Annotated in this window: 55 protein-coding genes and 10 pseudogenes (1 of these 65 running past the window's edge); 43 read left to right on the top strand and 22 right to left on the bottom strand. The window is 54.5% G+C overall.

The annotated features are described in order from the left end of the window. Positions 1-130: 130 nt before the first annotated feature. The 3 genes and pseudogenes from HTUR_RS22330 to HTUR_RS22320 form a co-directional block, all read right to left on the bottom strand. Positions 131-433: a hypothetical protein gene (locus HTUR_RS22330; protein ID WP_012945621.1), complete on the bottom strand. Its 303-nt coding sequence runs from the start codon at positions 431-433 to the stop codon at positions 131-133. Positions 434-858: 425 nt separating this feature from the next. Beyond that, on the bottom strand, positions 859-1791 hold the full coding sequence (locus tag HTUR_RS22325) for a WD40/YVTN/BNR-like repeat-containing protein (RefSeq protein ID WP_012945620.1): 933 nt from the start codon (positions 1789-1791) through the stop codon (positions 859-861). Positions 1792-2296: 505 nt separating this feature from the next. After that, a pseudogene (locus HTUR_RS22320) lies at positions 2297-2557 on the bottom strand (IS5/IS1182 family transposase); the annotation flags it as partial. Positions 2558-2573: 16 nt separating this feature from the next. Here HTUR_RS22320 and HTUR_RS28185 point away from each other — a divergent pair. Next, complete coding sequence (locus HTUR_RS28185; RefSeq protein ID WP_318842642.1) at positions 2574-2894, top strand: HNH endonuclease; 321 nt, start codon at positions 2574-2576, stop codon at positions 2892-2894. A 971-nt stretch (positions 2895-3865) separates the two neighbouring features. Here HTUR_RS28185 and HTUR_RS22310 read toward each other — a convergent pair. Beyond that, positions 3866-4903: a hypothetical protein gene (locus HTUR_RS22310; RefSeq protein ID WP_012945616.1), complete on the bottom strand. Its 1038-nt coding sequence runs from the start codon at positions 4901-4903 to the stop codon at positions 3866-3868. Here HTUR_RS22310 and HTUR_RS26000 point away from each other — a divergent pair. From HTUR_RS26000 to HTUR_RS28840, 6 genes and pseudogenes are all read left to right on the top strand, one after another. Continuing rightward, positions 4902-5274 (top strand): annotated as a pseudogene (locus HTUR_RS26000) (ISH3 family transposase); the annotation flags it as partial. The gene HTUR_RS22310 and the pseudogene HTUR_RS26000 overlap by 2 nt on opposite strands. 181 nt (positions 5275-5455) lie before the next feature. Then, entirely contained in the window at positions 5456-6580 is a 1125-nt protein-coding gene (locus tag HTUR_RS22305) for a DUF354 domain-containing protein (RefSeq protein WP_012945615.1), read from the top strand. A 7-nt stretch (positions 6581-6587) separates the two neighbouring features. Further along, positions 6588-7538, top strand: coding sequence for a glycosyltransferase family 4 protein (locus HTUR_RS22300; protein WP_012945614.1), 951 nt, complete (start codon positions 6588-6590; stop codon positions 7536-7538). Between the two features lie 779 nt (positions 7539-8317). Continuing rightward, complete coding sequence (locus HTUR_RS22295) at positions 8318-8632, top strand: HalOD1 output domain-containing protein (protein WP_012945613.1); 315 nt, start codon at positions 8318-8320, stop codon at positions 8630-8632. Between the two features lie 781 nt (positions 8633-9413). Beyond that, positions 9414-9629, top strand: coding sequence for a hypothetical protein (locus HTUR_RS22285; protein ID WP_012945611.1), 216 nt, complete (start codon positions 9414-9416; stop codon positions 9627-9629). A gap of 388 nt (positions 9630-10017) precedes the next feature. Then, positions 10018-10356 (top strand): DUF7344 domain-containing protein, encoded by a 339-nt coding sequence (locus tag HTUR_RS28840; protein ID WP_012945610.1) that lies wholly within the window; start codon positions 10018-10020, stop codon positions 10354-10356. 814 nt (positions 10357-11170) lie between these two features. Here the strand turns inward: HTUR_RS28840 and cydB are convergent. Together cydB and HTUR_RS22275 are read right to left on the bottom strand one after the other, a co-directional pair. Beyond that, positions 11171-12172 carry a cytochrome d ubiquinol oxidase subunit II gene (cydB, locus tag HTUR_RS22280; RefSeq protein WP_012945609.1) on the bottom strand — a complete coding sequence of 334 codons (1002 nt, stop codon included), beginning with the start codon at positions 12170-12172 and terminating at the stop codon, positions 11171-11173. Continuing rightward, entirely contained in the window at positions 12165-13589 is a 1425-nt protein-coding gene (locus tag HTUR_RS22275) for a cytochrome ubiquinol oxidase subunit I (protein WP_012945608.1), read from the bottom strand. The genes cydB and HTUR_RS22275 overlap by 8 nt, the downstream gene beginning before the upstream one ends. Before the next feature lie 774 nt (positions 13590-14363). On the opposite strand from HTUR_RS22275, the gene HTUR_RS28170 reads away from it, so the two are divergent. Further along, positions 14364-14696, top strand: coding sequence for a hypothetical protein (locus HTUR_RS28170; protein WP_012945607.1), 333 nt, complete (start codon positions 14364-14366; stop codon positions 14694-14696). A gap of 1353 nt (positions 14697-16049) precedes the next feature. Here HTUR_RS28170 and HTUR_RS25980 read toward each other — a convergent pair. Together HTUR_RS25980 and HTUR_RS22265 are read right to left on the bottom strand one after the other, a co-directional pair. After that, the gene (locus tag HTUR_RS25980; protein ID WP_081443521.1) at positions 16050-16409 is read right to left on the bottom strand and encodes a DUF7344 domain-containing protein; all 360 of its coding nucleotides are present in this window, start codon (positions 16407-16409) and stop codon (positions 16050-16052) included. Between the two features lie 1142 nt (positions 16410-17551). Next, positions 17552-18877: a permease gene (locus tag HTUR_RS22265; RefSeq protein ID WP_012945604.1), complete on the bottom strand. Its 1326-nt coding sequence runs from the start codon at positions 18875-18877 to the stop codon at positions 17552-17554. A 92-nt stretch (positions 18878-18969) separates the two neighbouring features. Here HTUR_RS22265 and HTUR_RS22260 point away from each other — a divergent pair, with 92 nt between their 5' ends. From HTUR_RS22260 to HTUR_RS25970, 4 genes are all read left to right on the top strand, one after another. Further along, positions 18970-19206 (top strand): GNAT family N-acetyltransferase, encoded by a 237-nt coding sequence (locus tag HTUR_RS22260; RefSeq protein WP_081443520.1) that lies wholly within the window; start codon positions 18970-18972, stop codon positions 19204-19206. A gap of 372 nt (positions 19207-19578) precedes the next feature. Then, entirely contained in the window at positions 19579-19785 is a 207-nt protein-coding gene (locus tag HTUR_RS22255; RefSeq protein WP_012945603.1) for a DUF4177 domain-containing protein, read from the top strand. Further along, on the top strand, positions 19782-20798 hold the full coding sequence (locus HTUR_RS22250) for a hypothetical protein (protein WP_012945602.1): 1017 nt from the start codon (positions 19782-19784) through the stop codon (positions 20796-20798). The genes HTUR_RS22255 and HTUR_RS22250 overlap by 4 nt, the downstream gene beginning before the upstream one ends. Positions 20799-21426: 628 nt before the next feature. Continuing rightward, a complete protein-coding gene (locus HTUR_RS25970) occupies positions 21427-22371 on the top strand; it encodes a winged helix-turn-helix transcriptional regulator (RefSeq protein WP_226377566.1) in 945 nt (314 codons plus the stop codon). 55 nt (positions 22372-22426) lie between these two features. Here HTUR_RS25970 and HTUR_RS22240 read toward each other — a convergent pair whose 3' ends face one another. After that, positions 22427-22795: a winged helix-turn-helix transcriptional regulator gene (locus HTUR_RS22240; RefSeq protein ID WP_012945600.1), complete on the bottom strand. Its 369-nt coding sequence runs from the start codon at positions 22793-22795 to the stop codon at positions 22427-22429. A 153-nt stretch (positions 22796-22948) separates the two neighbouring features. On the opposite strand from HTUR_RS22240, the gene HTUR_RS22235 reads away from it, so the two are divergent. Then, complete coding sequence (locus HTUR_RS22235) at positions 22949-23356, top strand: DoxX family protein (RefSeq protein WP_012945599.1); 408 nt, start codon at positions 22949-22951, stop codon at positions 23354-23356. 84 nt (positions 23357-23440) lie between these two features. Next, positions 23441-23908: a DUF6789 family protein gene (locus tag HTUR_RS22230; RefSeq protein WP_343122709.1), complete on the top strand. Its 468-nt coding sequence runs from the start codon at positions 23441-23443 to the stop codon at positions 23906-23908. Between the two features lie 231 nt (positions 23909-24139). Here the strand turns inward: HTUR_RS22230 and HTUR_RS22225 are convergent, their stop codons facing one another. Continuing rightward, a complete protein-coding gene (locus HTUR_RS22225; protein WP_012945597.1) occupies positions 24140-24724 on the bottom strand; it encodes a GNAT family N-acetyltransferase in 585 nt (194 codons plus the stop codon). Positions 24725-24843: 119 nt separating this feature from the next. On the opposite strand from HTUR_RS22225, the pseudogene HTUR_RS25965 reads away from it, so the two are divergent. Together HTUR_RS25965 and HTUR_RS25960 are read left to right on the top strand one after the other, a co-directional pair. Continuing rightward, positions 24844-25170 (top strand): annotated as a pseudogene (locus HTUR_RS25965) (IS6 family transposase); the annotation flags it as partial. A gap of 583 nt (positions 25171-25753) precedes the next feature. After that, positions 25754-26164, top strand: coding sequence for a helix-turn-helix transcriptional regulator (locus tag HTUR_RS25960; protein WP_081443519.1), 411 nt, complete (start codon positions 25754-25756; stop codon positions 26162-26164). 202 nt (positions 26165-26366) lie between these two features. On the opposite strand, the gene HTUR_RS28835 is transcribed toward HTUR_RS25960, so the two are convergent. After that, positions 26367-26510 (bottom strand): DUF7563 family protein, encoded by a 144-nt coding sequence (locus HTUR_RS28835; protein ID WP_012945596.1) that lies wholly within the window; start codon positions 26508-26510, stop codon positions 26367-26369. A gap of 377 nt (positions 26511-26887) precedes the next feature. On the opposite strand from HTUR_RS28835, the pseudogene HTUR_RS25955 reads away from it, so the two are divergent. The 5 genes and pseudogenes from HTUR_RS25955 to HTUR_RS22205 all read left to right on the top strand — a co-directional run. Further along, positions 26888-27246: pseudogene (locus HTUR_RS25955) on the top strand (IS200/IS605 family accessory protein TnpB-related protein); the annotation flags it as partial. A gap of 271 nt (positions 27247-27517) precedes the next feature. Next, positions 27518-27707 (top strand): annotated as a pseudogene (locus tag HTUR_RS28165) (MaoC/PaaZ C-terminal domain-containing protein); the annotation flags it as partial. Between the two features lie 1121 nt (positions 27708-28828). Then, positions 28829-29080, top strand: coding sequence for a hypothetical protein (locus tag HTUR_RS22210; protein WP_012945594.1), 252 nt, complete (start codon positions 28829-28831; stop codon positions 29078-29080). Further along, positions 29077-29544, top strand: coding sequence for a nucleic acid-binding protein (locus HTUR_RS25945; protein WP_081443518.1), 468 nt, complete (start codon positions 29077-29079; stop codon positions 29542-29544). Before HTUR_RS22210 ends, HTUR_RS25945 begins: the two co-directional genes overlap by 4 nt. A gap of 1214 nt (positions 29545-30758) precedes the next feature. Beyond that, positions 30759-31277 carry a hypothetical protein gene (locus tag HTUR_RS22205; RefSeq protein ID WP_012945592.1) on the top strand — a complete coding sequence of 173 codons (519 nt, stop codon included), beginning with the start codon at positions 30759-30761 and terminating at the stop codon, positions 31275-31277. Positions 31278-31710: 433 nt separating this feature from the next. Here the strand turns inward: HTUR_RS22205 and HTUR_RS22200 are convergent, their stop codons facing one another. From HTUR_RS22200 to HTUR_RS22190, 3 genes and pseudogenes are all read right to left on the bottom strand, one after another. After that, positions 31711-32319, bottom strand: a complete 609-nt coding sequence (locus HTUR_RS22200; protein ID WP_012945591.1) for a DUF4399 domain-containing protein — start codon at positions 32317-32319, stop codon at positions 31711-31713. A gap of 292 nt (positions 32320-32611) precedes the next feature. Next, positions 32612-32917 (bottom strand): hypothetical protein, encoded by a 306-nt coding sequence (locus tag HTUR_RS22195; RefSeq protein WP_012945590.1) that lies wholly within the window; start codon positions 32915-32917, stop codon positions 32612-32614. 505 nt (positions 32918-33422) lie between these two features. Next, positions 33423-34141 (bottom strand): annotated as a pseudogene (locus HTUR_RS22190) (DUF2270 domain-containing protein). A gap of 300 nt (positions 34142-34441) precedes the next feature. On the opposite strand from HTUR_RS22190, the gene HTUR_RS22185 reads away from it, so the two are divergent. After that, positions 34442-35353, top strand: a complete 912-nt coding sequence (locus HTUR_RS22185; RefSeq protein WP_012945589.1) for a hypothetical protein — start codon at positions 34442-34444, stop codon at positions 35351-35353. A gap of 232 nt (positions 35354-35585) precedes the next feature. Beyond that, positions 35586-35834, top strand: a complete 249-nt coding sequence (locus HTUR_RS25935; protein ID WP_012945588.1) for a hypothetical protein — start codon at positions 35586-35588, stop codon at positions 35832-35834. A 348-nt stretch (positions 35835-36182) separates the two neighbouring features. Here HTUR_RS25935 and HTUR_RS25930 read toward each other — a convergent pair whose 3' ends face one another. Continuing rightward, positions 36183-36539: a DUF7344 domain-containing protein gene (locus tag HTUR_RS25930; protein ID WP_012945587.1), complete on the bottom strand. Its 357-nt coding sequence runs from the start codon at positions 36537-36539 to the stop codon at positions 36183-36185. A 239-nt stretch (positions 36540-36778) separates the two neighbouring features. On the opposite strand from HTUR_RS25930, the gene HTUR_RS22175 reads away from it, so the two are divergent. The 7 genes from HTUR_RS22175 to HTUR_RS22150 all read left to right on the top strand — a co-directional run bounded on the left by HTUR_RS22175 (position 36779) and on the right by HTUR_RS22150 (position 41485). Beyond that, positions 36779-37666, top strand: coding sequence for a UbiA family prenyltransferase (locus HTUR_RS22175; RefSeq protein WP_012945586.1), 888 nt, complete (start codon positions 36779-36781; stop codon positions 37664-37666). Positions 37667-38079: 413 nt separating this feature from the next. After that, positions 38080-39147: a hypothetical protein gene (locus HTUR_RS22170; RefSeq protein WP_012945584.1), complete on the top strand. Its 1068-nt coding sequence runs from the start codon at positions 38080-38082 to the stop codon at positions 39145-39147. Between the two features lie 305 nt (positions 39148-39452). After that, on the top strand, positions 39453-39815 hold the full coding sequence (locus HTUR_RS22165) for a hypothetical protein (RefSeq protein ID WP_049942040.1): 363 nt from the start codon (positions 39453-39455) through the stop codon (positions 39813-39815). Further along, positions 39812-39955, top strand: a complete 144-nt coding sequence (locus HTUR_RS27650; RefSeq protein ID WP_187291512.1) for a hypothetical protein — start codon at positions 39812-39814, stop codon at positions 39953-39955. Before HTUR_RS22165 ends, HTUR_RS27650 begins: the two co-directional genes overlap by 4 nt. Further along, positions 39955-40281 carry a hypothetical protein gene (locus HTUR_RS22160; protein WP_012945583.1) on the top strand — a complete coding sequence of 109 codons (327 nt, stop codon included), beginning with the start codon at positions 39955-39957 and terminating at the stop codon, positions 40279-40281. The genes HTUR_RS27650 and HTUR_RS22160 overlap by 1 nt, the downstream gene beginning before the upstream one ends. 493 nt (positions 40282-40774) lie before the next feature. Beyond that, positions 40775-41041, top strand: coding sequence for a MarR family transcriptional regulator (locus HTUR_RS22155; RefSeq protein WP_012945582.1), 267 nt, complete (start codon positions 40775-40777; stop codon positions 41039-41041). 234 nt (positions 41042-41275) lie between these two features. Then, positions 41276-41485, top strand: a complete 210-nt coding sequence (locus tag HTUR_RS22150; RefSeq protein WP_012945581.1) for a hypothetical protein — start codon at positions 41276-41278, stop codon at positions 41483-41485. 53 nt (positions 41486-41538) lie between these two features. On the opposite strand, the gene HTUR_RS22145 is transcribed toward HTUR_RS22150, so the two are convergent. Continuing rightward, complete coding sequence (locus HTUR_RS22145) at positions 41539-42072, bottom strand: Rrf2 family transcriptional regulator (RefSeq protein ID WP_012945580.1); 534 nt, start codon at positions 42070-42072, stop codon at positions 41539-41541. A gap of 97 nt (positions 42073-42169) precedes the next feature. Here HTUR_RS22145 and HTUR_RS28160 point away from each other — a divergent pair. Next, positions 42170-42280 (top strand): annotated as a pseudogene (locus HTUR_RS28160) (IS6 family transposase); the annotation flags it as partial. Between the two features lie 653 nt (positions 42281-42933). On the opposite strand, the gene HTUR_RS22140 reads toward HTUR_RS28160, so the two are convergent. Further along, positions 42934-43374 carry a response regulator gene (locus HTUR_RS22140; protein ID WP_012945579.1) on the bottom strand — a complete coding sequence of 147 codons (441 nt, stop codon included), beginning with the start codon at positions 43372-43374 and terminating at the stop codon, positions 42934-42936. A gap of 189 nt (positions 43375-43563) precedes the next feature. On the opposite strand from HTUR_RS22140, the pseudogene HTUR_RS28155 reads away from it, so the two are divergent. From HTUR_RS28155 to HTUR_RS27645, 4 genes and pseudogenes are all read left to right on the top strand, one after another. Continuing rightward, positions 43564-43846: pseudogene (locus tag HTUR_RS28155) on the top strand (hypothetical protein). 222 nt (positions 43847-44068) lie between these two features. Further along, positions 44069-44734, top strand: coding sequence for a DUF7437 domain-containing protein (locus HTUR_RS22135; protein ID WP_012945578.1), 666 nt, complete (start codon positions 44069-44071; stop codon positions 44732-44734). 357 nt (positions 44735-45091) lie between these two features. Beyond that, a complete protein-coding gene (locus tag HTUR_RS22130) occupies positions 45092-45454 on the top strand; it encodes a type II toxin-antitoxin system death-on-curing family toxin (protein ID WP_049942039.1) in 363 nt (120 codons plus the stop codon). 33 nt (positions 45455-45487) lie between these two features. Beyond that, on the top strand, positions 45488-45658 hold the full coding sequence (locus tag HTUR_RS27645) for a hypothetical protein (RefSeq protein ID WP_012945576.1): 171 nt from the start codon (positions 45488-45490) through the stop codon (positions 45656-45658). 87 nt (positions 45659-45745) lie between these two features. On the opposite strand, the gene HTUR_RS22125 is transcribed toward HTUR_RS27645, so the two are convergent. The 4 genes from HTUR_RS22125 to HTUR_RS22110 all read right to left on the bottom strand — a co-directional run bounded on the left by HTUR_RS22125 (position 45746) and on the right by HTUR_RS22110 (position 48065). Continuing rightward, positions 45746-46006, bottom strand: coding sequence for a winged helix-turn-helix domain-containing protein (locus tag HTUR_RS22125; protein ID WP_049942078.1), 261 nt, complete (start codon positions 46004-46006; stop codon positions 45746-45748). 502 nt (positions 46007-46508) lie between these two features. After that, a complete protein-coding gene (locus HTUR_RS22120; protein WP_049942038.1) occupies positions 46509-46694 on the bottom strand; it encodes a hypothetical protein in 186 nt (61 codons plus the stop codon). Between the two features lie 320 nt (positions 46695-47014). Then, the gene (locus HTUR_RS22115) at positions 47015-47275 is read right to left on the bottom strand and encodes a hypothetical protein (RefSeq protein WP_012945573.1); all 261 of its coding nucleotides are present in this window, start codon (positions 47273-47275) and stop codon (positions 47015-47017) included. 148 nt (positions 47276-47423) lie between these two features. After that, entirely contained in the window at positions 47424-48065 is a 642-nt protein-coding gene (locus HTUR_RS22110) for a hypothetical protein (protein ID WP_012945572.1), read from the bottom strand. A 290-nt stretch (positions 48066-48355) separates the two neighbouring features. Between HTUR_RS22110 and HTUR_RS28150 the strand changes: the two genes are divergently transcribed. Further along, positions 48356-48631 (top strand): hypothetical protein, encoded by a 276-nt coding sequence (locus HTUR_RS28150; RefSeq protein ID WP_226377564.1) that lies wholly within the window; start codon positions 48356-48358, stop codon positions 48629-48631. Between the two features lie 1711 nt (positions 48632-50342). Next, positions 50343-50717 carry a helix-turn-helix transcriptional regulator gene (locus HTUR_RS22100; protein ID WP_226377563.1) on the top strand — a complete coding sequence of 125 codons (375 nt, stop codon included), beginning with the start codon at positions 50343-50345 and terminating at the stop codon, positions 50715-50717. A 207-nt stretch (positions 50718-50924) separates the two neighbouring features. On the opposite strand, the gene HTUR_RS28830 is transcribed toward HTUR_RS22100, so the two are convergent. Next, entirely contained in the window at positions 50925-51068 is a 144-nt protein-coding gene (locus tag HTUR_RS28830) for a DUF7563 family protein (RefSeq protein ID WP_449271837.1), read from the bottom strand. A gap of 2614 nt (positions 51069-53682) precedes the next feature. Between HTUR_RS28830 and HTUR_RS28825 the strand changes: the two are divergent. The 6 genes and pseudogenes from HTUR_RS28825 to HTUR_RS22080 all read left to right on the top strand — a co-directional run. Next, positions 53683-53835, top strand: a pseudogene (locus HTUR_RS28825) (DUF2270 domain-containing protein); the annotation flags it as partial. Next, positions 53798-54028: a hypothetical protein gene (locus HTUR_RS22090; RefSeq protein WP_012945570.1), complete on the top strand. Its 231-nt coding sequence runs from the start codon at positions 53798-53800 to the stop codon at positions 54026-54028. The pseudogene HTUR_RS28825 and the gene HTUR_RS22090, both read left to right, overlap by 38 nt. A gap of 94 nt (positions 54029-54122) precedes the next feature. After that, positions 54123-54269, top strand: a complete 147-nt coding sequence (locus tag HTUR_RS27640; protein ID WP_012945569.1) for a hypothetical protein — start codon at positions 54123-54125, stop codon at positions 54267-54269. Positions 54270-54823: 554 nt separating this feature from the next. Then, positions 54824-55255, top strand: a complete 432-nt coding sequence (locus tag HTUR_RS25920) for a response regulator (protein WP_012945568.1) — start codon at positions 54824-54826, stop codon at positions 55253-55255. Positions 55256-55571: 316 nt separating this feature from the next. Beyond that, positions 55572-56180: an HTH domain-containing protein gene (locus HTUR_RS28580; protein ID WP_012945567.1), complete on the top strand. Its 609-nt coding sequence runs from the start codon at positions 55572-55574 to the stop codon at positions 56178-56180. Positions 56181-56311: 131 nt separating this feature from the next. After that, positions 56312-56851 (top strand): annotated as a pseudogene (locus tag HTUR_RS22080) (IS5 family transposase) (it continues 290 nt past the right edge of the window).

The raw sequence follows: 56851 nt of genomic DNA, 5'->3' as shown, positions 1-56851 counted from the left end.
TCTACCAACTCTGGTCCGGGTTGATAGAGGGAATCAACGATACCGACTCGGATGAATTGGCCCTTGTTTTTCGAGTCACGGGCATCAAGCGTCTGAAGATATGACTCGAAAACACGTTGTCGAAGATCGACTACCGAGTCACACGTGGGCGGGAGTGTGGGTTTCCCTCGGCAAGCACCTGCACATCATCTCGCTCGAGTTCGATCGATTTGACCTCCTCAAGTGTGCAGAGTGATTCGATTGCTGTTTCTGGTGCAGTCACTCTGAGCGTCGCACGCCCGATTTCGGCGTCGACAGTCCCACCAGCCTGCTCAATTAATTTACAGACGGTGGCATTGTCATAATCACCAGAGACACCGATGAGGAGCGTCACCTCTATCGGATTGTTGCTCCCACGCAGATCCTCGACCTGTGGATCGATGTACTCTGGCATTCTATCTGTAGTTTCGACTGCAAGGGATTTGGTTCTTTCTTCTCTGGCTGGATACGTGATGGCTCCATCAGTGCCGGTAATCTTCCGACGATCGATCAAGCAGCTGCGTTGGGAACGCTCGACTCCGAGCAGTTGCTCTCTGATTTGCCGCCAACAGTTGGCCGAATCGTTCAGACGCTGTTGACAGCCGACAGTCGTCTCTCACAACGAGAACTGGCCGACCGAGCAGACGTGTCGACGTGTATCGGTCGGGAATTTCTCGCCTCAAGGTGGCATTAGTGCTGGCGACAATCGGCTAACAGTGGACCCTCGAGTGGGCTGGTCAGGATCCCACGATCACGATCGAACCGGAGATCACCACGCAGACCACGAACGGTCTGCCGATGCAGATTCGACAGCGATAGGTGAGTGCAGCCGTCTTTGATCTACTCTGCAAGCGATCGAATCCCAGCTGGCACTTGTCCCGCGTCGGTCCACGTCCCGTCCGCATCGCGGCTGAGAAGTCGGCCTTCGTTCGTGCCTGCTACCACATTGCCGTCGATTTGAGTCCACGCGAGGATGACCTCGGCCGGCCCACCGGGGTACGAGACAGCCTCAAAGGTCTCGCCGAAGTCAGTTGATTCCACTAGTATTGCGTCGGCACCAGTATCGCCGCTCCACGTTCCCGGCGAACTCCGGGCTGCCGCCGCGTAGAGTCGGCCATTGAACGTGAAGGCCTCCCGAAAATATCGATGAGCGAGGTCCGTATCGAGTCGTGTCCAGGACTGTCCAGCATCGCGCGTTCGGTAGAGTCCGTCGCCACATGAGACAATGTACTCGTCCGCCCCGTAGACGTGAACGTCATGGACGTCGTCATGGACGCCGTCGCGGCGCTCAGTCCACGTCTCGCCCTGGTCGTCGCTGACGTGGATGCCGCCGACCTCGACGCCGGCAATTACTCTGTCAGGCGTCTCCGGATGCACGCCGAGGCTCCGCACGTGGGCTTCGTTACGGTGGCGCGGCGTATGCCACTCGTCCCGCGACGGAAGCTCCTGAAAGCCCTCGAGTTCGCGCCACGTCTCACCGCGATCAGTCGAAACGTAGAGGTGCGCAGGATGGGTGCCCGCATAGAGCCGTTCACTGTCGGGACTGGCGACAACCGAGTACACCTCCTCCTGTGGGACGCCGAGGCCCTCCCACGTTCGCCCATCATCCATCGACCGATACAGTCCCGTCTTCGTGGCCGCGAATACGCCGTCGACTTCCGGAAACGTCTGGACTCTGGGGACATCACCGCTATCGAGCACCTGTTCGACGTCGTCGACGGGGACGGTTGCTGTGCGGTAGACGCCGTCACGAGTGCCAATGAGAACGGCCATGGCTGGCTTACGTTCGCCGTCTGATTAACCTCCAGGGGTACTTTTCATGGGTGGGTACAGCTGCCGCCCTTCCACCATAACGGTCGAATTAACCAACAGACTGTAAGACTCGTCCGGTTTGTTGGTTAATACCGCGCGCTCTTATGTAGAACTCAGGAGTGACCAAATAGATAGGCACTGATCCTCAATCTTCCCCCCTTTGTGCGCCCACTATTAGACCGTCATCTCTTCTACATCGTGACGCTCTCTGAATATCCGATCCTGCCACCACCTGTCGAAGTTGGTTTCAAGATGCCTTGTTGAACGCAAGTCTGCGACGGGGTGGTGTCGATCACTCACGGTTTTACGACGTCAGAGATTGGTTCTTGGAGTCAGAAGATGCAGTAGCTGTCGCTAGCGGTGTTCACCGAAGGGTCATAATTATGTCACCTTATACCATTGTTCCAGTGACGACGGCGATGCCTCTCCCGGATACGTCTAGAGAAGAGAGAGCAGGTGGCGAGCCCTAACTCGCCGCCTGCGTTAGGTTATGCACGATGCACTTGCGAGTCAGCTCCCGGAACTGGCCGTGCCAGCTCCGGGAGCGAAGCTTCTCGCCGTCGTCTTCCTTCAACTGCGAGAAGCCTGTTTCACTCATCTAGCGTTGATTGTAGTCCTCACCGTCCATCCGGGCGTTGTGCGCCTTCTGCAACGGTGTCTGCTCTCTGTGCCTGATCAACGGTCGCGTTGACTCGGAGCGACACTCCTCCGTAGGCGAACTGTATGATCAGGCCGAGGCAAGTGTGAACGGCGAAGGCCGAACGACAAGCGAATCGCGATCTCGTACCACGTATCCGCGGTCAGAGGTCGTGAGAAAATACGCGCTCCAAGTTGCTGACGGTGTGTGTCAAGGCTGTAGTGACGATGCCCCGTTTCTCACTGATGATAGAGAATCTTTCCTCGAGGTGCACCATCTTCGCCGACGCAGTAACGGTGGGGCAGACCACCCGAAGAATGTAATCGCACTATGTCCAAACTGCCATCGACGGGTTCACCATGGACGCAATGGAGACGAATTCAACGAGGATCTGATTGACAAAGCGGAGGAATTGCACTCGAGGTAGTCGACTGCCCTCGAAGAGTGGGTTCTCGGACATAGTTCCCGCGTTAGTATACGGATTAATACTGATCCTTCAATTAGAAGCCATTTCTATCGATTCCTGGGCATGACACACAGTAATTACATATGCGAATTTATCGCTTCCAATTTGATTGATTCCGCTGTTCGACTTTTTTCTCAACTCTATCTGCTAGTGTGACCGACAATCTGAATAATGGCTTATCATGGTTTCGAGATCGGCGTTGGTATCGAAGTGATGGCGATGAAGAACTCGGCCGGTCAATGCGTTTTGTTGGTACTGAATCATACTACTTCGGCGGTTGAATCGGCACCGCAATCTTCGTTGGACGCCCTTGAGGTCGCATGGCCCAAATCAACTGCCGGATACGGAATCCAAAGTTGGCGATTCGGCGATTTCTTGACCCAGTTCGGGCCGCGTTCACGACGCGGCCCGACGGCTCGTCGTGGGCACGTGCCACCAATACGTGGCGGATGGCACTTGCCTACGTTGAGGGGTTAGTGCGGCCCGGCAGCCACAAAACCTTGAGTGACATTGGGAAACGAATGGATGTTCATGAAGACCGCATCCGGCGATTCATCACTCAGAGTCCCTGGAACCATGACGCCCTCTAGGCTCATCTCAATGGCAATATTCCAGATAGCATCGCCTCCACCAACTGGTTCAGCAGAATCCTAAGTTACGAGTCCTCGGGATGAGCGACCGCCTAAATCTCCCCGGCTATTATCCTATAGGACAGTAAGGACCAGTATGAACTGTGACTGGTGGCACCAATGCGTCCGCAACGCCACCACCCAGGTCGTCCTCCAAGACACCGACGGGTCACAGCAGACGCAATATTACTGTCCTATTCATCTCCAGATGCGGCTGGCGGAGATCCAAGATAGCGACTACCTCGAACTCCAAGAGTCGCGGCCGCTCAAGCAGCAACTATGACGGAGTCCGATCAACGTAGTCTATGACTCCGTTCCATACGCAGTGACAGTACGTACATCGGAACTCCCCTCAGCCTCCACGCGGACAGGGAACGAATCGTCCTGCTTCACCGGATACGTCTCGAACACGAGAGTGAACCGTTTTGTCCCACCGGCAGGAATCGTCACCGTCCGACTGTCCACGGTCTCCGGATCTTCACCGACCACGAGATCAACCGTGCGTGTCACCTCCGACGACCCCGTATTCTCGATTGCAGCAGTCACCTCCAGCACCTCACCGCCGGTCACCGGGCTATTCGTTCCCTGAATACTTACAGCAACATTGCCCTCGTTCCCACCACCACCGTCATCAGCCGCGTCAAAGCCTTCAAACACCCATGGATTCACCGCCGTAAACATATTGTTCTCATCGATCACCCACGCCTCAATCTGACACGTATGGCAGCCACCATCAACCGTGACCGACGCGGTGTCACTCCTTCCTTCGATATCGGAGACATCAAGGATCACGTCCGACTGCGTCATCCACCACACGACACGATTCAGTTCGGTGCTGTGGCTCAAGACCTCAAGTTCGAGCGTGGTCGTTTCGTCGGCAGCAAGTTCACTGGTCGCTGGCCGGGAAGCATTGACGGTTGGCGGTGCAGCGCCGTTGTCAGCCACCGTCACCTCCCACCGTGAGGCAGAGTTCCCCTCGTCAGCTACCACGGCCGTATCTACGAGGTGCGTCCCTTCCGAGTCAAACGTGTGCGTGAAGATCTCCCGGCCAATCTCTGCGAAATACGTTGAAGGCCACGGACCTGCCGGGGTTGTGACGTAATCGCCGTCAACGTACCAGTGCGTAGTTCCCTGTTGCTTCAGCAGTTCCGCATCCACCTCGAAGATGACCGTTGTCCTTGGCTGAACCGTTAGTGTCTGGTCACGATCAGGAGACACGTACTGGGAATCACACGGGTCAACACCGGCGACAGTGACCATTGCCTCGGCTACATCGGACGCGGTTTCGAGTCGGACCGGGAACGTGTCATTGGTGCGCACCGGATATGTCCGGAACTGCATGCTTAATTTTGTCGTCAACAGTCTCGATGAGGAATTTTCGCTGGATCTCGGGGAGACTGTAGCGGTCACGACGGAGGACCTCGATTAATCACGTCTGCGAGAAAACGAACGACTCGCCCCACGCCAATACCGTCCGTGGATATCTTGCCGATCAGTTCGATCTTGATACCGTTGAAGCGGTTGGGAACACGCTCCTTCAACGAGATGTCCTTGAGACACTTCCAGATCGACCGGTGTAGGTCGGCGACGACCTACACCTCGATCCCTACTACGGTGACGAGGACGAGACGGAGTCACTGTACTTCTCACAGGCGAAACGAGGAACCACTGCCTTTCACGCCTACGTCACGCTCTACGCACGGGTACGTAACTCCGGCTGATACCGCCCTCCCGATGCCGTATCGGGACACTTGTTACGCGTGCGACTGTTTCGAGGCCATCATTTCACTCGCGAGCGACCGTTTCGCCGATAAAATCCCGGGACGAGAACGTCACCCCGCTAAAGAGAGTGTAATAATGCGCCCGATATGAGTCGTCTCGATCAGAAGACAGATGGATATAGTCATCACCATCCAGCACGCGGCGAACGTCCACCTCTTCAGGCACGTCGTCCGCGACCTCGAGACCGCGGGTCACGACGTCCACGTGTTCGGCCGCGAGAAGGGGGTTACGGGGGAGCTCCTCGACGCCTACAACATCCATCACGAACTGCTCTGTGGGGAACCCGACGGCTGGCTCGGACTGGGGCTGACGCAGTTGCGCTACGAGTACCGGCTCCTCCGCCGGGCGCGAGCGATCGATCCGGACTACATCGTCTCGAGCCACGGGATCGCCGCGACGCACGTCGCCGAACTGGTCGACGCGGAGAGCCACGTCTACATCGACACCGAGACGGCGATCAACGGCGGCAACCGACTCACCCTCCCGTTCGCGGACGTGCTCTACACGCCGGACAACTTCCGCGAGGGCTACGGTGACGGTCACGTCACCTATCCCGGCTACCACGAACTCGCATACCTCCATCCGGATCGGTTCGAGCCGGACCCGTCGATCCTGCGACGCAACGACATCGATCCCGACGAGCGGTACGCCGTCATCCGGTTCGGTGCGTGGAACGGCAACCACGACGTCGGGAAGGAGGGAATCTCTCCCTCGGCGCGTCGCCGGATCGTCGACGTCCTCGCCGATGACGGACGGGTGTTCGTCTCCGACGAGGGCGACGGCCCACTGCCGGAGGGCACCGAACCGCTTCCCGTGCCGCCGGCGGCGTTTCACCACCTGCTCGCGTTCGCCGACGTCGTCGTCGGCGAGGTCGCGACGACCACCCTCGAGGCCGGTCTCCTCGGCACGCCGACCGTTCGGATCAGCCCGTTCGCGGGCGCGGACGACATGGGCAAGTTCGAGGAACTCGAGGCCTACGGTCTCGTCCGGTCGTTCCACATGAGCCGCGAGAGCGACGCAGTCGATACCCTCGAGCGGATCGTCAGCGATCCGACCGCTGACGAGACCTGGGCGGATCGACGCGAGGCGATGCTCGAGGAGAAGATCGACGTCACCGAGTACGTGCTCAGCCAACTCCTCGCGGACATCGACGAACCGACGCCGGAGGCGTCCGCGCGGGCGGAGAGCGAGTCGGAGCCCGACGCGGACGAGCGCGGCCAGCCAGTCCCCCAGTAACGCTACCATGATCCACGTCCTGAGTCTCACTACCACCGACTGGCGCAGCTTCTATCAAAGCCAGATGACGGCCCTCGAGCGTGCCGGCGTCGAGGTGATGACGCTGCCGGTCCCCAGCGAGCATCGGGCCCGCGAAGACGACGTCGAGCGGCGGACGCCGCTCGATTACGCCCGTTACCTCCCGCAGGTGCTCCGAGCGGCGCGCGATGACTACGACCTCGTCCACGCCAACTACGGACTCACGTTTCCGTTCGCCGTCGCGGCGTCGGCGCTGCCGCGGACCGACCTCCCGGTCGTCTGTACGCTCTGGGGTGGCGAGTATCTCGACAACCCCTACGCCGACGTCATCAGGCGGTTCACCGCGCGCGCTGATCACGTCGTCGTTCCGTCGAACGCGATGGCCGATCGCGTCGATCGACCCTGTCACGTTGTCCCCTTCCCGGTCGATATCGAGCAGTTCCACCCCATCCCCCGCGACGAAGCGCGCGAGCGCGTCGGCTGGGAGACCGACGAGCGGATCATCCTCTTCCCCTACGCCCCCTCGCGCGAGGAGAAGAACTATCCGCTGGCCGAATGGGTCGTGGACGGACTCCCCGACGACGTACAGTTGCGGACCGTCGCCAACCAGCCCTACGAGGAGGTACCGTATTACCTGAACGCTGCCGACGCCGTCCTGATCACCTCGCGCTACGAGAGCGGGCCAATGACGATCAAGGAGGCCGCGGCCTGTAACGTCCCGGTCGTCTCGCGCGACGTCGGCTTCGCCCGCGAGGTGCTCGAGCCCATCTCCGACTCCCACGTGGTCGCCGACGACGACGCGCTCCGGCCGCGACTGGCCGACGTCCTCGCGGGCGATTGCCGATCGGACGGGCGAGCGCACGTCTCCGGGTACACCGTCGACGAGATGGGGGCCCGCCTGCACGCCGTTTATGATCGCTGTCTCGAAACCATGGCGTAACGAAGAGCGGGTGACATCAGACGTCCCCTCCGAGCCCTCAAGAACTATTCTATTTCTCACTCATCGAGTTCGGCTGGCATCCCAGGGGACTGGTTCGTTCTACGGACGACGGTTCTCGGGTGAGACTCGCGGGTTCTAAAATTGGTCGCGCAATCTCGTTCGTAGGGCCCAATCATTCCATTCGGCCGTCGATCGAAGTGGCGGCATAGACTCGGTCCAAGACATAGGGGATCGATTACGTCGTACAGCGTTTAGCGGTTAATTCGCAGACCTGCTTACCGAATCGAGTGATCCTATCGTACCTTACTCTGAATTGAAGAAACGAGCCTCCCTCGCCGACGCAGACGAACAAATCGTCTACATGACCGTCGATGAATTACTCACTGACGACATCTCGATCAGCTTCAGGCCGCCGATGACCGTGGAGTAGACATCTATCTCGCAGGAATTTCAGACGATATTCAAGGTTAAATTCAGGAAATAGTACCGTCAACCGAACTATTCGAAACCTTATAGAAATAGAGGGATACGTCCGCCGGGAGCCTGTTGATCACTGACAAAAAGACGGCACTCGTCAGTACTCTCGTAAATGGTTCTGGCGGCGCTAATGAGATCGAAGAAACGGCAATCTGGGGCGCAGGCGATCGAAATAGTCTCGTTGTCGTCCTCCGGGCGATCTTCACGTGCCGACTCAACGAAGAACAAGCAGCGTGAATTCACATCGGCCTTCACTCGGAAAATCACAGTGCATTTATGGAGTTTATTGGCATAGGCAGACTATGGGTGAGGACACCCAAGCGAGTGACGGGCATGGATCTGATTTGACCACTATTCACTTCCAAAGAGCGTACGATTGGTCGGACACACCACCGAGCATCGCCACAGTCACCGCTCTCGGAACCGTCACGGGTATCGATCCAACCGAGCTTGCCACCGAACTCGAAACCACCTTATACGATCACGTTGACCCGGACGCACTCGATGGGCTCGTCCGGGATCAAAAACCCGAGCAGGTCACCGTCTCCTTTACTTTTGACCGCTATCGGATTTTGTTTGAAGGTGACGAGTTGACTGTCCGCTCACACGACCGGTAAGCGCCTATCGATAGCGATAGACAGCAGGTTCTGTCGGACTTTTCAGTGATGACAAAAGTAGGATGATGTAGTCCTGAATCGATCGATACTCCGTTAGATGCTTCACCTGTACTGAACGGCAATTACGTGTGCGAACTGACCGACAGCAGTACTGTCAGTGACAAACCGCATTTACCGACTCGTATCGGGAAATGGAGAGAATCGTTACTGCGTGAAATGTGGCCAGTCTTTTTCAGTGACCAGCTCCGTTTCGCCGCAACAGCCACACTTCGCAGGTGCCTCGTACTGGTGACCGCTATCGGTTCGTTCGGAGACCGTGCCGGCGTGCATCGTCTGGCAGGCTGTGCAAACGTACTTTTCCGGGAGTTCTGGGACGTGAGCCATGTAGATGGTACCCGCGCCAACGATATATAGCCGGGGTCCGAGCCTCATGGAGAATAGCTGGGATAAACGATGCCGACGCGCCGAACTCATCATCCGTACGAAGCGACCCGAACTACCTCTATCTCGAGGAATCCGCGTCGAACTTGCGACCTGAGTTCAGCAGGAACTGCAAGAGTAGTGAGCGGCCTGTTAGTTATCGATAATGCGCTTGCCGGAGTGCATCTGCGGTCGCAGTGCCCGAAATCCGGATGTATTTCTGGTCAGTGGCTAAATCACTCCAGCCCATTAATGCCTGAAGTGGGACTGGCGCAACTCCCTGGTAGGCAGTCGAAAATCTCGCGTGTTGTCGCGGCGTACTCTTGCGGAGGATCGAGAGTTTCGCGAGACGATCGCGGCAATGATGCTCGCCGACACGCACCCGGAACTCGAGGACCCGGACGACGTTCGGGAGGACGATATCGACCTGGCTCTCGTTGAGGCCGGGCTCGGTGTGGACGTGGTGCCGGATGATCCCGACGTTGCCGAAGATCCCGAGTCGATCAGCACATCCGCACGAAAATCGGACAGGAAAATCAGCAGCTATCCAGTGGATCAGAGCCGAGAAGGAACGTGAGGATCGGCCGCAGACGTTTGAAGAGCTAAACGAGCGGGTTGGCGACCAATGCCTGAATGGACAGGACCGCGCCGAACGCCCAGCACCGCACCGAACGGCCGCCGCTGCTGGCGAACGGTGGACAGTCGGCCTGTATCGGCCGGTGGACAGTCCACTCGAGATCATGCGAGAAAGACACCAGATTTCCGTCGCAATCTGGTTGTTTTGGTCTTGTCAAAACCCTATTCTTCAGATGCCATTTTACTTGAAACAGCTGCTACATAGAGTATGCGAATTGATCAAATTGTGCCCCATATAACGCGAAGACGGGACGCCACTACTAGGTCTATGTATACCTATTTATAGAACATACAAGCCTCTTTCCTGTTCTTCCACGAAGATCCGGTTGATGAGTGTCAAAGAGCGCACAATAGAGGATGTCTGTGATACATTACAGTTACTGGGACACGAACGTCGGTTCTATGCAGTGCTGTGTCTCCGAGAAGCGCAGACGGCGCTAACACTTCACGAACTGGCGAATAACGTTTCAATTCGGGAGAATTCTTCACGATTACGAGAAATCCCCGACGATGTGATCACGACGACCCAGCAGTCGCTATATCACGTTCACATCCCACAATTACGAGATGCTGGTGTCGTTGCATATGATTCACATCGTGATGCTATTCGATTTTCGAATGATAACGTGCTGGTGGAATCCATTATAGATTCACAGTTCTTAGAGTGATCTTTCCTGCCTTGTGCTAATCAGTAGATCATCTGCACTTATCACTGAGGATGCCAAGCCTACCTCCAGTTATGGATTTCAATAGAGCCGTTTGGACGTCTCTAGTGTCCGTCGAGGTCTGCATATGGTGACAGTCCCATTGAACCGGAGCTCGCTATCGACAGTCCCCTACTGTTTCTCGAGTTCAGTGATCCGCTGGTCGCCAGGGCTGACAGTCCACTCGGCTGGAAGCCGCCGGAGTCCAGGACGTGCTGGCCGCCAGCACTGACAGTCCCCTCTGTTTCGTGTTGGCCGGCGCGGCGCCATGTCGCTCGTGGACAGTCCCACGCGTGGCGCGGATACTCCCGCTGTTGCTGAACAGTACGGCTGCCCTCACGCAAGGTGGCACCCCAGAGGGACACTCGAGCCGGCACCCAACTAGTTCGGTCACGGTCATTCTCATTTTGTCAGTAGAGTGGACAATTGCTCGTCCTTCCTTGGTAGATGCCAGTCTTTTCGAGTTGGCTCCAACAGATTAATCAGCATCTTTTTGTGTATTTCCAAGCCTATTAGTTCGTCTCATGGATAGCCTGTATCCAGTCTCTGATAAGTTCGTTTACATTATAGAAAATAATCCCTACCGTGAGCACGGTTGTGGTAAGATAAACAATGAATCCTGGAGCTCCGCCAATAGTAGCACCAAATAGACCACCGACGATTCCAATGATCAGCAATTCAATCCATGTTATCAAGATTCGTGAACTAAGACGGGGCTTTGATGCATTGCTACTGGCCGGATTGCTATCTTCGTCGATTGAATTGTTATTCTCGGTCATTAGTATGATTCATCTGCCTTTATTGGACCACTGAACACTGAGTAAAGGACGCCAAAGTAGAGGAAGATCAGCGGCAACAGAAGCGCCGCTCCAATTGACATGATGTTAAGCGGTAACGTTGATACAATAGCTTCCTCAACAGTCAGCCCTTCAACACGATCGATATGTGGATACATCAAACTGGCAACAATGCTGACCAATGTAAAAACGAGTCCTGCATTAGCAACGAACGCCTCATAGTAGCGATTGGAACTTGTTGCTACCGCATAGATTCCAGTAAGAACGAGATTCACAACGACAAGGCACACAACTAAGGGCGATAGCAAGGCCGATCGCAATTCAGGTGCAGTAATATAAACGACACCCAGTGTTAGTACGACTAGTATGAGGTACAGGACAAGAGCTCGAGATCCGTCCGTTCGGACATCGTCTCGCAACTCATTACGCGTCTTTAATCGGAGGAAAGCAACGCCGTCAACGACAGTCAGTGCGACAAGCATTAGACCGACGACAATTCCTGGCAGTGTAATAAGGGCCGTTGTACCGAGCAGCCAGTTCGCTATGAATATTCCGAGGAAAAACGGTGCCGTGAAGCTTCCGACGATGAACGCTCGCCCCCACCACTTTTGCCATGGCTCGTCCTCACGCTGTTCGTACATCTCAGGTGCAAGTCCACGGAGGATGAGTGCCCCAAGAATAGCGAACATCAGCAAGTAGTGACGACTGAACAGATTCGCATACACGGCTGGGAAGGCTGCAAACAATGCGCCGCCGAACACAACCAACCATACTTCGTTACCGTCCCAAAACGGCGTGATGGCTGCGAGCAACTGCTCGCGCTCGTGTTTATCGTCTCGAGTCGCAAACAGGATTCCGACACCGAAATCGAATCCATCGAGAAAGAGGAACATTCCGAGGATGAAAAACACAAGTCCAAACCAGATGTCGGCTAGAGGAAGCCCAAACAGCGTGTCGCTTGCGAGGGTGCCGACGTCAGTCATCTATACTCACCTCGGATTGTGGCGGTGACGAACTCTCCGTCGTAGTAAGTTCGTCCCCATCCGGTGGACCGGCACGGATGATACGCACGATAACATACGTATATAGAGTCAACAAGCAGAGATACACGATCGCAAAACCGACAAGGGTAGCCGTCGCCTCGGCACCCGTAAGCCCCGGTGAGACACTATCGCTTGTCTTCATCACACCTTGAATGACCCACGGTTGTCGGCCAACCTCCGTAACGATCCATCCGAGCTCGACAGCGACAAGTCCTAACGGTGCAGAGAGCATGAGCGCTTTGTGGAGAAGATCATCCTCATACAGTTCGCCACGCCACCAGCGGTAGACGCCCCAGAACGCAAGCAGAATGAACCAGAACCCTAGAGCAACCATGATTCGGAACGACCAGAAGACGATGGCAACAGGTGGCTGGGGGCCTTCAAACTCATTGAGGCCTTGAATCGTCGCTTGTGGATCACCGCCGCTGGCAAGCCATGAGGCACCGCCTGGTATTCCGAATCCGAAAATCTCCTTCGCGCGTAGGTCCAAGAGATCTTGAATACTTGTTGGGAAAGCAACGATATATTCGGGAACGTACGAATCAGTCTCCCAGATCGCCTCCATTGCAGCGAATTTCTGTGGTTGCGTTTCAACGATATGTCGAGCATAGAGATCGCCATGAATCGCTTGGAGTGGTGCCGTGATGACCAGGGCAACGAGAGCGATTTTCAGCGTTTTTTCCCAGAATTCGATATTATCAATGGGGTATTTCCAGATATGATGTCGAAAAACGTAGTACGCAGCGATACCAGCCATGATAAGAGCTACTGATTCAACAGCCGCGTTCTGCATATGTACGAACATCCACGGAAATCGGGGGTTCAGGTAGGCTGCTATCGGATCTACGAGATGGACGATCGGCTGGCCATCTTCCATCACCACTTCGAATCCACGGGGGGTCTGCATCCAGGAGTTCGCAATGAGGATCCAAACTGCTGAGAGCCACGTTCCGAGACCGACAGCAACACTCGATAAGAAATACAATCGGTCTGAAACCCGCTCTCGACCGAAGACGAAGATACCGAGAAAGGTCGCCTCCAACATGAACGCCATCATTCCTTCGAGTGCGAGTGGCCCACCAAACAGTTCACCTGCAGTCGTCGAGAAGGCAGCAAAGTTCGTTCCGAATTCGAACTCAAGCACGAGCCCGGTCACGGTTCCAGTGGCAAAGCTCACGGCAAAAATCCGCGTCCAAAAGCGGCGTAGTTGCTCATAAACAGCATTATCTGAGCGAATATCTTTCCACGTGAAGTAGATGAGGAACGGCGCAAGCCCCATACTCACCACAGGAAAAATGATGTGAACGATAACCGTGAGAGCAAACTGGATACGGCTCGCCAATACCGGATCAAGCATCGCTATCACCGCCCTGGTGGCATGCCAATGAATGCCTCCATACGCACAACGGAAAGTCAATGAGTATGCTGACTCTCTGAGGAGAGGGATTCAGGATTACTCCCCATTGAAGATGTGGGTGAACGTATCGTTGCGCCATCAATGGCATTTGAGTACCAGTGTGAATCAATCAATGGCGGATTCCCAATCGGTCGGAATCATAGAATTATCGGTTTAATTTATAGACTCTAAGCATAAACACTTGTCAGGCCCACCACGCAGCTGAGTGCGACCTCTGTAGTAAGTCCGCACTTTGAGAAGACCATACTGAATCCGTGAGACGAGCTGGTGCACTACCCCTGCTATGCCAAAGACTACGGTGGATCTGAATGGCTCAAATTCTGCTGAATCGGTCTTGTTGAAATCCCATTCTTCAGATGTGATTTTGTCTGAAAAACTGTTATAGATGGAGTGTACTATTGGTTAGAGCGGATTTGAGATCATCGATTCGATCAACTCACTCTGTATGACTTTCCCAGTCGCTCTTATTCAAAGCTGAGGAATGCTCTCGTAGTTACGGTGGGGTGCGTAATATCAGCCGAGTGTCTTCGTCGAAGTCGGTGTTTGGACGGATGCTACGCCAGCTTGTCGATCTCGGAGTGACCAAACTGGAAACGGAGCCAGATGTGAGGTTGGACGATCGTGACGGTGGTGGACATAGAGTGGTAGGGAAGACATCAGGTTAGGCGACCGCGAGGCGGTGTTGTTCGCCCACTTGAGAGGGGTGAGCGGGATATGAGCTGGACTGACCAACACCAGACGGAAGAGGCAGAGGACGACGACCAGATCCTGAGCAAGGAATTTGACGACTGGGTTCGAGAAGGAGCAGCGCCAAGCGAGGAAGACGAACTGGAGGCAGACCAAGCTGATACCACAGTGGACGAAGCCGAGAGTTTAGCCGAGGATAGTGAGGTGAGCAGTGAGGGTGACCAGGCCAGGGTTGTATCGACGAGTTCGGGTACTGTCTCGAGGCAGGGGTCAGACAAGCCGCTGATGATGGACCAGTGTCCGCGGTGTGACGGTCGCAAGTTCGTCTCGAAGAAGCTCGTGTACGAGGAGTTCCACTAGAGCGAAGCGGGTGAGCTCGAGGGGCACCAGAACAAAGTTCGGGCTGAATTTGAGTACACGTGTCTGGAGTGTCAGGAACGGTTCCACGAATTGCCGAGAGGGGCGCGATCGTACTATACGGAAGTGGCGGTGCTACGGCAGGATCCGCGACGAGCGATCCGAGCACAGCTGCGAGCATGGGGGAGTTCAATGAAGTCGTGGATGCGGAAACCGTACAGAAGGTAGGGAATCGGTGCGGTTTGAGTGAGTGGAAGGACGAGAGTGGTGAGATGAGGTGAGTATGGAGGGAGGGACGACGGGCGGACCGCACCGCACAGTACCGCCCTCCCACGATCACCCACCCACCTCCAGGTTCCGGGCTGCTCGCTCTCTTCGAGCTCGCTGTGCTGCCGGGCTTTCCCCAGTGCAGAGTGTCAGAGGTTCTTCTCAAAGATTTGTTTCATCCCATACTTCAGTGAATCAGCTGGTATGTAGGTGGGCATATCGAATGCACCCCTAAACCCATGATAGATAGACACGTTTGAGAGAGATATGGGATACACGTTTCGGGATTGGCTTTCATGTCCTAGCTGTGAAAGACAGGAAAGCGCACGGATGATGGCTCATAAGACAGATTTCGTCCTTGAGTGCTACGACTGTGGGCAAATATCAGAATACACAATTGGCAGAGATATACCTCTTCAAAACCTCGATATTGATGCGGTCGCCGAAATCATGCACGAGGAATAAAAACAAAATGGGTTTGAGAAGGAGCTACAATATAACCGACCATTCGTGTTCGCAGCTTTGGCACTGGAAGCTTGCTTTTGCAGCCCCTTCTACAACGTACTTTTCGACTAATTCACCCAGTCCACTGTCACATTCGGGGCAACAGGCGTTCATCGCGGCTACGGGTAGTGGTTTCCTACTAATAGGCTTAATTCCCATACACATGGGCATCCAAAATAATGAGCAACAATATTGCGCCAGTTACGAACTACAAGTAGGGAGAGAAGCGATTAAGTAGTAAACATAACTCAGATACCTAATTTGAGAGAGAGCTACTCTCATCGGTATGTCCTTGCCCTGTACGTAACACTCGTTGGGGTCAACGCAACTGGTACGCAAACCGTTCTATGACAGCCTTCCAGTGTGTCAGGTTGGCTCCTCTCAGTCGGTGGTCCTGCTGCTCGAGATCAATCCGAGTGTTGGACAGTGGACGATTCTGATAGAGGAGACGACGTGGACGATCGACGGGATCAATGTCGGTAGTGAACGGGACACTCGAGAAGGCAGTATACGCGGGATCAGGGTGTCAGAGAAACATTCCCATACCCTCTCTGTGACTACCGACAAACGGTAAGTACAGGGCAATTACGTACGACGAGATGGATGTTTCAGTAACTCATCTGGAGGGCAACTTTCTAACTCTTCAGCAGCATCAAACAGTTGGTCGACTTCCGGTTTACTGGCGAGTGAAACTTTATTCTCCTCTCGATTCACGTTGATGATTCCTTTCTCTTGTAGCAGTGGCAGGGAACCATGAACCAATCGGATATGGGCGCGTTTAACCTTTGTATCGCTGATTTTTTGGGAAGGGATTTGATGTCTCCGAGAAGCCACCTCTCGTGAGAGTTCCTTTATACAGGTTGTTCCATCCCTTTCTACTAACTCATGGAGTACCAACTGACGATCAGCGCTGGCGAGGACACGAAATGCCTCTATCTGATCCATCACATCTGAAATACCGTCTCTCAGGGTGAAAGCGGCACTGTCTAACCGTATTGGTATGCTTGCACATACTCACTGCTTTCTTATGGTGTGTTCAGTTCGCAAGTGTCGGGAACGGATAGTTCGCTCCAGATGGGTGAACAGAATGGCAGGCGGATCGGTCTCTGACACCCTCTGGAACACGCACGATGGTCAGTCACGTGTTGTTGCTCGAGTTCAGTGATCCGTGGCCGCCAGGACTGACAGTCCCCTCCTGCTGTCGAGTTCATGAGTGAATTCGAGTCCACGTGACCGCAGACGATTGGTGCCGCAAAACTCGTTCCAGATTGCAGCAACGGTGTACCCTGTGAGTCCACAGGAGGACCACGGTTTTTCGTATCGGTGTTCTGTACACGAATGGCCAGAACTACAGCCCTGTTGTCTACAGAACGGGCCTTGCAGACCACTATTCCGAACCCAGTATTGCCTAGATGCGCCGCTCTCAATGAGGTCCGACCGACAGTGTGAGACAAACCCACCGACACCGATCGCACTATCGGCTCGAGGCGCTCGATCTTATCCGTGTCAACGAGAATGGGGTATCGTCTGGCGTTGTCGGTCCAGACTACTTCCGAACGCCGCGATCCAGTTGTTCCAACAGTCCTCGAGGAGACCCAGACGCTCCTCGACACCGCCGCCGCATTTCTCGAGACACTCCTCCCCCCAGCGCGATACGGTGATCCCGATGACCCACTCGGCAGCGTACTGTTCTGGCCACCGGATCCGTCGCGATTACTCGATCATCACCGAGTTGGATCGTGGCTGCGACTAGCAGCTGCGCTCACAGCAACAGGATCTACCGGGAAGAACCGGACGGTGCAGATGGGTCCACCCTCGAGCAGCAAGCGCTGTCTCAGCCACCTCCGTAGGATAGAGGTGCGGTTTTTGTCACACCACGCTTCGAACGCGATCTCAAATTTGCTGAATAAATTTCAGAAAGCGTGTCATAGGATACATCTCACACTCACTACCGAGCGATAGACGTCGAGTCACTTGAGCGTCGTCCAGGGACGGATAATAATCGGTCAGTGTAGGACGTGAAAAGTGCCAGATGGAGAACCTTCACCGGTTCTCAGTCGGAGGAAGCAAGTCCAGAGGTGTGAACCTTAATCGGCTGGCTGCATGTTCCCGCCGTGCCCTTCCTCCATCGGACTCGACCGATGTAGCCAGTAGAGGACGAGGAATAGGCCAGTGGCGAATACATTCAGTACCATCTTGTAGTTCATCTCGATCTTTACCTCAGCGATCTGTACGCTCGATGCAGACGGGATGAGGCCTGCCCCAAGGAAGATGAAGTGGATGAGCACCCCAACGATGACTGCCGAACCGAAGATCATCCCAGAGAGGATGGCAGCAAACGTTGTCCCATAATAGTCGCGGTAGGCGTCCATAATCGGGGGGACGATAAGGTCTGCGTAGATGTACGAGAGTACGGCCCCGAATGGCAACCCGTTCGAGAACAGCACCGCAGCGAACGGGACGTTCCCGACCGAGCAGACGAACGTGGCCACGCCGATGAAAGCACCCAGCACTGCCGTCCAGAACACGTAGACGGGCAGGCCGAACGTCGGACCTGAGAAGATCGAGGTCCAGACCTGCTCAGGGATGAATCCAGCGATGAGGCCGGCGAAGATGAAGCCGATGGCAATCTCATCCCAGAGCATCCCCCACTCCTTCCACTGTTTGTCCGCCAGCGCTTTCCACCCAGACAGCGATGTCGCTTGCTCGGGGATGGTCGTGTTAGCTTCCTCTGGATCGAAGCTCTCCTTGCAGGACTGCGAGCAGAAGTAATAGGTCTCCCCGTCGTGTTCGGTCGAGTAGTCCGCTTCCTCGGGATCGATCTCCATGCCACAGACGGGGTCCTGGACCGTCTCTCCACCCTCGTCGAGGACGTTCTCGCGGGCCTGCTCGACCACGGCGCTGGGTACGAGGTAGACGAATCCGATGGCCATCAGCCCGATGAGCATGAGCCCACCAACGATGTCGGCAGCCAAGAACTGCCAGCCCAGGAGTATCACAATAACCGCACCGATCTCGATGACGAGGTTGGTCGAGGCGAACATAAATGCCCCGAGGGTCGCGGCGGCCGACCCGCCTTTCTTGAAGAGGTTCTTTGCTGTCGCTATCGCCGAGTAGGAACACGACGAGGAGACGAAACCGAACAGTGAGCCGTAGCCGAGTTCGCGTGGACTATGCCCTTCGAGGAGATCAGCGACCTGTTCGTCGGAGGTCCACGCCTCCACGCCACCGGCGATAGCAAATCCAATGACCAGTGCCCACCACGTGATCCAGACCATTGATGCAGTCGTCGAGAGGAACTGCCGGAGACTCTCAATGAAGAATATGCTGAGTGGCTTCGTCGTGGTGACGACACCGATGGCAACCGTCAAGAGCGCGATACCGCCGAGAATCGCGTACTCTCGTGGCTCCATATCTGCGTCGAAAGTTGTTCTGATTGTCCGTTTTCGGCTTGCAAGAGGAGGGGAGCGAGTTGTAGAGAACCACTGCCTATCCTGCCGACTGTTTGTACATCGCCCCTACATACCAATACCGAAGCATTGCAACATCGTTGAGTGAGGAGATTGATCAGCGCCTCCGGTCCCACAGCATCAAGTCGGTCTACGTTGAGGCGTCAGTGAATGCCGTCCCGTTCTACGAGCGAGTTGGCTACCAGTGGATAGGGACACACCAGAAACCGATCACAGTAGACGGAACCTCTATGGTGATAAACATGAACGATATGGAGAAGAGACTCGGGTAGAGAAGCACATCTCTTGAACGATTAATTGAGCAACTTTCGACCTAAACAGAATCTGCCCTTCGTGCTGACTGCAGCCTTTGTATTCATCATACGACTTTGGATATATTTAGAGAAGTCATAGCCGATCCGGTAATTACTTCGCCTGTACTGAACGGCAACTACACGCGCGAACTGAACATATTCGATGCTACGGTTTACTCGAAATCAGTCGTCTGAGTCGGGAGCCGATCGATGATCATCCGTCGGTTCAGGCTGTAACTGGCGGACGAGATTCAGCTGGGAGTCCAAGCAGACCATATTCCGTATCAGGAATGTTCCCACTATCTCGGTGGTGGAGCGGGGTATAGAGGGCTGCAGTACCTACTAGTAGTGATGTCCGAATCAGAAGTGACCCGCTGGGAGTACGAAACGCTTCGCCCACCGCGCGATGAGACGCAAAAAGAAGCAGAGGATCCGAAAGCAGAGTTGAATCAACTCGGTGCAGAGGGCTGGGAGTTTGTGGAGACGATCGACTACGAGGGAGGCGGCACCAAGTACCTCGTTTTCAAGCGACCTGCCCAATCGGGTGAGCCAGTATGACTGACGAGACCGACATCAGTACGGCCAACACGATGCGTGAGCGCTCAGGCGAGAGTCGGATTAAACTCTGGTTGCTGCTGCGCGCGAACCGCCTTCTCGTCTCCAGCGTCCTGACCAGTGCCGTGTTCGTCGCATTCGTCATCGCCGTCGCTGTCCTCGATCCACCGTTTTCACGGCAAATCGCGTCCGGCGACATGATCGACACGATGTTCTCGACGATGATCTCGGTCATCGTGACTGGGACTACACTCGTCGTCACGATCGGTCAGCTCGTTCTCTCCCAAGAGAACGGCCCGCTCGGCGATCAACGCGAGCGTATGTCCAGTTCGATGGATGTCCGGGACTTTACTGAAGAATTAATCGGATCTCCGAGTCCTGCCGATCCATCCGAATTCCTCCGGCAGATCCTCGGAATCACGGCACAACGGACGACGGCTCTTCGAGAGTCTATTGACAAGAATGATAACGAGAACCTCCGAGAAGAGGTCGATGAATTCGCTGAAAGCGTCACTGGGAACGCTGACACGGTGCGTGACCAACTTGAGGATACGCAGTTCGGCTCGTTCGATGTGTTATTCGCTGCACTAAATTTCAATTATGGCTGGAAAATCTTCCAAGTTGAACGTCTCGCGAACGAATACGAAGAGAGCCTCAATGAGGAAGAACGCGGCTTGCTTGACGACCTCAAAACAGCGCTGTCTCTGTTTGGTCCGGCGCGCGAACACATCAAGACGCTGTACTTCCAGTGGGCACTCATCGACTTGTCTCAGATGATTCTCTATGCTGCCGTCCCGGCATTGGCCGTTGCAGGTATCATGGTCGCAATCGTCGATGCGGGGACGTTCCCAGGAAGCACACTCGGTCTCGATCACATCATCCTCGTCGTGGGCGGTGCGTTTGCGGTGACGCTCGTTCCATTCATGCTGTTCGTCTCGTATGTCCTTCGCATCGTCACCATAGCGAAACGGACACTTGCCATCGAGCCGCTGATCCTCCGCGAATCACAACGCTAAGATCCGACGCAAAACTCAAACCTCAGACACGGTTGTATGGGGACGCTTCGTGAGGTACTGAGATTAGTCACTCTCAGAACGAGCGTCGGTTGCTCGCGTCCCGCCACAGTTCCAATACCGTCCTCCGCGAGGAGATCGACACAAGTGCTGTTGAATGCCTTTGGGAAATTCCCCAACCCCATTGAAGCTTCTAACATCGAAAATATACTCCTGAAACGATTCGTCGCCCCTAATCCACTGGAATGACCGATGGACACTCTGTATTCAGCACAGTGTTTTTGACGAGTGCCTGTGATATCAATTGCGGCTCCGTTACCTACTTGACCTGTACTTATCGCTGAGGGTGTCAAGCCTGTCCTCAGTTAAGGATTTTAACAGAGCTACTGTTTTCAGTCGTTTGGGCGTCTCTGGTGTCCGTTGAGGTCTGCACATGGTGACAGTTCCCTACTGCTGTCGAGTTCAAGATTGAACTCGAGTTCAGTGATACGCTAGAACACAGGGAGTCATAGAAAGTTCCCATACCCTCTCTGTGACCACCCGACAAACAGTAGGTACAGGAAAGCAGTGAACTCCAAGAGTATCCACAATCCAAATGAATATTTCGGCTGCGGTTCAGGGGAAATACGGTGTGTTTGCCTCGTACCGTCAACTGTTCGAGTCCCGCGAGGAAAAGCGTCGCACCGCACTCACACCGACTGTTGACGCAGATGACCCGCTGGGGACGCTCATTGGATCCGTGGTCGTTCGTGGGGAGGATGTCCACCGTCTTCACCCATCTCTGGAGGAAGCACTCGAGAGGCCAGCAGCGGTTGCTGATGACGCTCCCGACTTCGCTGTCCACGTCTCCCTCTCGACGGTCGGTCGAACGGGCTACGCGATGGCTGCAACGCGGATCCTGCAGGCCAAGAACCTCCGCCCGACTCGAGACGCTGTTTCGCTGCTTCACGCATTGACCAACTCACCATACGCCACTGCTCGAGCACTGCAGCAACTGGCCGCGGAAGAGAAGCATCGTGAGCTCCGGCCAGACGAACTCCGCTACGCAGTAGGAATGCTCGATCCCGACCAGTTGCTCTCCGATCTCCCACCGACTGTTGGCCGAATCGTTCAGACGCTTCTCACAGCCGAAAACCGCCTGTCACAGCGTGACCTCGCCGACCGAGCGGACGTCTCAGCACAGACTATACGGAACTATCGCAACCGGCTCGAGGCGTTCGATCTCATCCGTATTGACGAGAACGGATATCGTCTGGCGCTCTCGTTCCAGACTACTTCCGAACGCCGCGATCCCGTTATTCCAACCGTCCTCAAAGAGAACCAGACGCTCCTCGACGCCGCCGACGCCTTTCTCGAGACATTCCTCCTGCCAGCGCGATACGGTGACCCCGACGACCCACTCGGTGGTGTGCTGTTCTGGCCACCGGATCCGTCGCAGTTACTCGCTCACCCCCGAGTTGGCCCGTGGCTGCGACTCGCAGCTGCGCTCACAGCGACAGGATCTCCCGGGAACAACCGGGCGGTGCAGATGGGCCCATCGCTCGAGCAGCAAGCGCTGTCTCAGACACCTCCGTAGGATTTAGCTCCTCGGAACAGTCCTCCGCTGGACACACTCAGGGGGAGAATCGATTTCAGTTACAAGATGTCTCTTGGAGATGCTCCTCCCCCCAGGCATCCATCGCGTTAATCACGGGTTCGAGTGAGGAACCCTGTTCAGTCAGGGAGTACTCGACCCGGAACGGCTTTTCGCTCACGATCGCTCGGTTCACGAGTCCGCTGTCTTCCAAATCCTCGAGGCTGTTCGAGAGGACGGTACTGGATATCGACTCGATTTCGTCTTTGAGCGCATTGAACCCGAGCGGGCCATGTTCGAGCAGGCGGTGGACAATAACCGGATGCCATTTCTTCCCGATGAGATGGGCTGTACACGTCACGGTACACCAGTCATCATCAGCACACCACGATGCGACGCACTCCTCTTCTTCGAGTGCTCTACTCATTCGTTGCTAGCGGTACTGGATGTGGAGCTATTAGTATACCGCTACTAAGCCAGCGTTCCTGAGTCGGTAGGTGATACACAGCCACTTAGCTAACAGTACTCCATTAGTACCAGCTTCGCTTACACTTATCCGAGGTCTTGGACACCTCTCAGTATGGCAGACACCTCTGTCGATCGCATTCAGTCACTGCAGCAGTCAATCCCGGAGTGGATTCACAGCGGTCTTCGTCTTGTTCTTGTCGCACTCGTCGCGAAACCAGCGCTGAGCAAGTTCGTCACCCACGAGAATTCGGTTTCATTCTTCGATGCGGTCGGGATACCCTTCCCTCAACTGATGGTCATCATTGCAGGCATCATCGAAGTCGGAGTAGTTTTCCTGCTGCTGGCTGGCGTCGGTGAGCGCCTTGCGGCTGTGTCACTCATTCCAGTGATGCTCGTCGCGATACTGTACGTCGGACCAGACTGGAAGAACCTCAGCGTGTTGTTCGGAGCGCTCACACTTCTCGCCCTGAAGACTGATATGGACGCCGTCTGGCAGCCTGCTAATCGACTACTTGGTTAGGTCACCCTCACGTAGTGTGGGTTGTTGACTCCGTCAGTCCGACCTTGTCTTAGCCTTATTTAGTTGCCCACGGTCTCTTCGTGTGTGACACAACATAGACTGAGAGCGGGATTCGGCTACGGTGTCGTCGCGACAATTGCGATGTCCATTCTCATGTTTCTCGCAGTGGTTTCGGGGACATCCCCGATGTCACAGCCGATCCCAAAAGCGGTGGTCACACAACTCTTCGGCAGCTATCTTCCGAAGCCGATGCTGATGGCATTCGCGATCGGACTCCATCTCGGCTATGGGGGCGTATTCGGCGCTATTCTCGCATGGATTGCTCGCCCTGTGACAATCCGGAATGGACTCGCTCTCGGTATCGGCCTTTGGGCGTTGATGCAAGTCACGTTCCTGCCGTTCCTCGGTTGGGGACTATTCGGGACGGCGATCACGCCGGCAATAGCCGTTGCCATGTTCGTTCTACACCTTGTCTACGGTGGCGTGCTCGGCTGGGCGTTGGATCGTGAACTATCGTCGATGAGCGGAGAATCACCCACAACCGCTGACTGATGAGAAATCGGTTAGCCCACGCTAACCTGGTCAGAACACCTTGTCTTAACTTTACGGAGATTCCTCCCTGAGAAGAGTATAGGTATGACCTCAGTTGAAATCGAGTACTGCGTACCCTGTGGATTGCTTAACTCGAGGTCACGACGCTGGTGGAAACAGTTCCGTGAACTCACCATCGCCTGTCTCATTCATAATGTAGACCGATCACTCTGAGCGGTCAATACAGGGTTTCTACTTATCGTGTCTCATTTGCCGGTACTGCTCTCGTGTGATAGTATAGCGGTGATGGTCAGCAATCTCGTCACCGATTGACATCCAGTTTCGTAAGATGCCATCATACTGCCCACCCATGGTATCAATGAACTTCTCGATGGCGCGTTTCGACCGCTCATTACCTTCTGCATGGTCGATTGCTACCACTTCAAGGTCAAGATAGTCGAGCGCAAGGTCGGTCAATGCTGTCGCACACTCGCCCGCATAGCCGTACCCCCAATACTGCTTGCCGAGAGTGAATCCAATCCTTGCTGTCCGGCGTTCCCACTCCAGAAATAGCCCTGTATAGCCTGCGAGCGCACCATCGGCTGTATAGACTGCATATTGCGCGGATTCAGCCTCATCCCACGAAGTTTCTGCCTCGACAAGTTGGTCACGGGCCTCCTTCACTGACGTGTATGGCTCTTGAGGGACGTACTCAAACACGTCTTCTGCGCTCTCACCGCCCTCAGAAAAGAGATTATACAAGTCGAAGACATCTACCTGTTCCTCGCAGAACTGGTTGAGGACAAGAGCGTCCGTTTCGAGGGTTTCAGGGAGCATACCGAACGTAGTGCGGTGAATGACCAAAATTCTGTGGTAGGTGTGTTCTGTTCGCAGCTCTCATTAATCGGCTATTTCAGGCAAGAGCATATCTGAAGAATGAGATTTCAACAGAGCGTCCGGAAACGAACAAAATCCACCATATCCGGCTACATTCGACGACTACGACTGCGTTGACAGAACGGTTCCTGCAGGAACTCACTGAGAAACATGACCTCAATGATGCCGTGTTTCTCGTCGATGGAGCAAAACATCTCCAGACCGCACTCCGTCGATCTGGGCTCCGATTTCGATACGAAAAACATGGAAATCGGAACGCTGCTAAACGTATCTTTCGTGAGATAAAACGACGTACCTCTTCGTTCTCAAACTGTTTCAGTCACGCACAACCGTTAACAGCAGAATCGTGGCTCCAAGCCTTCACCGTCTGGCACGGTGGTGTTTAGATAAGGCTGGAGGAGTGAGGCGAGTACACCCGCGGTGGGGTGCCGGCCTCGCTGGACGCTTGGAATGAGAGTAGAAAGGGGTGCGGCGCTGCGAACCGGCACCGATAGTCCGCCAGATCGGGTGCCCGTTCATCCGGCCGCACCAGCGCTGGCTACTGGTGATGTGGGCGTGGTGAGTTCGTTTCAGACTTGCTTCGGTCAGAAGGTGAGGGTAGCAGGGACAAGTGCCGGAATATCTGTCTTCCGAGGAACAGTATATTTTCTTTAATTTACTCTTCGATGGAACATTGTGACCACTGGACAGTATAGTGGTTTGAGGTTCCGGGCTTCCCGAAGCCGGCTCCTTCAGTTGTCGGTTCCCGCGATCGGTCTCCTCTTTCGAGGTAGAGACTGGACGAGTATCTCCAGAATACACCGCTGTAGATGATACTCAGTTCTATTTAGGTAATTATAGTTATATATGATATGTTACCATAGATTCCGATCCCGGTGAATCGGTAGTAGGCCCGGAGTGAGAGTGTGACGGCGTGTACGCGGCGAAAACACGGAACCTGAATACCAAATCACACGGAGGACGGCTTGAATGAATAATATATATGCTGTATGGGAGATATTTGGAGTGACCGACAGCATATCAGGTCTCGCGTGGATTGCAGCCGATCTTGTTGCGGTACTCGGACTTGGTGCTCTCACGATGCTTAGCGTCCTTTTTGTGGTCTGGAATCGGTTCAACCGGGGTGACACGGCTGCTGTCGACTCATCACATAGCCAAACAGCGATCGGCACTGATCGGGAGCAGGTTCACAGGCTGCTTCAGGAAAACGGGGGGCAGATGAAACAGTCCGAGATCGTTGACGCGGTCGACTGGTCGAAAGCCAAGGTCAGTCGTCTGTTGTCGGATCTGGAAGAAGAGGGAGAGATAACGAAACTCAGTCTGGGTCGAGAGAATCTTATTTGCCTTCCCAGTCACGAACCTCCCGCAGCCACATCGTAGGACCGGGATTCGGGCGGGTCTTGCTTCTCCCAGCCACGGGTCAAACGGGGTTGGTACTCGCCGGAGCAGAACGTGCATTGCGTCACGTCGTCCGGGAGATGGGAGAGTGGCTGTTCGGTGATCTCGCGAGCACGGGTCAGACCGTGTGTTGGGCGAGGTCTGGTGCGGGTATGTCTGGCAGCGGCATATACCGGTTCGTCGGTCACTCGGTCCTCGAGGTTGCCTCACCGTCACCCAATTCTCGATTGGTCATGCAGTGGGGACAGCCGTGTACCTCGCCGCCACTGCCGAACACTCGGATAAAGTCTTGAGTGACGAACCCTCCGCACTCTTCACATTCGGGCATAGTTACTCCGTCCTCGGCTGGCATCCCAGTCAAGAACCACTTTACGCGTGTGATGATCTCGACCTGGGCCTTCTGCTTCGAGAGACTCCGTTGGTGAACTTGGTTAGTCGATCGGTACCCCCATCCTCTGGATAGTGGATTCCTTGAAAGGGTATTGTGGGTCTGCTCCTACCCTTCCGGGTGCCCATTACGGATCGTAGACCTACCTTCGGGGGCCATGGGACCGGTCCGAGAGCAGGTCAATCAAAAGTGTGCTAGTATATAGCATAGCTATTGGCCAGAGCTATGCATGGGATCTTTAAGGCCCTGTCAAGCAGCTTGATCAAATTCTCCCTACCGAAATCATTTCGTGTTTCCTCCGAGAATCTAATCAGTCCACCGAGATCGGCGTCGATATTGGTGAACGCCACATTCTCGCGGTGCCGGCCTATGGTGAGGACGAGTCAATGCTGGTGTCGGGTGATGAGGTGAAGCATGTTCGACGGAAATATCATTCCCTACGCGAGTCGCTGTCAGAAGCGGGTGCGCTTCGCGCACGCAACCGTGTGGTCACAAAGAACAGCGTCGAATCACGGACTTAAACCACAAACTCTCCCGTCGCCTCATCACGTTCGCGGAACAATTCGAGAATCCCGTCATCAGGATGGGAGACATCGAAGGTATCCGCGAGAACAGTTCGTGGTCAGGCGTTCACTCGTGGCATTTCCACCAACTCCAACAGTTTATCACGTATAAGACCCATGCACGGCGTAGCAGTTCGGCTGACGCGAACCGTGCTCCCTCGTGGGCTGAAGAACCCGCCGTCGTTGACGCCCGCTGTATGCGGGGAGGAAGGCCCCATTGACAGGGCTACACGTGCTGGAACGCACGTCCTTGGTTACAACTGGACGGCTACCGTTGAAGGGGCACGCGAAAGCGTACTTGAACCCCGAGGAAACGCGCAACGAGAATATCCACTTCGTGGATTCCCGCGTCTTTAGGCGCGGGAGGATATCAATTGTGTAATTGGTGACACCAACCGCCTCCATCTCAACGATGAGTACGCCGAACGACACGATTTGGCAGGCGCATCGTCCACGGAACACTGATGTCAGACTTATCAGCGCTGCACTTGCTTGCCTCCCCGATCTGACAATCTATCTCTCACAGGATCTGGCCTTCTACCACCCAGTGCAGGTTGGTGACCACGTGACCGCCACAGTAACTGCGATCGTATCTGAGATCTTTCACTACCGGTCTCTTGCTGGTTCCAGAATGCCTGAATTAGTTGGCGTACAACGGTGACCACAGTCTCTTTTCTACCTCTGCAAGTAGGGTAGTGATAGCAAATTCTGCCGTTTATTTGCAACAGGCCCGCGTTAATTGGTAACGCTGACCAAAGACCTACGGATGAGTACGACCTATATCTAGTGATGGCTCATGGGGCTCGTTCAAAACGTGGTCCGGTGGTACAAGCTCAACCACGGGGTCGGGAAACAGATGCTGGACCGGGGTGCCGAGCTGCTCTCCTGCCCCCACTGCCACGAGGAGACACCCATCTTCCGGTCAAGTTATGATTCGTTGGGGAATCCACTCTCGTTTAGCGTCTGCCTCTGGTGCGACGGACTGGTCGAATACAGTGACGGCGTCAGCCAGCCACATGCCCCATATGCGACTGCGCGGGATTTGCAGGGGGATCGCCCAGAATCTTAGCCTTCGCCATGGACAACTCTTCAGATCGATATGTTTTCCGGATGATCTTGATTCGGTAGTCGAAGCTATTTACCCCCTCTCGTGGCGCTGTTCATAGCGGTTATCCTCGAAATTCTGCTTCCGCTGCAGAAACCGGCCCGACACGTTTCCAATTGCTCGTACAGTTCGGCAATCTCCTCTTCTGCCCGTCGCTGCCGCTCTCCACGGCTTCACCTATTTGACCGTGCCCGGCGCTTTGCCGGCCGCAACGCCTCATGGGCCGAACCCAGAATGAGGTGCTACGCGTCATGTCTTAACCAACAGATGGGCAATGAGACAGTGTCTGTTGGTTAACAGAACGGTCGCCCGTGCTGTCGCGTTCTGTTTGTCTGCGCCGTGACCGGCTGAGGCGCATTCAATGGACCCACGCAATACACCAGGATACAGACTGTATCGGCACTCAGCCAATTCAATGATCTCGAGGGTGATCAGCTGACTGATGCAGACAGAGAACATATCGAGACAGCAACGGCGCTCTTGGAGGAAGTGAGTCTTCGTACTCGGCCAAAGAGTGAATAGTCCACCCACGATCCGTTATCGGAGACTCTCCAGAGACGTTTAAGTCCTCCCGAACTCATTATGTAGATATGGCCACCGATCTCACCGAACGTGTCCAAGAGATCGCAGAAGCACGAGATGTCGCCGAATCAGAAATCCTTGAACAGGCACTGGAACGCGGTGTCGAAGATCTCTGGATCGATCTGGTTCTCTCGCGGTATGTGAATGACGAAATCGATCGGGAAACGGCAATTGACCTCGTTGGGAGAGATCGCGTCAAGCGTGCAGAACGCGAACTAGAGGTAGTTGAAGACGATGTTCAGTGGGGTCTTAGTGCGTGATCGTTGCGGTCGCTGATACAGGCCCACTCATTCATCTTGACGAAATTGGTGCGATTAACTTGCTGTCAGCAGTCGATGGATTGCTCATTCCCCAGACTGTGTACAAGGAACTCAAGGCAGGTACGGTTCCTCCTGCACTCAGCAATCTCGAGTACGAAATCGTCGAGGCTGATACGACTGAACTCACAGTGGACCTTGATCCCGGCGAAACCGCCGCTCTCGCGGTTGCAACTGAACGCTCAGCTGTTCTGTTGACTGATGACCTTGAAGCAAGAGATGCTGCTAACGATCTCAGTATCGAAGTGCACGGTTCGATCGGTGTTATCGTCCTTGCATACCATCGTGACCAACTCACAAAACCAAAAGCAGCCGAGCTAATGCGTACACTACAAACAGAAACAAGTCTATTTATTACGGATGCAGTAGTTGAACAAGGAATTGCACTGCTTGAAAACTCATCCTGATTTTCTGCACCGAAAAAGACTGCCGGCGCACTGAGTAGGTTCAAGCGAACACTGACCAGAGCATCGGCGCAGTTAGGTACCGTTACCGATCGGAGCGCCCCCGCCTGGGTTGTCCTCGGCAAAGTCGTTGTCCTCCAGGTGCGAGGTATCGGACGGTCCTGACCATACTCGATACGTGAATTTCGACGCTGATCGCGAGGAAGCCGTCGTTGCCGTTCGGGCAAGTGGGCCCCTGCAGTATGTGGTGAGTCTCGCGACGGCGTTAGCCTCACCGCGGTTGCTCAACCGAGCGCTCACCGACAACCGTCTCGAGTCACTGGAAGACCCGCCAGCAATCGTGCGAGATGCTCGCTGTATCGGCGCCCTTTCCGACGAAGCACTCGACGATCCTAAGACACTCCGCGAAGCGTTCATCGAGTGGGGCACTGACTCGAGGATCTTACTGCGAAACTCGCAGCCGGCGAGTACGAGGATCGCGACCGCTTCCGCAGCGAGATTATGCGGTCGGCTCACGGTCTTACTGGCTCGATCATCCATCTGTTCGATGCCCTCGAAATCGATATCATTCGAGAGCTTCGCGTCCCGTCGGGACTCGAGACCGATTCGCTAGACGAGCTTGCAACCTCGATCAGTATTTCGGCCGCGATTCAGGGGAAATACGGTGTGTTTGCCTCCTACCGACAACTGTTCGAGTCTCGCGAGGAAAAGCGTCGCACCGCACTCTCACCGACTGTTGATGCAGATGGCCCGTTAGGGACGCTCATCGGCTCCGTGGTCGTTCATCGGGAGGATGTCCATGACTTCACCCATCTCTGGAGCAATCGCTCGAGAGGCCAGCAGCGGTCGCTGAGGACGCTCCCGAATTCGCTGTCCACGTCTCCCTCTCGACGGTCGATCGAACAAGCTACGCAGCGGTTGCAACGCGGATCCTGCAGGCCAAGAACCTCCGACCGACTCGAGACAGCATCTCGCTACTCCAGGCGGTAGTTAGCTCGCCGTACGCTGCTGCTCGAGCACTCCACCAACTCGCCAGCGAAGACAACAGCCGAGAGCTCCGACCGGACGAACTCCGCTACACATTGGGAACGCTCGAGCCGCGAATGGAGCGGAATCACCATGACGGTCGGAGACGCGCTGGGGCTGACGGATACACAGGAGCGCCGTATCGTTCGAGGTCTGTAACTGGGACTTGTCATGCTCTTCGGCTACGGGTAGTGACGTTTCAGTTCGGGATCTCTGGAACGACGGGATTGGCCCTCGGGATAACGCTCCTGCCGGCGTGGTTGCGTTTGGAGTACGGGTACTCGATGGATGCCGGACTAGTCCTCTGGATCACCACCGCCGTGATCCTCCACACGGTGGGATCACTCTGGCTCTACGAAGCATACCAGTGGTACGACGAGATCGCCCATACCGTCTCGGCGTCAGTCATCGCAGGACTAGGGTATGCGGCTTTCCGAGCGTTCGAACTCCACTCCGACGAGATGAATGTCCCGTCGACCTTTCGCTCCATGTTTATTGTCGTCTTCGTCCTCGCAATCGGCGTCATCTGGGAGGTGCTTGAGTTCGCTCTCGGCGGTGTAGTGGTCACTGTCTACGGAATCGACGATATCGTTACTGACTTCGTATTTAACGCAGTCGGCGCAGTGATCATCGCGATCTGGGGGACCAGCTACGTCGGCAAACTTATTGGGTTCTTCAGGCGACGACTTCGGTCTGAATCCAAGAACTAACAGGCTGATCGGACGCACGATCGTGGGACGGGGGGCGATTTGGTCTAGCGAGTGAAATTATATCGAAACACGGTGCAGACCGTCTCGAGACGGGTCAACTGCTTCTCGACGTCCGGCGGAGCGGTCCTCCTCATGCTCGCCGCCGGGTGAAGTGATTCGATGCCCGCTCTGACCGCGATCGGTCAAACGGTCGGTAGATCGACGGCCGTCTGCCGAAGAGGTACCGTCCTGCCCAGTATCAAATCCATTGAATATCCAGCGAGAGATCGCCGACGTCGCGCAGGTCACGGAAGTGACCATCCGGAATCGGTACCAGGAACAGATCGAAGCGATAGGAATCACGGCTAACTCGTCCCCTCCAGCGTCTTTTTATCGGCGCTAGCAGCCGTCAACGGCTGTACCGCGGCCAGAAGAACGGGGCTAAAAAACGCGATTAGTCGTCGCTCGAGTCGCCGTCGGATTCGTTTCCAGCTCCGCTCTCGGAGTCCGTTTCGTTTCCGTCTCCGCTTTCGTTCCCGCTCTCGGTCGCGTTCCCTCCACCGTCGTCCTCGGCGACCGTGATCGAGATCTCGTCAGTCATGTCGTAGGCGTTGTGTATGTCGTCGCCCGCCTGCGCACAGAGGTCGTGCTCCCCCGGCTCGAGTTCGATTTCGATCTCGCTCCCACCGTCTGAGAGGTGATAATAGCCGTCCTCCTGAGGGATCACGTATCCCGGCTCGACGCAGCCCTCGTCGACGAGCACGTGGAGGTGTCCAGTTCCGCTCTCGGGGACCGTGTCCTCACCCGGCGGACGCAGTTCGAAGTTCTCGACCTCCATTTCGACCACGACGGGGTTCGAGACCTCGGTCTCGTCTTCCGGTCTGACGAACGCGAGTTCACCGTTCGGGTTCGTGTAATCGATGTTTTCGACCCGTTCATCGTCAGTTTCGTTCTCGTCGGGCTCGTCGGCCCCGTCGGAGTTATCGATACAGCCGGCGAAGGCGGCGATGCCGGTCACGGCGCTCGCGGTCAGATACTGTCGTCGCGTCAGGGCTCGTGTCATGTTCGGTCGGTAATATGGCGTGGGGTGGTCGAGTCCGTGCAATCATCGACGTCCTCAGCGTCCGCTCGGCGGCCGACTGTCAGACGGGGACGGTGATGGGCCATACAGAGACGGAGATCTATACACCAGTTGACCCCCTCGCAGCGAAAAGTCCACGCCCTGCGTTCGCTACGGAGTCGCGCGTCCGATTCGAGACCAGCCGCTCCCGCTGCGGTCGCCACATCCGCTGTCAAGAGCGGCGGAGCGGCGTTTCCGCATTCTCTGAGACGGAACGGGACGCTACGGCAAGGCGTTATCCGTCGGTATCGTTCCCGCCCTCGGTGTCATTCCCGTCATTGGTCTCATTCCCGCCGTCAGTCTCGTTCCCACCGTCGGTTTCGTTTCCATCAGTCTCGTTCCCACCGTCGGTCTCATTCTCGCCGTCCTGAAACGCGCCTTCGGTATCGTTGGCGTCGTCGTCCGGCGTCTCCGACTCCTCGTCTTCCGGCGCCTGCGGCCCCGGTCCCTCGTCAACGCTGTCGTCGCCACACCCTGCCAACGTCGCGAGGCCGACCGTACCGCTCAGTGCGATCAACCGTCTGCGAGTGAGTCGTGTCATCGTGAGTCCTCACTCAAGTGCGGAGGACTGACTGCAAAGAGAATGCAGCACCTATCCACAGTACGAGAGCGGCAACGATCAGTTACAGAGACATCCGCGACGAGGAATAGTCTCGAGCGCGCTCGGTCCGCCGATTCCGAACGCCTGCGAGCGACGGAATCGGTTCGAGCGGCTCGACGACGCTCCTCGTGCCGTCGGGTCGGAAAATGATCAGTTACCGCTCCGACGTCCGGTTCCGGTCGCGGATGTGACGGGGATCTGGCGGCCGGTCACTCCTCCTTGCCGCTACCAAGCACATCCCGGAGGACGTGGAGGCTATCTTCTACGGCCAAACAGGGATTCGACGTGCGCCAAGATGGCCGCGCTCAACCTGCGCCTGTTCAATATGGATGGGTACGCAGTATACGGCGACTCGCTGACGATGAAGAAACACCAGGTCTGGCAGACACAGGATAGGTGGCGTAGTCCGGGAACTAGATCCTCCGCCTTCAGGCGGAGAGGGATGTCAAAAGTCTGTCCCTTTCCAGTCGTCCGGTTCCCCTTCACGGAATTCACCCTTGGCATGGCGCTCGTGGGGCCAGAAGGTGACGCCCAACAGTACGACGTAGAACACACCCACAACGGCAACCACAGCACTCCCGGGGATACTGGCGATTCCAGCGGTTGTCAGCCAGTCTTGGCGCGGCGCGAACGCTGTAATCCTGAAGACCCATGCGACCAAGAGGACACTGAGCAGCGCAAGGTACACACACCGGAGCCGGTTTGCGAGTGCTTCGTATACCGAGACTTTCAACGTTGGCCTGCGATAGTCCCTGCTCAGTTCCGCTCGCCAGTCGTGGCTTTCAGTGCCTTGGGACGGATCAAGGGCGTTTGCGAACAGGTTTCCTGGATGACTCGAGCACGAGAGCGAAAGACATCGTAGTCCCGGTACCGCCGTACTTCGATGCCCAGAAAGATGGTGACGACAACGATTCCAATCAGCAAGAGATAGTGTGGGTTATCGGTACTCGAAAACCCCCACGTCAAGATTGCTGCCATCAGCGTCACCGCCCACGTCGTCGTCTCGTCAAGGCGCTGCCGCCACGTCCCCACTCGGTCTATCTCTCCCCGATAGGCGTGGGCCATCACCGAACCGAGTCCCGTACTGTCGTCAACCATTTCGCGGCCGATCTCCCGTTGGTCTGATGCTGTTGGGTCGAACTCGTCGCTACTCGAATCGGTCATAGAGAAGAGACAACTCCTCGCTCCATAAGCAGTTATGGTAACGGCACAATCTGAGTGTCATGTACTGGTGAACATCGAACAGTGCGCACTCCTATTGAGCATTCATAGAGGAGCAGCCACTGCTAGCCGATCAGCTAGTACAGGTGGTACGTCGCCTTCCTTCTCACTCCGACACAGTAGGGAGATCAGTACAGGGAGGACAAAGATCGGATGTAATCGAAGAATCAAATCCGATACAGAGAGAAGGTGGAGAGAGGCACCACACCTTTTCCGGCTGACCGGCGAAGTACCAATCAACGAATGGACGACCGAGTCAGTCGATGGCTGCTCCTCTCAGGGGATCGGTTCAGTGTCGCCACTGGGATACTCTTCACCATGACTGTGGTGGTGCTTATCCCTCTCTTCTCACAGTTCGCCATCCGCAATCTCACGCCGGTGATCTATATCGCGAGCGCATTGATCGGGGGGAATATCACACTCATCACCCTTGTGGTCGCGATCAACCAAGTGATTCTCTCCCAGGAACTAGAGTCGCCGGGGTCGCTCCGAGACGAGATCGACCAATCAGACGACTATCGGCAGGCAGCACTTGACCAGCCGGCACCACCGACCGATCCAGTCGACTTCCTGCAACAGCTCCTTCAGCAGACCCAAGAACGCGCCGGTTCGCTCGAGGACTTTCTCCCTGACTCGAGCAGTGAACCAGATACCCATCTTATCGATGAGCTACCAGAGGAATGTGCCCTGATTAGCGAGGAACTCGGGTCAGGATCGGATAAGCTCTCTTCGGTGATCGTTCCCCTCCTCGGTATCGAATACGCGACCCACATTCATGAATGTCATCAGCTTGAATCGGCTTACGAGGGGGATGAGCATGACCAGCTGCTCTCCACGCTCGATTCCTTGAGCGCGGATTTGAAGAATCTCGACATTGCTCGACAGTACTTCACGACCGCGTCCATGAAGGAGGAACTCGCACAGCTCTCTCGCTCACTCCTGTATGTCGGTGTGCTGGCGATTTCTCTCCCAGTCGCGTTACTCGTCCAGCTCGCTACCTTTCCCACGGCGGCTGCCCCTATGCCAATGCTACTCGTTTTCGCTCTCCTGACGGCTGTGGTTGGTCTCATCCCTCTTGCGCTCCTGATAGCGTTTATTCTCCGGGTAGCAACAGTGGCCCAGCATATCGCGTCAATCACCCCTTTCATGACGTAGCAATAACCGCGACTGGTAATCGATTTCGTCGCCGCACGGGAGGACGAGTTAGTTGTATCACGCTTACCAAGAGAGAAGATCTCAGTTGGGTAATATCGCGGATTTCGATCAGTAAGCACACGCAGTTACTATTAGGTTGGGTAGATAGTGATGGCTCACTACTCCTGAGAGCAGGACAAGACCATCTCTCGCAGGCACGAGAGGGAACATATCTGGGGCAATACTACCCTTAATGAATAACAACGAACAGTGTCCGGATTCAGTCTCTGACCGGGTTATTGAGGATGGTGAAAGATACCACCATGCCGAACAGGGACAGATCACAGTCACAGGAATCTGGCACCAAACCCAGCGCCTTGATACGACGCGTAATGTCGATGAGCAAGACATGATTGTCATCCGCCACATTCCCGGCGAGGATGGAAACTGGCTCGACGAACTCGCTGAACCGTTGGACGACTTTCTTGACGAGATCGATTGACTCCGAGCGGTCAGTATGCACACACAGTTGCCGTTCAGTAGAGGTGAGATAGTTATCGTAGAGTAGCCTGAGAGTTATTGATAGATGAACCACCCAAAATGATTGCCAAAGAAATAACAGGGCGGGAATTTCTATTTCTAAGAGAGTGCTCAGTGCTCGTTGTCCCAAATGCGATGATGGGCTGGGAGAACAAATTAGCAAATACACCTCTAGTGGAGAGACAATAGCAGACTTTGAGTGTACAGATTGTAGCCACGAATGGTCACTCACACTGTAATCCAATCGACTTCGTTATTCTCCTTCTACTAAGAGAGGAAGGAACCGAGTATAGCTGCGATTCATACCTTTTCAGTTATGATACGGAGATTCCAGAAAGTCATCTGGAGGCCAACTTTCTAACTCCTCAGCGGCTTCAAACAGTCGATCTGTCTCCTCATCATTGCTAAATGCTACTGTTTTCTCATTCCAATCCACGTTAATGATATTCATTCCTACTAACTGGCGGAGATGGGTATGAACTAACCGCACCTTCGCTCGCTCAATCTTGTTGCTGCTAATCGTTTCAGGCGAAATCCTATGTCTCCGAGCGGCTACTTGCTGTGAAAGTTCGTCTACAGAGGCCTCGCCTTCTCGGTTAACTAATTCGTGGAGTATAAGCTGACGATCAGCGCTGGCGAGTAGATGAAACGCCTTTGTCTTCTTCATCCTCGATTCTACATGAAACAGGGTTTTGGATGGTAAAAGGTACTTCGTCTAATCCTGTTGGTATGATTCCATTCGCTGCTCATTTATCTGTGTGTTCAAAAACGAAGGGTAATGATCGTTATGAGAATCTGATTAGTCACAAGTCGGGCGATGGTCACGACTGATCCCAGCTACACGGGGTTGTCACCTAACCTCGTGCGAGGCCAGCACAGCATTCAAAGCCAGCCTCTTCATAGGGTATGCAAGGCTTTCCCGTGCAGAATCCTGCCAAAACACAAAGGAGAGCGGATTGGATATCGTTGATAATCGCTGTCCTTCGCTTCCTGGTTCACAGCAATCTTTTCATCTCACTGGCAACGGTCAGTGTCGCCGTCACGACGATCCTTCTCGCGAATCTACCACTCAAGCCGCTGCCACTGTTCATCGTTTTCGCGGCTACAATGTTCGTATATACCGTTAATCGATTCACTGACATTGAGGAAGACAAGCAGAACGTCCCTCAGCGCGCAGCGTTTACGAAGCGGTACGGTCGCTACTGGCTAGTTACCGGTACTGTGCTCTATATCGCCGCGGTCGGCGTTGCGATCACGTTCGGCCTTCCTGGGGCCGCGTACCTATTCCTACCGCTCGTGGTCGTCCTACTGTATTCTGTTGGCGGTGTCAAACAACTGTTTCTCGTGAAAAATCTCGTTGTCGGTCTTGCTTGGGGCGCGATACCGCTGGGCGTCGGATACTACTACGGCCAACTCCGATCACTCGAGATCCTGTTTCTGTTCGTCTATATCACGACTATGATCACGATCGCCGCAGTGATCTTCGACATAAAAGACATCGAGGGTGACCGCGCAGAGGGAATTCCGACAGTCCCCAACCGTTTCGGTCCAGAGTGGGCTCGTATCAGTTCTCTGATTGCCACTGTCGTCGTCGCCGCTGCAGTCGTCGTCCTCATAGCAGCCGGCATACTCTCGCGTCGGTATCTAGTCGTACTCGCGATGAACGCGTACGTTTGTACCTATATTCCTTTCGCGACGTCGGACCGCGGTCCGTTATACTACGGGTTTGTCGTCGACGGTGAACATGTATTCCTTATGGTCATCGTGTTGTTAACCAAGTGGCTTGTTTGGTAGAATGGTTCAATCTTTCAGAGGCGGAAAACGATAAAATACGTTGTCACTGAGAGATATCCTATTCGATCTCTTAATGTAGTCTATTAAACGAAGATGTTCGGGCGAATTTCCACCTCATTATCTGTGTTTGGAGAAAGTATGCAATCAGTATCGATTACCGTACGCTATCTCGCACTCGGGATAGGGTTCCTCGGGAGTGTCGTCGGCATCACAGTTCACGGCATAGAAGTCGATATTCTCTGGGCACTCGTCGGCTATTTCCTCGGAAAAGCGATCAGAGTACATTAGTGATAAGAGACAGTAAACTCTGTTCGGATGATTAATTCACAAGCAAGGCGAATAGATGATCCAGAGTTGTCATTGCAGTTTGTGCTGGCTCTACACTTTTCCGCTTCAGTGTAGAAATCAGCGACATGTGTGCAGATGGGTCCGGTATCGATACGGACGAGCAGATTGACGAGGACGTAAGTCGAAGTGATCTCGTCCACGAACGGCTGCGAGAATCGCCGATCAAGCGGTGGATATTGCTCGATGGGAGCCGGTATATGATCACGGGCCTGTTCTCACTCATCGTTTTTATCACGTGTGCTGGCATCGGACTCGCAGGTTATATCCCGGTCACCGACCCAGATACTGCCACAACGCTCGTCGCAGCTATTGTCGGCGGAACCTTGCCCTTCATCACAATTGTCCTCGCAATCAACCAGCTGGTTCTCTCGCAGGAACTCGGTTGGCCGGGTGACCTCGAAGATAGACTTGAAAAGATGACCGCCTTTCGACACGAGGTCGAAACTGTGACTGAAACCCCGGTCAGTCCGGCAGCACCCGCCGATTTTCTGCAACTTATCGTCGATACCGTTGTCGCTCGGACCAAGCAGTTACAAGTTGAGGCAAGTCAAATGACTAATCCAAGTCGTACTGCCGTCGTTAAGGATTTTATTGAAGCAGTTACAACTGAGGGTGAACTAGTCTCCGAATCGCTCGAGGACGCGGATTTCGGTACATTCGATGCGCTGTCAGCAGTACTTGGTCGTTTCAATGGTGCACACTTATATGCAGCCCGGAAGATTCGAACGCGCTATGCTGACGAACTTTCGAACAGTGCCCTTGAGACGCTTGATCAGCTTATTGAGTTGCTCGGTTACCTTGCAATCGCTCGTCAGTCATTCAAGACGCTGTATATGCAGTATGAACTTGCACATCTCTCAAAATTATTGTTAATCGTTGGCTTTCCAACGTTGCTTGGTGGAGGAATCTTTATGATGGTGTATCCAACGATCATCGAAACCGTTGGAGTTCCAATGCTACTTGTGATTATTGTCAGTGGAGTGGTTACTTTCGTTTTCCTTCCCTTCATCGTCTTGTTGGTCTATACATTCCGAATTGCCTCGATTGCCTCTCGAACTGCTGATTTCGGACCGTTCGTACCGCGTGTGAATTTCGGAGAGGAAAGGGAGGCAGACGAGAAACGTACAGAGTAGCCCAGAGCCAACTCAATAGCATACTCTGGTTCGAAGCTGACACTGACGAAGAAGATTGGCACGAATATCCCCATTGCAAGATCCGAACACCGGGCCGGCGACAATGAAGTCTGACCGGTTCTCCAGCGGGTTCGCGGATTTCCCCCTTCAGGCGGGCATGAGACGCCGACGCTGGCCGAACACTTCGTCGGCTAGGATCTCGGCGATCCGTTCGTTGCCCCGTGGGCTATGGTGGCGCGATACCAGTACACTAAGGACGAGGCAGTCGGAATCAACGGACTCGCCTACAACAACGCAGGGGATACATGCGCGAGATCGCCGATTCGCCGGGATTCTCGTACAACGAGGACGACGATGCCCTGAGAGTAGACAAGCGTCGTGTCCTGGCTGCTGAGACTGCGAACGACCACGCACTCGAGATTATCGGACACCTCGCGATCGAGATCGAGTCTGAGACCGAGAGCAAGGCTGATCGAGGTGCCGAAACCCGGATGAGAGCGGCCAAGAGTAGCTCGAGTCGACACTCGAGGAACTCGAAGACGTCGATGTTGAGGAGGTCCCCGAACCCACTCTCGAGACCGTCGTTCAGAACAAGGTCGCACGGGCGCAATACCCTGGTGAGATCGACGAGACGAACACGATATCTGGCGAGGCGGTCAAGAGAGTGACCAATGAGGAGATCGAGACTGTGATCGAGACACTCGGTCTGGGCGATGGCGAGCCCGATGACCTCGTGGACGTCGATGACCAGTTCGAGGTGCTTGAGGCTGGTCGCAAGGCAGTGGCAACAGACGGAGGATGTGAGTAATGAGGGTTCCCGGGGCAGTCGTCTGGTTCGACGAGGCGGTCGAAGATCTCGCGTGTCGTCGTGACGTACTCCCGGCGGAGGATCGAGGGTTTCGCGAGACGATCGCGGCGATAATGCTCTCGGGCAGTCACCCGAAACTCGAAGATCCAGACGAGGTCCGAGAAGACGATATCGATCTGGCTCTCGTCGAGGCCGGACTCGGTGTGGACGTAGTCCCGGACGATCCCGACGCTATCGAAGATTCCGAGTCGATCAGCGCGTCCTCACGACAATCGGACAGGGAAATCAGCAGCTATCCAGTGGATCAGAGCCGAAGAGGGACGTGAGGATCGGCCGCAGACGTTCGAAGAGCGAAACGAGCGGGTTGGCGACCGATGCCCGAACGGGCAGGATTGTGGCGAACGCCCAGCACCGCACCGCGGCCGCTGCTGCTGGCGACCGGTGGACAGTCGACCTGGAACACGCACGATGGACAGTCCACTCGAGATCACGTGAGGAAGATACCAGATTTCCATAGCAATCTGATTGTTTTGGTCGTGTGGCACTGCTAGATTGAATTGTTGTTCCGTTCAGAGTAGCCCAAATGGCCGTTGAGCGTGGTTCGTGCGAGAGCAGTGAGATTCCCCATGCCATCGACGAGAGACTCCAAAAACGGTACGTCCGAAGAACTCGTTACGTCAATCTGGAGTTCAGCCTCAATCTAGCAGTGCCCTGCTTCACGGGGTTTCAGATAGATGAACTTGCGCCCGCTATATAACCGATAAGCATATAATAGGATAGAAAATATTATCGCACTGTATTTGAAATGGAGTGTATAGAATGGGTACGTCAGAATCGCTGCATCAGAAAACTACTCAAAAGGGGTCATGGGACGACATCCGCGACCTGCCACCGAGCGCCAAACTCGTCGCAAAAGTCCTTGAGTACAACGATACAATGACCCAGCAACAGATCGCCGACGAAACGCTTCTGCCAGCCCGGACGGTTCGCTACGGCCTGAATCGGCTCGACGATGAGAACGTCGTCGACTCTCGAGTTTCGTTCTCGGACGCCCGCAAGCGCCTATACAGCCTTGACATCGAGTAATGTCGCTGTTCTTCGCTGTCTTCTGTAGTTGTATGTGAATGGCGTCTCCAGACTGTTCACGATATCTGTGAGGCCTTTTTCTCGCTGAGAACCTGTCTGGAGGTGACGCTACAGCCACGAGTACCTATTTCTTGGCCAAAAGGTAATCTAATTAGCGTACCAATCTATTAACTAGAGTATGAAGATTTTAAAATACGCTATACAGAATATCGATAGATACTGTCTAGTTCAGTAGTGATCACCAGTGCAATCGAGAGCACAGAACTGACCGAAGGTACGCTCAAAGAAACAGCAAACATCTCACCGACCCAGGGACGCGAACTCCGGGAAGGGATCGCCAAACTGCAGGACTACGATTCAGATTGCTACGGAAGCGAGCAAAAGGTGCTCGTTCTCAATCTCGAGTGCGGATTCACACTTGAACAATCCATTGTAGAAGAGTGACCTCAAGCCGAGAAGCGTTCCTGTTCTCTAGACAGAACTGTAGTGACTGATTCTTAGTGAGCCAATTCTTCGGTCGGCGTGACCATATTGTCGATCTTCAGAATGAGGATATTGTTTGTGTCATCCTTGCCGTCGACGGTGCCCTCAACCGTGAGTTTTGAGAGTGGAGTCGGGCCGACAGTGACCGTATCACCCTCGTGAAAGGCGTCGATCGAGCCCTGAATGTGGACTTCCGCTCGGCACAGTTCAGGATGGTGGACACTCGAGAGGTCGATCTCTTCAATGATAATGTCCTCAAGGTGCTTGCCCTCGTGCTCGAGAGGAACAGTTGCGGGCTCATCCATCTGCTGGATTTCAAGAGTCTCGTAAGCTGTCACCGTCGGTTTGTATCCCCCTTTCGGTCCAGGAACACCCTCGACTAGTTGGAGTGCCTTCAGACTCTGCATCTGATTACGAATCGTCCCTGGATTACGGTCGACCTGCTCAGCGATATCTTCACCTTTGACTGTGTCCTCGGACTTCTTGTGGAGGTTCGTCAGCGCACGCAGAATCTTCTTCTGGCTCGCTGTGAGATCGATCGATGACATATTGATAGTTGGTGAGTTACCCGTTTAAGTCCGTTGGAGACCTGGGCACTGTGCAGATACGGTCTGAAAAGCGAGGGGGTCAGAATTCTAGGTGTCCCTGCCAGAATTCATCCGCCTCAACGGCTCTAGTAGCGGCATTCAATTAGATTTTGTGGACCGCGAGGCGACACCGCACGAGCTGATGCGATTGAGTATCCAGCTCCATCTGCCGCACTGTCTAGATAAGGGAAACCGCAAGACGTGAAAACGATGAAGGGACGATACCGGCTGTGAAACCTCTATAGAACATGATACAAAGGGACGCTGTTCTCTGAGCGGCGAAAATTCGACTGCTTCAGTTCACATCTCCCGAGAGGAGATGGTCACTGATCTCATCATAAGCGGATAACGGCCGCTGAAACACCGTTTTACGTCAAAATCGCGTAACTAGACCGTGTCCTCCGAAATACCGTTCTCAAGGCCAAGAAGTCGGATCAGACCGGATAAATGTAGAGTTCGACAACTAACAACGAAACACCATCGGTGGGATGGGAGCGAGCGTTCACCTGGCTGGTGATATCTACTTCGTCTGCACTTATCGCTGAGGGTGCCAAACCGATCACCAGTTGATGGTTTCACCAGAGCCGTTGTTTTCAGTCGTTTTGGTACCTCTGGAGCCCGTCGGGGGCTGCACGTGGTGACAGTCCCATTGAACTGGAGCTCGCAATTGACAGTCCCCTACTGCTGTGGAGTTCAAGCATGAACTCGAGTTCAGTAATACGCTGGAACACAGAGTGTCTGAGAAACGTTCCTATACCCTCTCTGTGACTACCTGACAAACGGGAAGTACAGGCCAAGGACTTACCACAGAAGCTGTTCTCGTCAGTCCACTCGCATAACTGCTAACCGAAACTGCTCGAACGACCGAATTAGCTCAACGAACTCGCCGGGATCAACCGGTTTTTCGAGCACTGCATCTTCGTCTGCATCATGATCGAGATCCCGGGATTCAATCAAGCCTTCATCCATCCCGGTCAGGACAATCACTGGCACCTGATCTAGTTCTGGGTGATGTTTGATCTCGTGTAGAACGTCCTCACCGTCTACTTTTGGCAGGTTTAGGTCAAGCAGTACAATGTCTGGTCGGGGAGCGTCTTCGTACTCGCCGCGTTGATAAATAAAGTCGAGTGCTGCTTGGCCATCAGTGACGGTAGTGAGTGTGTTTCCGATGTTACCGTCTGAGAAGGCTTCTTCGATGAGACGAATATCGCCAGGGTTGTCTTCTACCAGCAGTATTACCGCCTCTGATGAGCCACTTCCCATAGTATGGTACTCCGGGTGAATCGGTATAAGAAATTCGGTGAGATGCCTATTACCCCGAAGTGATCTCAAATTGTTGGTTAACACTCCGGAAGCTTGGGGCCTGCTTCACCACCCCACCTGCTACCGACGATGAGTCTGTCGGCGCCATGAGGTGCGAGGCGCGCTCTCGCGTGCCCGGCGAGATTCACCATGTTTGATCCCCTCGACGATACGAGTGCCGACTATGAACAGTTCGAACAAACACTTCTTGCTCAGAACCGTGATTCCGCTGCTGTGCAACGGGAGACATCGACGACGCGACGGCTCACAACCTGGTCAGTGAACTCGTCGACGCAGATGTCGCTACACCCGTTCCCGAGGACTGAGTCCTCGTCCACGAGCCGAGTAGCACCACTTTCGACTCAACCACCCAATTGACCGTCTTCCACTGGGCTGGACGGCCGCCCGCGACACCGACGAGGAGGACGAGTGATGCAGCAGACGCTTGTTGCCTGCGCCTTCTACGACGTCTCGTCCGGCTCACGCGGTTCCGAGTGGAACTCGGTCGAAGGCCCGATCCAACTCTGTGTCCGTTGTAGTCCCTGTAGGCCAGCCACGTACTGACCGTGCGACCTCGAGGAGCACCTTATCGCGACGCCAGTGGAGTAACCCCAAATCAGTTTAGAGTTCCGTGACAATAGTGGTCAAGAGTGCTATGCCACGCGCATCGAATCGAGCTAATAGAGACATCATCCGCGAGTTTCTCTTGGTTGCGGACCTGCTGGAGGAGCCACAGCTTGCCCGGCTGTATTCATATCTTGCTCGCGAAGGCGAGGCGACCGTCCAAGAAGTCAAAGGCGATCTCGAACTCCTGGAGGAGACAGCATATACCTACGTCAATCGGCTCGTCAACGCTGACGTCATTGAGGTCACCCATGATAAACAGCCACGACGGTACGTCGCTCTGAAAATCAAGCTGACGGTGACTGCAGCTGCCGGTGACCGCAAATATACGATTACGCCGGCGCTAATCGATGCCGTTGGCCGGCGCCAAACTGATGACGACATCAACACGTACGTTGATCGCCACGGCGTCGATGGCCTCGCAACGGCGCTCACCTACACGGTCGCCCGCGAACGTGGCGAAGTGACCCACCGTCTGATAGCCCGAGATCTCGATATTTCGCCGCTGGCCGCGGAGAGTGTCCTGCGGGCGCTCTGGCCGGTCGTTCACCAGTACTTCGATATCGAGGACGCAGGTGGATCAATTGCTGATATCGAGGCCCTTGGCGCTGCCGAAGATAGTGTCGATCTAGCCGAGTTCCACGAAAGCACGCGGACAGCGAACAACCGGTTCGGTGTAGAGGATATCGACGACTAGGCATTATACGCTGTCGACGACAAAGAGGACTGAGCCCGACGGTTGAGAAACGATTAACGGGCGGCATGAGAAAGTCAGGTATGTGACTGACGACGTCGCGTATCCCTCTGTCGAACTGGCACTGTCTAGATAAGGGAAACCACAAGAGAGGACGATGACGAAGTGACGGGATCGGTTGTGAAACCACCGTCTGTAATCTGAGATAACGAGATCCTGTTCCACGAGCGGCGAACAGTCGACTGCTTCAGCAAACGTCTCAGAAGAAGTGATGATCCGATAGCATACGGTACTGCTTCGACAGGCGCTGAAACACCGTTCTACATCAGAAGCGCGTAACTAGACAGTGCCGTCGAACTCATCCTCGATCTCCACGAGCAGATCGTGGCAGAAGGCGACACTACTGAACCTGGAGTTCGGTCAGAGGACGCGATTGCCTCCGCATTGCAGTACATCTCGGAAGGGTTCTTCGGGGAGGTGCCCGAGACGATCCATGAAAAAGCGGTCCATCTGATGCGGTTGCTCGTTGCGGATCATCCGTTCGTCGACGGGAACAAGCGAACGGCGCTTCGAACGGTGGTCGTCTTCTATATGCTGAACGGATACACGTTTGACTACGGTGATGAAATCCGAGCCCTCTTGCATCGCTTCGCAACCGATGAAGCCGCGGTCGACACAGACACTGCAGTCATCTACTTCCGGGCGTGCGCTCGTCGCAACTGATAAAGGGACACACAGAGTATCTTCAACAGAACGATGGCGTCCAGCACCGATTCCTCGCCGACGGTCGACGATGAGGTCCGTCAGCTATACGAGCGGTATCAGGCGGCCGAGAGCGACGCCGAACGTCACGAAATCGCCCTCGAAATGGGAAAGCTTGACGGACGCCGCCACGCGGAGATCTACGCAGCGCTCGAAGACGAGTAAGGAATCCTTCTTCTAGGCTACCGTATGCGAAGTCGTTCAAGACTGGCGACTAGCTCGTTTTTTATCTAGGGATGCCGCCAGCTGAGTTCAGTCGGCCTCGAGGTCGCGAGCGTCGAGATCACCGGTAAGATACTGCTCTCCCTCGCGGGTGATGTCGTAGACGCCGTTGCCGAGGTGGATGACGAGGCCGTACTCAACGAGCGTCTTGCAGCGGGCGTTGATGTGTTGCCGCGAGAACCATACACGATCGCTGTCAGCCATTTCCTTGGGGGTATCTGGGCCCTCTTCAGTAAGATGCTCCAGAATGCGATCATCGGCGCGTGACATCCAGTCAGCGTCAAAGCGCATAATCATCTTTGGTTGCGCCGACGCTATCCCGAACGCGCTAAGTCAATTACTCACGACTCGAAACACTCCCGACTTTTATTATAGTCCCACAGATACTGGCTACTGTCCGGGTTGGACCCAACTGGTCACTCCAGAACTCACATCCACTTTCCCCACTAACTCGGACACTTTGCCGATAACACTCATAGGCACGAGAAACGCCGAATACGGATCGGCGTTGGAGCCCCCCTCCGACTGGTCAGTGAGTAAATCGGATGGGGTCGATCGAAGACCAGGTGTCGGCTGGATAGGTCGACGTTGGAACGATCCTCGATCGGTGGCGGGCGTTTACGAATGTCTCAGTTCGAACGGATAGGCTATCGGCAACGACGGACTCTCCACCCCGCCATTTGGTGCATTCGGTCATTGGGAATTAAGCATACTGGCCAACAGTACAACCGGAGGCTGGAATCTATCCCGTTGCCGAGAAAGACTATCAGCAGTATCCGGAGAAACTATAGAGTCAGCCCTCGAGCAGCGCATCTTTCGCCTTCTGGATCCGGACGTACTCCTCCGTATCGGGACTATCGCTATCGGGATGGACGTCCGCCGACTTCCGATGGGCGACGGCCTTGACAACATCGTCTGAGGTGTCCGGCGAGATCTTGAGGATCTCATGGGGGTCCTCGTCGAGGCCGTCATCGCTCAAGGCCGGCGACGCCGCGAAAGGTATCGTTCCGGCCACGATCTGACGGTTGTCTCTGGGTGACGCTCGAGTGGAACGGCTGTCAGTGGTGCGGAACTGGCTGTGAGCCCGTCGACGACGTCACTCTCGAGTGTGCGGGAAGTGTCGCGACCAGCCGATAAATAGCCTTCCACCACAGTTTTCGGTGTTAGTACTCCCTCCAGCAATGCTACTATCATCGCTCGCTGTTTGCGGACTGGTTAGAAAACGGTACCAGCCGTTTGACTCCACAGGCGGTCGTGATCGGCTAGCGCAACACGGTGGCGATGTAAGCTGGGGCGTCCTTACGACTCGATCTTGTCGACGATATCCCGAGCCTGCTCTTCAGCCTTGTCTTCGCCGACACTTTTCTTGATGAGAACGGACTCCACCTTCCAGTCGTCACTATCATCTTCCCGTCCCATTCGCACTTCACTTCCCTCAGAGACCGAGTGGGCGGGATCCTCTGCCCAATCAGGCGTCCGAATTTCGTCGAATTGGTCCGGATCTCTAAATCGGACGTGGATATAGTCTTCCTCCGTCTCTACCTTGTTGACTCCAACCATGTTTGATCCCAGTACTCGGACGATAATGAGAGGGACGGCAGTATTAGCAAGGTATGATCTACCCTTGGAGTGATTCACACGATATTTATGAGTCTACTATTTCTCACTCGACTAGGGTTCCGCTCCCTCTCGCGGTCACGGTTGACCATCATTCGCCGCTCTCGTCGGTGATCGATTCAGTGACGTTGGAGAGTCCGTCTCGGCCAAACAGGACCACGAGACCCGCTCCCAAGAGGTCAAAGATGATGTCTCCGATCGCGTCGAGTCGTCCGTAGTGAACGAGCAGCGGTTCGAACCCTTTCCGATCGGCGATTGCGTGGATGGTGTATTCAAGTATCTCCCAGAGAACACCGAATCCGAGTGTTATCCCCACGATCACTGCCGGTCTAGACTTCGATAAAGAGTTTCCTTGGGTGTCCTTTTCGGCCTCCGCTCGAAACGAGATATCTGTGGCCCCCGCGACGACGACACCAGATAGCGTATGCGCGAGGTGATCCCACCACCAGATCCGGTCGTACGGACCCAGCATCCCCAGCGTGTGGACCAACGCCGCTCCCGAGACCCACAGTCGTTGCCACGGCCGGAAACGAGCACCGTATCTGTTCTCGAGAGATTTCGGTATCGCTGCAAACAGAAGCGAAACGATACCGTTGACGATCACGCTCGGATCGCGCCGATGGACTCCTTCGACGAGCGCAGTGGCGATAGCGAGTTGGAGACCGAGGTTCGCGGCCCGTTCGCTATCGTCTCCTCTCTGCGAATGGAGCCAAGTTGTGAAGGCAGTAATCATGAGAGCCGCTGTCTCTGTTTATTGCCGAATGGCTATAGATGCTTGGCGTTCCCAATCTACTGTAATCACGAATTATGATACGAGGAGCGGTATCAAAGCGCAGAGATCCTGATCGATGGACTGCTTTCCTATTTACCGACCACATATTCTGTAACAAGAATCGCACGAGAATCCGGATTCTATTGTGTGTCTGGTTCAATTAACTCTTTTCGATCCGATTGAGCCACAAAAGCTAGGTAGTTTGCAACCAGTCTAAGATGCGACTCAAACAGTACGACTCTCGAGACGGGATGCGCGTCTGGCTCTCGAACGAAGAGTTCGACGCACTGATCGATCACGCCGAGATTCCCCATCAACGGCTCGCGTTCTTGTTAGGTGGGCGTGTCGGCCTTCGTCGGTCCGAGATTATTCAAATCACTCCGAACGATCTCGTTGAGAGGCCGACAGGAAAGCACGTTCGTATCTGGGAAGACTATGCCAAGCGCGATCAGTACCGCGAGCCACCAGTACCCGACAAAGTCGAAGCGATCGCCAACATGCTGGCGTTCGAGCAGGCCGATGACTAGCCCCTCATCGATGTCGATGGAACGACCGTCTACCGGAGGGTACAGAAGGCCGCTACCAAACTCGAGAGATAGACGGACGACGAGGGATGGGCGTATCTCGATGTCCACGATCTCCGTCGTACCTAGTGGACGTCCCTCCTCGAGCAGGGAGTCCTCCCATCAGTCGTAATGGCTTGGGGTGGCTGGCGAGACTGGGATACCTTCTGAGAGCATTATCTCGGCGAATTTTCTCCCGAAGCGATCAAGCGTGAGCGATCTAAAGTCGGCTTTTTGAGCGGTGGCAACCACGGAACCGTTCCAGAAAACCGTCTTTCCACTATCCCTCCTATCAAAGGAGACGTTAGGACGAATTAGCCATTAGATTCTGGAACAAATGGTCTGTATGTCACCGTTTGACGGACGATCGTCGCCACGCGGAGGATAGAGGCGCTTAATATCACGAGCGGAACGAGCGTCACGAGAAGTAGCGATAGGACTACGACTACTCGGACATCGTGTGATAATGCCAAATCCGCAACGTACGGATACCGGAAGATACCGATCGCAGCGATCGTCACTGCCGGAGTTCATGCGAAACGAGAGCGGTGGTTCTGGTGACTGATTCGAGCGGTAACGCCTCGAGCGGTACTGAACGCACTGTCGGTGATGAAGGAGCGGCGGTCATCGAACCGTCCGTGGTTGGGCCAGTAACACGGTTGATGACCGCCACTCTCTGAGAGGGGCTGGAGCCGGGTGTAGAGTGGTCATGTATATACTACCGCTTCATACCGATAGTGGAATTCGATCACTCCAAGCGGAAATGGTGGGATCAAAATGAGTAGCGACAGTACTGCTCACCGCATAGTTCGGAATCTCTCGTTTCCACAAGAGCAACTGTCTCTTCCAATTGGACGGACTCGCCCCGACGAAAGCACTTTTGCAGCATATACTGATCCGCAGCGCTCACAGACGCCGACGACGCGCTTGGATTGTGTTTGCTCGGATTGTGCCATATTATTCACCCACTTTCTCAAAACAGCATCGACATCCCTTAATCTAGCCGTCACTATTCGTACATCCGACGACAGTTCTGTTTATCAATGTCGGTTACTACACACGGAAAACAGCGTCACGACTCAGACGAAAGTGAGGCGAAATAAAATCTCCGACCAATCTGAGGAACGAGAATAGCAAAATGGTCGAATCAGACGACTTCAGCAAGGACGATCTCGAGTATAGGACCTCGATCAAGGTGGATGCCAGTTTAGAAGGTCCGGTAGGAACTGGTGCCGAAGCTCACCAGGAACTCACCCGGATCTCTTCGAATTGTTAGAGTCGTATGAAGATCTGTCTTCCGAGTAACAGTATGTTTTGTTTAAACAACTTTTCAATAGAACGTTGTGGCCACTGGACAGTATAGTGGTTTGTAGTTTCGGGCTTTCCCGAAGCCGGCTCCTTCAGTTGTCGGTTCCCGCGATCGGTCTCCCTCTTTCGAGGTAGAGACTGGACGAGGCTCTCCAGAATACACCGCTGTAGATGATACTCATTTATATTGGGCTCTTGATAGTTATATGTGGGATGTTACCATAGATTCCGATCCCGGTGAATCGGTAGTAGATCCGGAGTGAGAGCGTGCCGGCGTGTACGCAGCGAAAACACGAAACCTGAATACCAAATCATACGGAGGATGGCTTGAATGAATAACATATATGCTGTGTTGGGGACATTTGGAGTGACCGACAGCATATCAGGTATCGCGTGGATTGCAGCCGATCTTGTTGCGGTACTCGGACTTGGTGCTCTCACGATGCTTAGCGTCCTTTTTGTGGTCTGGAATCGGTTCAAACGAGGTGACACGGCTGCTGTCGACTCATCACATAGCCAAACATTGATCGGCACTGATCGGGAGCAGGTTCACAGGCTGCTTCAGGAAAACGGGGGGCAGATGAAACAGTCCGAGATCGTTGACGCGGTCGACTGGTCGAAAGCCAAGGTCAGTCGTCTGTTGTCGGATCTGGAAAAAGAGGGAGAGATAACGAAACTCAGTCTGGGTCGAGAGAATCTTATTTGCCTTCCCGGTCACGAACCTTCCGCAGCCACATCGTAGGACCGGCATTCGGACGGGTCTTGCTTCTCCCAGTCACTAGTCGAACAGGGTTGGTACTCGCCGGAGCAGAACGTGCATTGCGTCACCGAGTCCGGGAGATGGGAGAGTGGCTGTTCGGTGATCTCGCGAGTACGGGTAAGACCGTGGCTGTTGGGCGGGGTCTGGTAGTGGGTATGTCTGGCAGCGGCGTATACACTTCGTTGTCGGTCACTCGCTCCTCGAGGTCGCATCACCGTCACCCAATTCTCGATTGGTCATACAGTGGGGACAGCCGTGTACCTCGCCGCTAATGCCGAACACTCGAATAAAGTCTTGAGTGACGAACCCTCCGCACTCTTCACATTCGGGCATAGTCACACCGCCTCCTCTCGTATTGGTCGTCGTCAACCTCGAAATTGATGTTCGACATAGTGAGTTGTCGAGAACTGGTACACTTAAGGCTATCTAAGGTCTATCTACGGGGGTGGTCACGAGCGGACGATGTCGTTGAGCTCAAGCAGCAGGACGTTTCTGTGGAACACCAGTGCGGTGAGATAGTTACCAACCGAGTGCTATCAGCGGGTACGGTCGATAAGACGATCTGTCGGGACTGTGCCAAGTCCCTGAAAAAGAGGTCTACTCTCTCCCCAATATTCCATGCTCGACCAGAGAGACGTATCTACGGCCGGGGTTTAGATACACGAGGGTAGAGGGTAGGGATTCAAGCCGATAGAACCGTGTCTTCGAGCAGCTATGTCTTGAGGGAAGAGTGTACGACTGGGGAGCCGTACTGATCTCTTGTCAATAAGCAGGGAGACATGAACGAGGGAACGTCTGACAAACCCTGCGCCTATACGATGTCACCTTGATTTCAATAAAACCTTGTCAACCGGAAACCTGTTTTCGGAGTACAAGAATCAAGTCCTCTCAAGCCAGTGAGATCGCCTAGTTCGACGGGGATCGGCGGCTATGTCTAATATAGATCAGCGGGATGCGTCCCTCGAGCCGTTCGAGCAGCGCTTTATGAATCAATGTGGGTAACGAGGTCAGACGTCAGCTGTTGCCGGGTTCGGAGTCCGGTCTGGAACCGCTGGGCAATCTCTGACTGGTGCTCCGGGCACGCTATCGGGACGATGGCCCCGTCCTGAACTTGTATCATGGGATAGGATGCATTATACGGTGCGAGGCGGCAACTGGGACAGGAAAGACCGCCGGCCGGTCGATGATGCAAGATATCGGCCGTGTCGTCGGAACTCAATTCACAGATCGAGGAAAACTGCTCGAGATGGTCGTCACAGCCGAGAACGGGGATCGTGAGTCCCTCGAGGAGGAGAAATGATACTGTCTGCTGGCCGCCAGATTGAACGGCAGACTGGCACGCATCACACTGGATAGTCGACAGCGACTGCTGGACATCTGGTGATGACATTGTGTATCAGCAGGTCGCCAGACGGGTAAGTAATGGGGTAGCACTTACAGAATTCCGCATAATGAGAGTGGCGATCCCTTCTTCAGTCGATCACGCCGGCGATAGCTCGTTCTACACCTCGTCTACGGTGGCGTGCTCGGCTGGGTATTGGATCGTGAACTATCGTCGACGAGCCAAACCGCTGAGCATATCCTAAAAGCTTGACGAGACCAGAGTCGTCGACAGCGGATTGATGAACATACCACGAACAGGACGCTCGCCGAGATCCGTGAGGCACTCGAACAGTATGGCCGTTCCCAGCAATAGCAGATGGTACATACCATAGCTATAGCTGATGCAAGCTATCCGCGTATTCTCGCTACAGACCCCGGTTCGAGAAACGTCCCGACTTCGGCAGCGACAGCGCTCGGGATGATCGTCGACCGGTCGAATGTCGATCCCACCGCAGCCGTAAGTGTGCATTTGGTGTTCCGAGGTATCTATACTCATAGTAGCGTCCCCACGAATTTCGACCGGAGTGTCTCCCGGATCTCACCGACTCGCCAGCTACGGATCCACGGATGGAACACGCGGTCATAGCCCTCGAATACGGCACGTGGCGGCACATCATGGCCTTCAAACGTCGCATGAGTCCGGGCTGCGGCGAGTTGACAGTCGAACTTCCAGAGTGTTCCGCTAATTGCTCCATCCGGTTTGGAAGGACGCTCGAGGGGGGACATTACTTTCACGCCGAACCACCTGAGTCACGACGCTGTTTTCCCGGATCTATCGTTCGGTCGCTGGTTGTCGGAGATGTCGGCAGCCTGTGATGTGTTTCTATATCTTGATAATACCCAGAATTCAATTAAAAGCCAGTCCCGGATGTCAGAGGCAGTTGTTCTGAGACACACCCACCACCTGCCGTAGCAGGGATTCAACGAATCTCTACCTTTTGAACGGATGGGATACAAGATCGCTGAGTTCCCCTCAAGACGTTACCGCTCGAGTCAGTCACCAGAACCACCGCCCTCGTTTTGTACGAACTCTAGGAGCCATGCTTCGCACCACGTAACACGGGCGGGAATCCTCCGTCGGGAACAGGTATCGCACTCCCCTCGAACCAGTCGCACTGGACGCCGTCTTTGAAGAGGTACGAGACAACTAGCAGCCGATCACGCGCGGTGAGTTCGACGACAACGAGGAACCATCGGAATACAGATCCGAACGAGCCATTAGCCGGAGAAGTAACCAATGTTGATGTTTCAATTAATATCGACCACCGTCTCAATGGTGAGCAGTTAGTGGAGCGAGTGGAAGTCGGGAAGTTGATCGACTTACACCCGCTGAAATCGGTGTGTTTGCTCAAGGGGTAGAACTCGATCCCGAGAATCTCGAGACAATAGAAGAGAGGAGATCCGAAGTACCGGTTTTCTCTTCCGGAAATATTTATTACCGATTTCTATACTGTTCTAAATTCGGCAATAGGGAAGAAAAATAAGAGAGTGAATAAGTCAGTTAGATTATGGTATCCAAAAATACTGCCTCTATTACCTCGGTCGTTGAAAGCATCTAACCGCAATGGCTCAGGAATCAGCAAAGGATATTGATCCCAGTGACGCTGAACACCGCGAAGTTGGCGAGGGGTTATTAGAAGAGGAGATGGCACTGAGTTCGTCAATGGCTCACCTCTATCGTGGCGAAATCCATCGAACACGGCTCGTGGGCGACCGTTCGCTCGCTCGAGGAAGAACGCATTCGCGACGATCCGCCGCAACTGACTGGAGAGTGGACGGCCGACAACTACGTCGACGCCTATCGGTACTACTACGCCAACGGGAAACGTCACCTGTTCGGCTGGTCGAAGGACCGATCGATGCCACCGTGGATCCCCGAGTACACGGATGGTCCTAAGTCTAATAGTTAACATGCAGCAAACACTAATAAATCTACAATCAGCTGGCAAGTATCTCTGGGACCTGATCGCTCGGTGAATACAGATTGCATGCGGGGTAGCCCCGATGCAGAGTGACGAGATCAAGGTTGACCAGCCACTCGAGAGCGAGACGATCCGCGAGGCCGACGAGGGCGTCTTGGTCACCTGCCACGAGACCCACTGCGACTGGCAGGATCTCTTCCCGATGCTTCACTTGCCCAGGAGGCCGTAGAGACCGCGTGGGACATCGACGAGGTTGCCCAGCTGCCGCCGGACGGCGGCGACGTCCAGGGCGGCACCGGCGAGGCGATTGCAGCGCCGCCAGCACCGTTTGAGAGCAATCCTCTCGGCGACGAGGAACCACACGAAGTCCTAGATGTTGCGCCAGACACACCGGACGAGATCGTGCAGGCGGCGTTCCGGGCGCAGGTGAAAGACCTCGAGGGCCACCCCGACGCGAGCGGCTCGTCCGGCCGGTTCCAGAAACTCGAGAAGGCGCGGGAGGCGATTCTGGGTGACTAACTACTAGTAGATAGTAGCACGGTTTCTTTATTCAGAAATACGATCGAAATCGAAGTGAGCAATTCGGTAACTGAGTATGCAAACTGATCTCCGCCTGTTTGTTTTGATGATGTAAATAAACGCCCTCTTTATATATCTCCAACTCCTTTCGTTAATAACGAGAAATTTTGCACTGTGCGTCACCCTTTGCAGAGAGGGTGTTTGCCGGCTGAATGGTCGTGTAACGGTCACGGGCGCATCACAGAATTCATTCTCGCCGACACTATGCACGACACTCCCTCCAACGACGCAATCGATATTCTCCTTGTCGAAGATACCCCCGACGATGTTCAGCTTATTCAGGAAGGGCTCAAGACGACAAAACGAGAGATAACACTACATACAGTTTCCAGTGGAGACAATGCCGTAGAGTTTTTGCAGCAGTCCACGGGGAACCCGCTGCCCGATCTCGTTCTCTTAGATTTGAATCTTCCTGGTCGAGATGGGTGTGGAGTTCTCGGCGAAATTCGAAAGGACCCACAACTCAAACCACTCCCCGTGATAATGCTCGCTAGTTCTGAAACCGACGAAGACATTGCGCGATGCTACGATGCCCGCGCTAATGCCTATCTGACAAAACCGATAGCCCCTGATGCGCTTAGTTCACTAATGGATTCACTCGAACGATTCTGGTTTGAACAGGCACAGCTCCCCTAATTTCACAATAATCTCTCCTTCTACGAGTGCCAGGTTTGACTTGTATTGAACAGACTTCTGTCTGATTCCCACCCTTATTTACGTAGATTATTGTGCTATAGAGGCAGATCATGGACCAATCGCCCAACTATGATTCGATGGCCCGTATTTCCCTTAATGCTGCAACGGTCAGTACTCTCTCTGCACTGAACGGCAACTACATATGCAAACCAGCCCATTTACCAGATATTTGATTATCCGAGACAATCATTTTATACCGGACCAACCGTTATCTAGCCACGGGATGTAAGCCTCTTATCCCCTTCGTGGGAGTCCCATGAACATTCATGCCAACGAACTGACCGTAGAGGTGTATGTCCGTCCGGACGGACTAGTTGAGCCAATCGACAGCAAAATCGACACGTTACACCAGCTTGACTCTGCGGATCATATTGACAACCTGGTGATACACGCGTGGCCGGCAGCAATCACGCTCACAGACCAAATACCCTACAGCGACGCGATCGATGCGTTTGAACAGATGGAAATGTGGGTCGGTAAACACGGGGGCAGCATCCAACCGCCGTTCAGCGTTCGGACTTCCACGTCCACCTTTACGAACGAAATACAGACCACGCTCCGAACTCCAATGATGTGTCTTGCTGTATACGTTGGAGAGCAATTGGCGAACGTCTTCCCACACTCATGGGGTGACGATCACCACGGAGTAATGGACGCGATTGCAGCCCTCAGAACGGACGACCTTGAGCTGTTCCCGTATGCCCCTGACTCGGCTGCACCACCCCCGAGCCACTGCCCAGACTGCAATACCCAACTGATGAACGTACAGGGAATCGGTGTATGTCAGTGTTGTGATCGAGTCGAAGTCGGCACCATGCCTCATCACGACCGAAGTCAGCGGTCACAGCTTACGCTCCGACCGTGAGCTAAGAATACCCCTTCCCAGTGATGATTTCCGTAATTTGGTGCTCAATAGATGCCCTGGGCCGTGTTTGGACGCTAGTAATATTGCCTCTATGTCGGGAATTCTGGGAAATGAAGCGAGCACAGGTGGATGTGCACTCCAAACTGGCCCGCTTCACCGAACGATGCGTCGAATTGTCTCAAAAAGCTGTCGGAAGCGGTTCGAAAGAACCTCTCAGTAAAGGAAAAGATGGCTACGCTGATTGGGTGATCGTAGCGATCCATGGTCTCCGAGAATACCTCGATCACTCCTACCGACAGTTGCTAGATATTCTTCGAGAAATGCCTGCTATTGTCGCCAAACTCGGCCTTGCACCGGATGAGTTGCCGGACTTCACCACCGTTTGTGCTCGAAAACAAGATCTCAAAATGCCCGTCTGGCGGATGCTGTTGCAGCTGTCGGCGAAACTATTCGATACCGGAGAGGTTCAAGCAATCGACTCAACCAGCATCGCTTATCGCTCGTCTAGCCATAACTACGCAAAGCGCGTTAAAGGGACGTTTGAGTCGGTCAAAACCACTATTCTTGTAGACTGTTCTACGCGAGCTATTCTCGATGTACACTGCTCGATGAACCTTCCACATGACACGCAGATTGCGTGGCAAGTCCTGAAAAGGACCTAAGCAACGTAG

It is taken from the genome of Haloterrigena turkmenica DSM 5511 (assembly GCF_000025325.1).
Taxonomy (GTDB): domain Archaea; phylum Halobacteriota; class Halobacteria; order Halobacteriales; family Natrialbaceae; genus Haloterrigena; species Haloterrigena turkmenica.
Note: the sequence above shows the minus strand (reverse complement) of the source record. Positions and strands in the feature narration are given on the sequence as shown.

Excerpts from the sequence above, each read along its gene's own strand:
- HTUR_RS22210 (WP_012945594.1), top strand. The coding sequence starts at position 28,829 with ATGGCCACCGATCTCACCGAACGTGTCCAAGAGATCGCAGAAGCACGA.
- HTUR_RS22275 (WP_012945608.1), bottom strand. The coding sequence starts at position 13,589 with ATGCTTGATCCGGTATTGGCGAGCCGTATCCAGTTTGCTCTCACGGTT.
- HTUR_RS28835 (WP_012945596.1), bottom strand. The coding sequence starts at position 26,510 with ATGCCCGAATGTGAAGAGTGCGGAGGGTTCGTCACTCAAGACTTTATC.
- HTUR_RS22160 (WP_012945583.1), top strand. The coding sequence starts at position 39,955 with ATGAGGGTTCCCGGGGCAGTCGTCTGGTTCGACGAGGCGGTCGAAGAT.
- HTUR_RS22135 (WP_012945578.1), top strand. The coding sequence starts at position 44,069 with ATGCCACGCGCATCGAATCGAGCTAATAGAGACATCATCCGCGAGTTT.
- HTUR_RS22295 (WP_012945613.1), top strand. The coding sequence starts at position 8,318 with ATGGGTGAGGACACCCAAGCGAGTGACGGGCATGGATCTGATTTGACC.
- HTUR_RS22240 (WP_012945600.1), bottom strand. The coding sequence starts at position 22,795 with ATGAGTAGAGCACTCGAAGAAGAGGAGTGCGTCGCATCGTGGTGTGCT.
- HTUR_RS27640 (WP_012945569.1), top strand. The coding sequence starts at position 54,123 with ATGCAGAGTGACGAGATCAAGGTTGACCAGCCACTCGAGAGCGAGACG.
- HTUR_RS28580 (WP_012945567.1), top strand. The coding sequence starts at position 55,572 with ATGAACATTCATGCCAACGAACTGACCGTAGAGGTGTATGTCCGTCCG.
- HTUR_RS22175 (WP_012945586.1), top strand. The coding sequence starts at position 36,779 with ATGCAAGGCTTTCCCGTGCAGAATCCTGCCAAAACACAAAGGAGAGCG.
- HTUR_RS28830 (WP_449271837.1), bottom strand. The coding sequence starts at position 51,068 with ATGCCCGAATGTGAAGAGTGCGGAGGGTTCGTCACTCAAGACTTTATT.
- HTUR_RS22125 (WP_049942078.1), bottom strand. The coding sequence starts at position 46,006 with ATGCGCTTTGACGCTGACTGGATGTCACGCGCCGATGATCGCATTCTG.
- HTUR_RS22255 (WP_012945603.1), top strand. The coding sequence starts at position 19,579 with ATGTCCGAATCAGAAGTGACCCGCTGGGAGTACGAAACGCTTCGCCCA.
- HTUR_RS22185 (WP_012945589.1), top strand. The coding sequence starts at position 34,442 with ATGGACGACCGAGTCAGTCGATGGCTGCTCCTCTCAGGGGATCGGTTC.
- HTUR_RS22330 (WP_012945621.1), bottom strand. The coding sequence starts at position 433 with ATGCCAGAGTACATCGATCCACAGGTCGAGGATCTGCGTGGGAGCAAC.
- HTUR_RS25935 (WP_012945588.1), top strand. The coding sequence starts at position 35,586 with ATGAATAACAACGAACAGTGTCCGGATTCAGTCTCTGACCGGGTTATT.
- HTUR_RS22155 (WP_012945582.1), top strand. The coding sequence starts at position 40,775 with ATGGGTACGTCAGAATCGCTGCATCAGAAAACTACTCAAAAGGGGTCA.
- HTUR_RS22310 (WP_012945616.1), bottom strand. The coding sequence starts at position 4,903 with ATGCAGTTCCGGACATATCCGGTGCGCACCAATGACACGTTCCCGGTC.
- HTUR_RS28170 (WP_012945607.1), top strand. The coding sequence starts at position 14,364 with ATGAGCTGGACTGACCAACACCAGACGGAAGAGGCAGAGGACGACGAC.
- HTUR_RS22140 (WP_012945579.1), bottom strand. The coding sequence starts at position 43,374 with ATGGGAAGTGGCTCATCAGAGGCGGTAATACTGCTGGTAGAAGACAAC.
- HTUR_RS22110 (WP_012945572.1), bottom strand. The coding sequence starts at position 48,065 with ATGATTACTGCCTTCACAACTTGGCTCCATTCGCAGAGAGGAGACGAT.
- HTUR_RS22305 (WP_012945615.1), top strand. The coding sequence starts at position 5,456 with ATGGATATAGTCATCACCATCCAGCACGCGGCGAACGTCCACCTCTTC.
- cydB (WP_012945609.1), bottom strand. The coding sequence starts at position 12,172 with ATGACTGACGTCGGCACCCTCGCAAGCGACACGCTGTTTGGGCTTCCT.
- HTUR_RS28840 (WP_012945610.1), top strand. The coding sequence starts at position 10,018 with ATGAGTGTCAAAGAGCGCACAATAGAGGATGTCTGTGATACATTACAG.
- HTUR_RS22265 (WP_012945604.1), bottom strand. The coding sequence starts at position 18,877 with ATGGAGCCACGAGAGTACGCGATTCTCGGCGGTATCGCGCTCTTGACG.
- HTUR_RS22195 (WP_012945590.1), bottom strand. The coding sequence starts at position 32,917 with ATGACACGACTCACTCGCAGACGGTTGATCGCACTGAGCGGTACGGTC.
- HTUR_RS25920 (WP_012945568.1), top strand. The coding sequence starts at position 54,824 with ATGCACGACACTCCCTCCAACGACGCAATCGATATTCTCCTTGTCGAA.
- HTUR_RS22250 (WP_012945602.1), top strand. The coding sequence starts at position 19,782 with ATGACTGACGAGACCGACATCAGTACGGCCAACACGATGCGTGAGCGC.
- HTUR_RS22145 (WP_012945580.1), bottom strand. The coding sequence starts at position 42,072 with ATGTCATCGATCGATCTCACAGCGAGCCAGAAGAAGATTCTGCGTGCG.
- HTUR_RS27645 (WP_012945576.1), top strand. The coding sequence starts at position 45,488 with ATGGCGTCCAGCACCGATTCCTCGCCGACGGTCGACGATGAGGTCCGT.
- HTUR_RS22115 (WP_012945573.1), bottom strand. The coding sequence starts at position 47,275 with ATGGTTGGAGTCAACAAGGTAGAGACGGAGGAAGACTATATCCACGTC.
- HTUR_RS22200 (WP_012945591.1), bottom strand. The coding sequence starts at position 32,319 with ATGACACGAGCCCTGACGCGACGACAGTATCTGACCGCGAGCGCCGTG.
- HTUR_RS25930 (WP_012945587.1), bottom strand. The coding sequence starts at position 36,539 with ATGAAGAAGACAAAGGCGTTTCATCTACTCGCCAGCGCTGATCGTCAG.
- HTUR_RS22235 (WP_012945599.1), top strand. The coding sequence starts at position 22,949 with ATGGCAGACACCTCTGTCGATCGCATTCAGTCACTGCAGCAGTCAATC.
- HTUR_RS22225 (WP_012945597.1), bottom strand. The coding sequence starts at position 24,724 with ATGCTCCCTGAAACCCTCGAAACGGACGCTCTTGTCCTCAACCAGTTC.
- HTUR_RS22325 (WP_012945620.1), bottom strand. The coding sequence starts at position 1,791 with ATGGCCGTTCTCATTGGCACTCGTGACGGCGTCTACCGCACAGCAACC.
- HTUR_RS22165 (WP_049942040.1), top strand. The coding sequence starts at position 39,453 with ATGCGCGAGATCGCCGATTCGCCGGGATTCTCGTACAACGAGGACGAC.
- HTUR_RS25980 (WP_081443521.1), bottom strand. The coding sequence starts at position 16,409 with ATGGATCAGATAGAGGCATTTCGTGTCCTCGCCAGCGCTGATCGTCAG.
- HTUR_RS22170 (WP_012945584.1), top strand. The coding sequence starts at position 38,080 with ATGTGTGCAGATGGGTCCGGTATCGATACGGACGAGCAGATTGACGAG.
- HTUR_RS22300 (WP_012945614.1), top strand. The coding sequence starts at position 6,588 with ATGATCCACGTCCTGAGTCTCACTACCACCGACTGGCGCAGCTTCTAT.
- HTUR_RS28150 (WP_226377564.1), top strand. The coding sequence starts at position 48,356 with ATGCGCGTCTGGCTCTCGAACGAAGAGTTCGACGCACTGATCGATCAC.
- HTUR_RS25960 (WP_081443519.1), top strand. The coding sequence starts at position 25,754 with ATGAATAATATATATGCTGTATGGGAGATATTTGGAGTGACCGACAGC.
- HTUR_RS22285 (WP_012945611.1), top strand. The coding sequence starts at position 9,414 with ATGATGCTCGCCGACACGCACCCGGAACTCGAGGACCCGGACGACGTT.